Raw genomic sequence first — 56,743 nt, 5'->3', positions numbered from 1 at the left:
TCGCCCTACTCTACCGGTCCGGAACCGGGTGCGGACCGGCCGCGGCGGGTGCTACTCGTCGATGCCCAGGTCGCGTCGCAGCTTCGCGACGTGACCCGTGGCGCGCACGTTGTACTGGGCCAGCGCCACGTCGCCAGCCTCGTCGACGACGACGGTGGACCGGATGAGGCCCTCGTACGTCTTCCCGTAGTTCTTCTTCTCCCCCCAGGCGCCGTAGGCCTCGGCGACGCCGTGGTCCTCGTCGGAGAGGAGGGGGAACGTCAGGGATTCCTTCTCGACGAAGGAGGCGAGCTTGCCGACGGGGTCCGGTGAGATGCCGAGGACGGAGTAGCCGGCTGCGTCGAGGGAGGCGAGATTGTCGCGGAAGTCGCAGGCCTCGGTGGTACAGCCCGGAGTCGCCGCTGCGGGGTAGAAGTAGACGACGACCTTCCGCCCCCGCAGGGAGGACAGCGTGACGCCGTTGCCCTCGGCGTCGCTGAGCGTGAAGTCGGGGGCACTATCACCGGTGACGAGTCGTTGCGACATGCATACTCCTGAGGATCGGTCGGGTGGCCGGGCGGATCCCTGCGGGAGCAGGCCCTGTTCGGCCGGCCGGCGATGATTCACTAGCCAGCCTAGCTATCATAGGTGGAAGATCCGACGCCGACGGCGGCTGCCGGTTGCGCAAGCGAGAGGAAGTGCACAGTTCTATGCCCGATCTGGAGCAATGGCCCACCGGTCGACTGCTGACGACGGCGGCGCGTCTCGTCGAGCACGCATGGAACGAGCGTCTCGTGGACATCGGGGTGACGCACGCGGGTGTGATCGCGCTCGGCGTCCTGGCCGATCAGGGAGCCATGACGCAGGCGAGCCTGGCGCAGATCGTCCGGGTGCAGGCGCAGACCATGGGGAAGACCCTGTCCAGACTCGAGTCGCGGGGGCACGTCACCCGCGTCCGGAACGATCTCGACCGCCGATCGCACCTCGTCTCCATCTCTCCCGCGGGCAGGCAGGTCCTGGACGCCGCGGATGACATCGAACGCACCCTCGTCGCGGGCGGCGGGCTCGTCTCGGACGAATTGAGGGCCCACCTGCAGGTCGTCATCAGGGAGCTGGGTGCCCCGCGGTGGAACTGGGCGGCCGCGGCCGCTCCGGCAGGTGCTCCCGTCGAGACACCGGACGCCACCGATCCGGCTGCTACGGTCCACAGCTGACCTGCGCCTGAGCGGCTGAAAGCTCCGCACCCCCTGCTCACCCACCCCCTGCCTGTCCGGCAGGGGGTTTTTCGTGCGCCAGGAGCCCGCGCAGCGACGCCGACGGTATACCTGACAGAAGCGGGCAAGGGAAGACCTCCGAGGAAAAGGGTCGAGGAGGAGAAGGTGGTTGCGTACTAAGCAGGCTGATGTTTTGTTGGGGACGTACGTGTCCACCGCCCGACGGAGATCAGCATGCAGAGTACCGCCACATCCAGGTCGACCGACGGAGGCCCCGTGCGCCCGCCCGCCGGGACGCGCGACGTCGGCGACCGGCCGGGTGGCTGCAGCGCCACGGAACAACCCCTCAAAGCCGCTCTGCAGGACGACATCGCGCTGCGGCACATGGACATCGCGGAATCCGTGGCCCGCTCCTTCGCGACGACCGGCCCCGAGGCCTCCGACATCCGGCAGGTGGCCTACCTCGGCCTGATCAAGGCCGTCCAGCGCTTCAACCCGGGGCGCGGCGTCCCGTTCGCCTCCTTCGCGGTCCCGACCATCGCGGGCGAGATCAAGCGCTACCTCCGTGACTCCTGCTGGGTCATCAGGCCTCCGCGGGAGGTCCAGGACCTCCGCACGGAGATCGCGCGGACGGCGCCCGCCATGGCGCAGCGCCTGGGCCGGGAGGCGACCGCACGCGAACTCGGGGTCGAACTCGGCTGGCCGGAGCACAAGGTGCTGGAGGCGCAGGCCTCCCATTCCAGCCTCCGCCCCGATTCCCTCGACGCTCCGTTCGAGGGCCGCAGCTGGGCGGACACACTCGCCGCAGACTCCGACGGCATGGGCCGCAGCGACGACATGATCTCCCTGCGTGGAGCGGTCAACGAGCTCGACGGCAGCGAGAAGGAGCTGCTCTACCGGCGCTACTTCATGGAGCAGACGCAGCAGGTCATCGGCGACGAACTGGGGATGTCGCAGATGCAGGTCTCCCGGACACTCGCCCGCATCCTCGTGAAACTGCAGAAGCGCCTGCTGGGTGCACCTGCGCCCGAGAACGCGCGCGGGGTGCGGACGAGCATCGCCTGAGTCCGCAGCGTCGTCGTCCGCCGGACACTCCGCCGGCCATCCACGCCCCGGACCGCCGCCGGAGCCCGCGCCGAACGGGCTAGGAGACGCCGTGCTCCGCTGCCGCCGCCAGGACCTGATCGACGGTCACCGCCATCAGTGCGGGGTCGGGTGTGGGCGAGAACGTCTCGCCGACCCGCAGCGTCTCGTCGGTGAGGACCGTGTGAGGACCGGGGGGTGGCCCCCACTCCGAGGCCGGCGCGGGCCCGAAGAGCACCACCGAGGGCCTCGCGTACGCGGAGGCGAGATGCGCGGCGCCGGTGTCTGCCGAGATGACGAGGGACGCACCCGCGACGAGGCGGGCGAAGCGGTCGAGGGGGAGGTTGCCGGCCGCGACCGTGTCCTCGGGCAGTCCCGCGGCGTCGGCCACGGCGAGTGCCCGGGGCCGCTCCTTCCCGCTGCCGGTGAAGACCACCCGGTGGCCCGATGCCGCCAGCACGCGGGCCACCGCCGCGAACCGTTCGACGGGCCACAGGCGGCTTCCATAGGCGGCGCCCACATGGATGACGACGGCGTCGGGCGCGGGGCTCTCGCCGTCGGGCACGCGCAGGCTGCAGTCCAGGGGGTCGGCGGGTACGCCGTGCCAGCTGACGAGGCGCGCCCAGCGCTCACGCTCCAGCACGCCGTCCTCCCACTCCGGACCCTCCCAGCCGGGTGAGCGGTGACCCATCCGGCGCTGCGCACCGATCTCCTCCAGGCGCCCGCGGCTCTCCTCGCCGTTGCCGTGCAGGTTGACCGCGAGGTCGATCCGCCCGTACTCGATGGGCAGCGGATCGTCCAGTCCGTGGGTGGGCAGGAGGTCGTCGATCGCATCCGTCAGCCCGACGACGGGACGGAGCCACTCCTGGGCCGCGTAGAGGATGCGGTGCTCGGGGAAGGCCCGCCGGAGGCCCTTGAGGGCGGGCACGGCGACGAGGAGGTCACCCAGTTTCAGTGCACGCAGCGCGAGGATCTCGGGCCGGCCGTCCGGCGCCGGCGTCGAGGAGGACGCGGCGCCCGGACGTGCGTGGGGGATCGGCTGCTGCGCGCTCGCGGTGCTGGTGCCCTCGGAAGTCATGCGAATCATCCTGCCAGAGGAAGCGGGGTGGGCCCGGCCGGGCCCGTCGCCGCCGGGGGCCCACCGGCAGCGGCGGAGGGATCCCCCGTGGAGCAGCGGCGAACGGGAGGAGAAGCAGGAGGAGGAGAAGAAGTTCGGCGAGAAGTGTTTAGTCCTGCTGCTTCCCGGGAACTAAGCCTGTATGCATACTTCGGCCGAGCGACCCCGGACCGCCCCCAGCGCCGTCCTGTTCGACCGCGACGGGACGATCGTCGTGGACGTCCCGTACAACGGTGATCCGTCCCTGGTCCAGCCCATGGCCGGCGCCAAGGAGGTCCTCGACGGCCTGCGCTCGCGCGGTATCCCCGTCGGCGTCGTCACGAACCAGTCGGGCATCGCCCGCGGCCTCGTCACGCGCGGGCAGGTCGACGCCGTCAACGCCCGCGTCGAGGAACTGCTCGGACCGTTCGATGTCTGGGAGGTCTGCCCCCACGGCAGTGGGGACGGCTGCGCCTGCCGCAAGCCCGGACCGGGCATGGTGCTGTCGGCCACCGCACGCCTCGGGCTCGAGCCCGGCGAGGTGGCCCTGATCGGTGACATCGGGGCGGACATGGGCGCCGCAGCCGCTGCGGGAGCCCGGGGGGTCCTGGTGCCGACGGACATCACGCTGCAGGACGAGATCCGTGACGCCCCCGCGGTGGCCGGGACGCTCGCCGGGGCCGTGGACCTCCTCTGGGCGGGCACCACATGAGGCGCACGGTGCTGGTGGCACGCCTGGACAGCGCGGGGGACGTGCTGCTCGCCGGCCCCGCCGTCCGAGCCATCGCCGCCGGTGACCACGGGGACTCGCCCAACGACGTCGTCATGCTCTGCGGACCGCAGGGGGCCTCGGCGGCACGCCTGCTGCCGGGTGTGGTCGACGTCGTCGTCTGGCGTGCGCCGTGGATCATCGATCCCGCACCCGAGCCCACGCCGGAGCTCGTGCAGGAGCTGCACGACGCCGTGGTGGCCGCGGACGTCGACGAGGCCGTGATCCTCACCTCCTTCCACCAGTCGCCGCTGCCGCTCGCCCTGCTGCTCCGCCTCGCGGGAGTGCGGCGGATCGCCGGGGCGTCCGTCGACTACGCCGGATCCCTGCTCGATGTCCGGCTGAAGCCGGGCGAGGACTTCCCGGAGGACCAGCCGGAGGCCGAGCGTGCGCTCGGCATCGCCGAGGCGGCGGGGTACGCACTGCCCCCGGGCGACGACGGGCGCCTCCGGGTCACCCACCTCGCCGACGCCGCCGAGCTCGTCGGGCGGGGGCCGTACGTGGTCGTCCATCCCGGCGCGTCCGTGCCCGCCCGGGCCTGGCCGCCGCTGCACCACGCGGCCGCCGTCGAGCTCCTGACGGCCGCCGGGTTCCGGGTGGTCGTCACCGGTGGCCCCGACGAGACGGAGCTGACCTCGACGGTCGCAGGACCGGAGGCCCTGGACCTCGGCGGCCGGACCGACCTGCCGGTCCTGGGTGCGGTCCTCGCCGGAGCGACCGTGGTGATCACGGGGAACACGGGCCCGGCCCACCTGGCCGCAGCGGTGGGCACGCCCGTCGTCTGCCTGTTCTCGCCCGTGGTCCCGGCCATACGGTGGGCGCCCTACCGGGTGCCGGTGGAACTGCTCGGCGACCAGGATGCGGCCTGCGCGCTCAGCCGTGCCCGCATCTGCCCCGTCCAGGGGCACCCCTGCCTGTCCAACGTCTCGCCGGAGGACGTCGTGGATGCTGTCCTGCGCCTCAGTTCCGGAATATCGTCACTCGGCTCGCGCCGCAGCATCGGCCGCACCGACGGCCGCAAAACGAGGGGAAACCGATGAGGATCCTGGTATGGCACGTCCACGGCGGGTGGACCGACGCCTTCGTGCGGGGCGAGCACACCTACGTGCTGCCCACGACGCCCGACGGCGGTCCCTGGGGGCTCGGCCGGGCGGGCCGCGACTGGCCGTCCTCCGTGATCGAGGTGGCTCCCGCCGATCTCGCGGACGCCGGCATCGACATCGTCGTGCTGCAGCGCACCGAGGAGATCGCCGAATGCGAGCGCCTGCTCGGCAGGACACCGGGACGCGACCTTCCCGCCGTCTTCCTCGAGCACAACACCCCCCGCCGTGACATCGTGGGCACCGTCCATCCCCTCGCCGGGCAGGACGACATCCCGATCGTCCACGTGACGCACTTCAACGAGCTGTTCTGGGACAACGGGGGCGCGCCCACCACGGTGATCGAGCACGGCATCGTGGACCCGGGCTATCTCTACACGGGTGAGCTGCAGCAGCTCGCCGCGGTGATCAACGAGCCGGTCCGGCGCGGCCGCATCACGGGTACCGACCTGCTGCCCCGCTTCGCGGGCATCGCACCGCTCGAGGTGTTCGGCATGGGCACCGACGGGCTCGGCGACTCCCTGGACCTCGGGCCCGGCGAACTGCGGATCGGCGGCGACCTGCCGACGGCCGAGCTGCACGCGCGGCTCGGGCGCTCCAGGGCCTACGTGCACCCCCTGCGCTGGACCTCGCTCGGCCTCTCGCTCCTCGAGGCCATGCACGTGGGCCTCCCGGTCCTGGCCCTGGCGACGACGGAGGCGGCACGCGCGGTGCCGCCGGGAGCCGGGGCCGTCTCCACGCGCGTCGACGATCTCGTCCGCGTGGCAGCCGCACTCATCGACGACCCGGACGAGGCCCGCGCGCGCGGCCTCGTGGCACGGGAAGCAGCCCTGGAACGCCACGGGCTCGCCCGGTTCCTGGCCGATTGGGACGACGTCCTGGGACAGGAGCCCACCCGGCACCGCGTCCTGGCGGTTACAGAAAGGAGAGCGCAGTGAGGATATCGATGGTGTCTGAGCATGCAAGTCCACTCGCGGCACTGGGGGGCGTCGACGCCGGGGGACAGAACGTCCACGTCGCCGAGCTGTCCCTGGCACTCGCCCGGCGAGGGCACGACGTCACCGTGTACACGCGACGCGACGACCCCGCCCTCCCGGTTCGCGTGCGGACCGACGCGCGGCTGGAGGTCGTCCACATCGACGCCGGTCCCGCCCGGCATGTCCCCAAGGACATGCTGCTGCCTTTCATGGGTGAGCTGGCCGACGGGATCGTCGAGGACTGGGGACAGGAGCCGGCGGACATCGTCCACGGCCACTTCTGGATGTCCGGGCTCGCGGCGCTCGATGCCGCCCGCCAATCGCGCAGCGGGGGCCGGGACGTCCAGGTGCTCCAGACCTTCCACGCCCTCGGCACCGTCAAGCGGCGCCACCAGGGCGTCGAGGACACCAGCCCGTCCGAGCGGCTCATGCTCGAGGCCATGGTGGGGCGCAGCGCCGACCGCGTGGTGGCCACCTGCTCGGACGAGGTGTTCGAGCTTAAGGCCATGGGCGTGCCCGCGAACCGCGTCTCGATCGCGCCGTGCGGCGTGGATCTCGAACTCTTCGGTCCCCACGGACCCGTGGAGGAGCGGGAGCGGCCGCACCGGATCGTCAGCGTGGGCCGCCTCGTGCCGCGGAAGGGCATGGATCTCGTGATCCGGGCGCTCCGCGAACTCGCCGACACCGGACACGACGACGTCGAACTCCTGATCGTCGGAGGTGGCGGCAACACGTCCGTCCTCGAGGACGATCCGGAGGCGCAGCGTCTCGTCGCGCTCGCCACGGAGCTCGGCGTCGCCGACCGCGTGGTGCTCCGGGGCCAGGTCTCCCGCGCCGAGATGCCCGCCCTCCTCCGCAGCGCAGACGCCGTCGTCTGCGCCCCCTGGTACGAGCCGTTCGGGATCGTCCCGCTCGAGGCCATGGGGTGTGGGGTCCCGGTGGTCGCGGCCGCCGTCGGCGGACTCGTGGACACGGTGGTGGACGGCAAGACCGGCCTCCACGTTCCGCCCCAGGATCCTGCGGCGATCGCTGCCGCCGTCGCCGAGGTGCTGGCTGATCCCGCCTGGGCGAGGGAACTCGGGGACAACGGCTACCGGCGCGTCCGGGCACGCTACTCCTGGAGCCGCATCGCGGCCGACACGGAGAAGGCCTACCAGCTGGCGCTCGGGGCGGCAGTCCCCGCAGCGCCGGCAACAGCGCGGCGGAGCGCCGCGCGTCGACTCGAGAGCACAGGAGGCAGGGCACTGTGACCACGCACCTTTCCGACACCTACACCGATCGTGCGGCACCGGCCGCCCCGGCACGGGAGGGGGTATCACTCGCCCCGGCGCACCGGGACCAGGAGCGGCGTTCGCAGGACGCCGTCCAGCAGGACGCGCGCCGGATCGTCATGGAGCACCTCCGCGCCGTCAGCCCGGCCGTCGAGTCCCTCGCGCAGAACGCCGGGACCCTCGCCGGGTGGGGCATCGAGATGGCGACCCGGCTCATCGCGGGCCAGCGGCTCCTCGCCGCCGGCAATGGCGGCTCCGCCGCCGAGGCCCAGCACCTGACGGCCGAACTGGTGGGCCGCTTCGACGGGGAACGCGAGCCTTTCTCGGCCATCTCCCTGCATGCGGAGAGCTCCGCGGTCACCGCGATCGCCAACGACTACGGCTTCGACCAGCTGTTCGCGCGCCAGGTGCGCGCCCACGGCCGTCGCGGCGACATCCTGGTGCTGCTCAGCACCAGCGGCAAGAGCCCGAACCTCCTCGGTGCCGTCACGGCAGCCCGTGAGGCGGGCATCACCACCTGGGCGCTCACGGGAGCGGGGCCCAACCCGCTGACCGAGTGCGTGGACGACTTCATCGCCGTCGAGGCGCAGTCCGCCAACGCGCAGGAGGGCCATCTGATCGCGCTGCACGCCATCTGCCGCGCCTTCGACGCCGAGGTCCGCCGACGTCGCCAGGAGGAGCAGCGATGAGGATCGTGGTGGTCGGCGACGTGCTGCTCGACACGGACCTGTCCGGCGGCGCGGGCCGCCTGTCCCCCGACGCTCCGGTGCCGGTCGTCGACGTCGACGCGGTCCGGCGCCGCGCCGGTGGTGCCGGGCTCGTGGCACGCATGCTGCAGGCCGACGGCCACGAGGCCGTCCTGGTGACGGTCCTCGGGGATGACGCCGCCGCCGGCCTGCTGCGCGCGGAGCTGGAGGGCATCACCGTGATCGCCGGTCCTTCGGGGGCGCCCACGCCGGTGAAGACCCGCGTGCGGGCCTCGGGCCAGCCGGTGGTGCGCTTCGACGAGGGCTGCGCCACGCCGCCCGTCCCCGGATGCACCGCCGACATGCTCGCGGCTCTGGAGGACGCGGATGCGGTCATCGCGGCGGACTACGGCCGCGGGCTGCTCGCCGACGAGGAGCTCCGCGTCCGCCTGGAGGCCCTGACGGCCTCCACGCCGGTGGTGTGGGATCCGCATCCCGCCGGTGCGCGTCCGGTCCCGGGCGTCGCCGCGGTCACGCCGAACCTCGGGGAGGCGCTGCGCTTCGCCGGCCTGGCAGGTACCGGTACCACGGGTGCGGCATCGGCCGCCGAGGTCCTGCTCGCGGACTGGGGGAGCCGCGCCGTCATCGTCACGATGGGCGAGCACGGTGCCCTCGTCGCGGCGTCGGGGCTCCTGCCCCAGGTGGTTCCTGCGCCGCGCGTCACCGCCACCGATCCCTGCGGTGCCGGTGACCGTTTCGCGTCGGCGCTCGCCGTCGGTCTCGCCGCGGGGATGACGACCGACTCCGCCGCCCAGCAGGCGACAGAGGCTGCCGCGCAATTCCTCGCCGCCGGCGGTGTCGGCGCGATGGGAGGGCGACGGGAGGACGCGCCCCGGCAGCTGCCCGTGGACGGCCTCGACGCCCTGACCGTCGCCCAGCGCACGCGGGACGCGGGGGGCACGGTGGTGGCGACCGGCGGATGCTTCGACCTCCTCCACGCCGGCCATGCCCGGACCCTCGCGGCTGCCCGGCGGCTCGGCGACTGCCTGATCGTGTGCCTGAACTCCGACGAGTCGGTCCGCGGACTGAAGGGCGAGCACCGGCCCATCATCAAGCAGGAGGACCGCGCCGAGCTGCTGTCCGCCCTCGAGTGCGTCGATGCCGTGCTCGTGTTCGGCGAACCGACGCCGGAGAACGCCATCTCCCGCCTGCAGCCCGACATCTGGGTCAAGGGCGGCGACTACGCGGCCGAGGACCTCCCGGAGGCCGCCCTCGTGAGCAGCTGGGGTGGACGGACGGTCACCGTTCCCTACATCCCGGCCCGCTCCACCACGAAACTTGCAGCCGCGCTCGCACGCGTGGGCTGACGAGCTGCACATCCGCACGCGGTCCGATCCGATGGCCCGCGTGCACGCGACGAAAGGAACAGCATGAGCGAGAACATGAGCGAGAACATGAGCGGGACCAGCAGCCGGACCACGAGCGGCACCGGCTTCAACCCCGGCCGGGTCCTGGTGACCGGGGGAGGCTCCGGTCTGGGCGCGGCCATCGTGCAGGGCGTCCTGGCCGCGGGAGGCACCCCGGTGGTCCTGGACCGCGACATCAGCCGCGTCACGGGCGTCAAGGCCTTCGAGGTGGACGTCGCCGACCGCGAGGCGGTCGAGAAGGCCGTGCGCGAGGCGGCGGAGACGATGGACGGGCTCGACGCCGTCGTGACCGCGGCGGGGATCGACCGCTGCGGCGCCCTCGACACGGTGCCCGCAGGGGAGTGGGAGAAGGTGATCGGCGTCAATCTGATGGGGACGGCGTCGACGGCCCGAGCCGCCCTGCCGTACCTCAAGCAGACGCACGGGCGCGTGGTCACCATCGCCTCGACCCTCGGCATCAAGGCCGTGGGGGATGCGACGGCCTACTGCGCCTCGAAGTTCGGGGTCATGGGGTTCTCGCAGGCGCTCGCCGCGGAGACAGCAGGGCAGATCGGCGTCACGACGATCATCCCCGGCGGCATGAAGACCCGCTTCTTCGACGACCGCGACGAGCAGTACAAGCCGCAGGACGACTCACGGCTCAACGACCCCGAGCGCGTGGCCGAGGCCATCCTGTTCGCGCTCTCGCAGCCCAGGAGCTGCGAGATCCGCGAGATGGTCATCGCCCACGCAGAAGAAGGCTCGTGGCCCTGAGTTCGGCCACGTCCGCGTAGACGGCATCGGGCTGGACGGTCGCGACGAACGAGTCATCGTGCTCGCAGCGCTCCGCCGTCCAGCCCACCTGCGTGACGTCCACTCCGCACACGGGGCACTGCGACACCCAGGAGAAGTGGACGCGGTGGAGCGTGCGGCCGATCGCGCCCGCGTTTATCACGTTGCCGATCCAGTAGACGCCGACGGTCGGGGTGCCCACCGCCTGTGCGAGGTGCCGCGGGCCGCTGTCGTTGCCCACCATCACCGCGCTCCGGTCGAGGACACCCGTGAGCTCACCCAGCGTGAGCTGCCCCGCGAGGGACCGGACGTTCGCGGCAGGCGCCGCCGCGCGGGCGAGCCCGACGATCTCCTCCGCCGTGCCGGCGTCGCCCGCATCACCGACCACCACCACCTCGCAGCCGTCCGCGGCTGCGCGCACGGCCACCTCCGCGAACGACGACGAGGGCCACCGCCGCCGCGGATCGGTCGCACCCGGATGCAGGGCGATCACCGCGCCGTCGCCGGTGAGCCGCCGGGCGCGGTCGGCCTCCGCCGCGGTGACCTGCACACGCGGCTCGAGATCCACCGGCACGGCACCGCCCAGTCCCACGACCTCGAGAGCCCGGAAGACCTCGTGCTGGTAGTAGACGTAGGGGATGGTGCGTTCGAGTGCGGCGGCGTCGGGCGTGCGCGTGCCGATGGTGTGGCGGGCACCGAGTCGCAGCACGAACGGGTTGGAGTTGCGTCCGCCGCCGTGCAGCTGCACCGCGAGGTCGAAGGAGCCGGACAGCTCGTCGAAGAACCGGTCGACGGCGGCCGTGTCCACCGCGCCGTCCACCTCGCCCCCGGGGCGGACGCCCGGGGAGAAGGGCAGCTCGACGATCCGCGAGACCGGTCCCGGCCTGCCCTCGAGCAGTGCAGCATGCCCCGGCATGCCCAGCAGGGTGATCTCCGCGTCGGGGTAGCGGGACTTCAGCGCGGCGATGGCCGGCAGCGCGAACATGAGATCGCCCAGCCCGCCGCCGCGCAGGACGGCGATGCGCCGGACGTCCTCGAAGGGCGGGAGCACCGGACCCACGGCCCGTGCCGTGTCCTGCCTGCCGCCGAAGTCCGCCGTCGTCTGTCCCTGCCCCATGCGTGTGTTCCCCGTTCGTGTCGTGTCATGGCGTGTCGTGTCGTGTCGTGTCGTGTCGTGTCGTGCCGTGTCGTGTCGTCGGCACCGTGCGTCGTGCGTCGTGCGTCGTGCGTCGTAATCCTGACCCGGTCCGACGACGGACGTGCTTCCCTCCAGCTGTACACAGCAGCAGGGGTGCTGTCCATGTCTTTCCCCGATCCGATCCAGCGATCGGACCTGCTGCCGCAACCATATGCTAAGCGTGCTGATGGTCACGGGGAGCGGCGTAGAAATCGGCCCCTGTCCTGTGTGAAGCCGCGGGAGCGGGGTATGGAACCACCAGCGGCGGCTGTCGTGCCCGGATCCCGTCCGCGATCAGGGCAGAACAGCCGCAGCAGACCTGCAGCACGCCGAACGCCAAGGAGCGCAATGTCCATCCAGTCCCAGGCACCCTCCCTGCTTGATGCGCAGGACGACGCGTCCATCACGATCATGAGTCCCCTCGACGGGTCGGAGGTCGGGTCCCTACCCTGCACCACGCGCGAGCAGATCGGCCTCGCCGTGTCCCTCGCCCGCGCCGTCCAGCCCGAATGGGCCGCCACGAGCCCGGCCGATCGCGGAGCCGCCCTGCGCCGGGCAGCAGCAGCACTGCGCGCCGGTGCCGAAGAACTCGCGGCGCTCAATACGCGGGAGACGGGCAAACCCCCCGCGGACGCTCTCGGCGGGATCGAGGCCGGCATCTCCACCCTCGAGCAGTACGCGGAACTCGGCCCCGTACACCGAGGACTGAGCCTCCGGGGCGCGGCGACCGCCAGCGACTACACCGTCGCCGAGCCGCGCGGCATCGCCGTGCTCCTCACACCCTGGAACGACCCCGTGGCGGTCGCAGCGGGCCTCATCGGCGCAGCCCTCGTCACCGGCAACACCGTCATCCACAAGCCGAGCGAGCGCTGCCCGCACGTGGGCGAGATGCTCGGGCGGCTCCTGCAGCCGGCCTTCCCCGACGGCGTGTTCACCACCCTGACCGGGGACGGCGAAGTGGGCCGGCTGCTCACCACCGAGACCGATGTCGACGTCGTCGCGCATGTGGGATCGAGCGCGACGGGCGGGCGGATCGCCCGCGCGGCCTCCCTCACCGGTGCACACGTGATCCGCGAGAACGGCGGCAACGATCCCCTCCTGATCGACGCCGACGTCGATCCGGTGTGGGCCGCAGGTCAGGCGGCGCTCGGCGCCTTCGCCAACGCCGGCCAGATCTGCACCTCGGTGGAGCGGATCTACGTCCACCGCGACATCGCCGAGCCCTTCCTCGCCGCGCTCACCGAGGAGGCGCGGGCGTGGACCGGCAGCAGCGGCTTCCCGCCGCTGGTCGACGAACGCATGCGCGACGCCGTGGAGGCGCAGGTCGCTGAGGCCCTCCAGCTCGGGGCGCGCTGCCTGGCCGGGGGCTCGGTGCCGGACGGACCCGGCGCCCACTACCCGGTGACGGTCCTGGCGGACTGCACGGGATCGATGACCGTGATGACGGAGGAGACCTTCGGGCCTGTGGCTCCCGTCACCGTCGTGGACAGCTTTCACGACGGCCTCCACCTCGCCGCGTCCGGACCGTACGGGCTCGCCGCCTCGGTGCTGACCGGGAGCATCGCCCACGCCCAGCAGGCCATCGCGGCGCTCGCCGTCGGAACCGTCAAGGTCAACGCCGTCTTCGGCGGGGCACCCGGTGGGGCAGCCCAGCCGCGCGGCATCAGCGGCGCCGGGTTCGGCTACGGCCCGGAGCTGCTCGACGAGTTCGCCCTCGTCAAGGTGGTCCACATCAGCTCACCACCGCAGGGGGACGCCTGATGGCCGGCACGGACGGGCCCGTCGGGGTCCCGGACGGCGAGCTGTCCGACGTCCGGGGCCTCGCGGCCTGGCTCCCGGCCGCCATCGCCGACCGGGCACCGCGGATCACGGTGGTGGGGGACGCGATGCTCGACGGCTGGTGGAGCGGCACGATCGAGCGGTTCTGCCGGGAGGCGCCCGCCCCGGTCGTCGACATCACGCGCCGCGACTACGCCGCGGGGGGAGCGGCGAACACGGCGATGAACCTCGCCGCCCTCGGCGCGCGGGTGCGGATGTGCGGCCTGATCGGCGACGACGACGCCGGCCGCCGACTCCGCGGGATCCTGGACGGCGCGGGCGTGGACACCACCGACCTCGTGCAGGACGCCCGGGTGGGCACCACGACGAAGTACCGCATCCTCGGCGGGGACCAGGTCATGCTCCGCCTCGACGACACCCACGACGGCCTGCCCGCGTCCGCGATCACGGCCCTCGCGGCCCGGGTCCCGGACGCCGTGGCCGGCGTCGAGGCCGTCATCGTGTGCGACTACGGATCGGGTGCCCTCGGTGACGAGGTCCGGGCAGCGCTCCGGCCCGCGGCGAACCTGCACCCGGACACCCTCGTCGTCGTGGACGCCCATGACACCGCCGCCTGGGCCGAGGTGCAGCCGCACATCGTGACACCGAACGCGGGCGAAGCGGCGCAGGTCCTCGGCATGCGACTCGATCCGCGCTCCGACCGCGCCTCGGTGGTGGCGGCGCGGCGGAACGAGCTGCTGGCCGCGACCAGCGCCGCAGCCGTCGTCGTGACGCTCGACCGCGACGGGACCGTCCTGCTGACCGCGGACGGGGAGGCACACCGCACGTGGGCCGATCCCGTGACCGAGAAGCAGGCCTCGGGCGCCGGGGACACCTTCGTCGCAGGCCTCACCGCGGCCCGCGCAGCGGGACTGCCGCTGACCACGAGCCTGGACCTCGCCCAGGCCGCCGCGGACGTCGTGGTCCACCGGCCCGGCACCTCCGTCTGCACGACGTCGGACCTCACGGGCCACCTGCAGCAGTTCGCGGACACGGCCCTCGCCACCGGCGACCTGCTGCGCCGACTCGAGGAGGACCGGGCGGCCGGCCGCCGGGTCGTGCTGACGAACGGCTGCTTCGACGTGCTGCACCGCGGCCACACGCGCTACCTGAACCAGGCCAAGCAGCTCGGTGACGTCCTCGTGGTGGCCCTCAACGACGACGCCGGCGTGCGGCGGCTGAAGGGCCCGGACCGTCCGATCAATCCCATCGCCGACCGCGCCGCGATCATCGCCTCGCTGAGCTGCGTGGACTACGTCACCGTCTTCGACACCGACACCCTGGTGCCGCTGATCGAGCTCGTGCGACCCGACGTCTACGCGAAGGGCGGCGACTACACGGCCCAGATGCTGGAGGAGACCCCGGCCGTCGAGGCGTGCGGCGGGCGGGTCAGCATCCTCGACTACGTGCCGGAGCGCTCCACCGCGGCCGTCGTCCGGCGCATCCGCTCGGCGCCCCTCGCGGGTGACGCGCCGTGACACCGCGCTGGTCGGGGGAGTGGGCGCTCGAGGTCCCCGGGGAGGAGCCCGCCGTCGACGTGCTGATCCCGTCCTTCGGGCGTCCGGCGGAACTGGCGGTCACCCTCTCGGGGCTTGCCGCCCAGGAGGGCGTGCCCTTCCGCGTGATCGTGAGCGACCAGACGGAGGGTGAGGCCGCGTCCTTCGTGCAGCCGGCGGTCCGGGCCATGCTGCGGGTGCTCGAGGCGCAGGGGCACCCGGTCCGGCTGGAGCGGCACCTGCCGCGCCGGGGCCTGGCCGAGCACAGGAACTACCTCCTCGGTCTCGCGACGGCGCCCTTCGTGCTCTTCCTCGACAACGACGTCTGGCTCGAGCCGGGTTCCCTGGACCGGATGAGCAGGGCGCTCCGCGCCGCCGGGTGCGGCTTCGTGGGATCCGCGGTGCAGGGCCTGTCCTACCTCGGCGACCGGCGGCCGCACGAGCGCACCGAGCTCCGGCTGTGGCCGGACAATGAGGTCCTGCCCGAGCGCATCCGCCGCGGCACGGAGGGCTTCGCCCGATGGCCGCTGCACAACGCGGCCAACCTGGCGCACGCCGCCGTCGAACTCGCGATCCCGCCCGGGGAGTGGCGCCTCTACCGCGTGGCCTGGGTGGGCGGGTGCGTCCTGTTCGATCGCGACGCGCTCGTGGAATGCGGCGGGTTCGACTTCTGGGACCGGCTCCCGCCCGGACATGCGGGCGAGGACGTCGCCGCGCAGTGGCGGGTGATGGAGCGCTACGGCGGCGCAGGCATCATCCCGTCCGGCGCGGTGCACCTGGAGGCGCCCACCACGGTGACCGACCGTGACACAGACGCTGCCCACGTGATCCTGGGCCAGTGACGGTGCCCCCGCCCGGGGACGCACCTGCAGAGCATCGAACCGACACGAAGGAGCACCACATGGCAGATCCGAGCCCGATCGACATCCAGAAGGCACTGGGCGGCATGGACTACCCCGCCTCCAGGGACGACCTCGTGAAGCACGCCGAGGACAAGGGCGCGGACGCGTCGGTCCTCGACACACTGAAGAACCTGCCGGACCGCGAGTTCGACTCGCCGACGGATGTGAACAAGGAAGCGTCAGCCTGAGGACAGCACCGGCGGCGGTGCCCGTCCAGGGTGCCGCCGCCGGCGTCCGGCGTCCGGAGGGGACGGCATGAAGCAGGACAGAGAGACGACGGCCAGGTCGACGGGCAGGTCGACGGTGGAGGAGAAGGCCGGGGGCGCGTCCGGCGGGGAGCGACCCGTGACGGTCATCATCGCGTTCATCGCGAACCTGCTCGTCGCGGTGGCGAAGACCGTCGCCGCGATGATCACCGGTTCCGCGTCGATGACTGCGGAGTCCGCCCATTCGTGGGCCGATACGGGCAACCAGGTGTTCCTTCTGGTCGCCGAGCGGAAGTCGAAACGCCGCAGGGACGCCGCGCATCCCCTCGGCTACGGCCGCGAAGCCTACGTGTGGTCGATGTTCGCCGCCTTCGGGCTCTTCACCGCAGGTGCCGTCGTGTCCATCACGCACGGCATCCAGCAGCTCCTCGAGCCCGAGCCCGCCGCCGACTACGGGATCGCCTACGCCGTCCTCGCCGTCGCGTTCGTGCTGGAGGGGATCTCGTTCGCCCAGGCGTTCCGCCAGGCTCGCACGGCCGGACGGAGAACCGGCACGTCCACGCTGAGGAGCGTCTCGACCACGTCCAACCCCACGCTCCGAGCCGTCTTCGCGGAGGACTCCGCCGCGCTGATCGGGCTCGTCATCGCGTTCGCGGGCATCCTCCTGCACCAACTCACCGGGTCCCCGGTCCCGGACGCCGTCGGATCCATCCTCGTCGGTGTGCTGCTCGGGGTGATCGCCGTCATCCTCATCGACCGGAACCGCCGCTTCCTCGTCGGCCAGGCCGTGTCGCCGGAGCTCCGCGCATCGGTCGCCGGGCGCCTGGATGCGCATCGGAGCATCGAGCGCGTCACCTACCTGCACCTCGAGTACGTGGGGCCCGACAGGCTCTACCTGGTGGCGGCGGTGGACCTGGTCGGCGATCGGGCGGAACACGAGGTGGCGGTCGCGCTTCGCGCCGTCGAGCGCGACATCGAGGACCACGAGCGCATCGAGGAGGCCGTGCTGACCCTCTCGACGCCGGACGAGCCGGCCCTGACGTTCGCAGCGCACGGCCCCTGATCAGCGAACGGACCCTGAGCAGCGCACGGCCCCTGAGCCGCGTCCGCGCCGCTTCGTCCTCCGATTCCGCTTCCCGGTTCCGCTTCCCGGTTCCGCTTCCCGGTTCCGCTTTCCGGTTCCGCTTCCCGGTTTCCCCTGGCCCGACCGGCTAGCCGCCCACCTCCGCGTCCTCCACGGCGGTGGCGGACTCCCCGCCCGGACCCGCGATGTTCACCATCCAGGAGACCCCGAAGCGGTCGACGCACATGCCGAAGCTGTCGCCCCACGGCGAGGCGGCGAGCGGCATCACCTCCGTACCGCTGCCGGCCAGAGCCTCCCAGTAGCCGCGGAGCTCTGCCTCGTCATCCCCGCTCAGGGACAGCGAGTGGCCGGCCGGGGCTCGGTACTCCATGCTGTTCGGTGTATCCGCAGCCATGAGTACCTGACCCGACGGGGTGGTGAGCATCGAGTGCATGATCTTGTCCTGCTCGGCCGGATCCTCACTCACCTGGTACTCGGCGAACGTGCTGCGCTGCAGGTCACCGCCGAACACCGACCGGTAGAAGTCCATCGCCTCGGCGGCGGTGTCCTTGAAGCTGAGATAGGTGTTGATCGTTGCTGCCATGGTGCTCTCCCGTCGTCCGCGCCCTCCGACGCTGCCTGTGGGAGCGATTATGGCCGAGGACGCCGCAGCAGGGAAGGGGCGCGGGCACGCTCAGGAGGGCGACGGCCCGGGGCGTGGGCCGATCGCGCCGGCCACACTTTTCTCGAGCGACGTGATGGTGGCGTCCGGCAGCACGATCAGCCCGTCGAGCTCCCGGCGCGCCCGCCGGTAGGCCGTCTGGCGTTCGGCGGCCGTCGCGGCGTCGTCCACTGCGACGGTGACGAGCTTCCGGGCCGTCTCGAGGCGCGCGCGCTCGCCCGCCGTGAAACCACTCGCCCGCACGCGACGCGCCTCGGTCTCGGCGACCTGGAAGGCGACGTCGTAGGACGTGACGGCCGAGCGGTACGCGGCGAGCTCGTCGGGCAGGACGTCGGACGGGTCCTGGGGCCGCAGAGCGTCCGCCTCACGCTTGGCGCGGAGGAAGGCGACCGTGAGGGGCTCCCTGACGTCCGTCATGGTCGGGTAGTCGATCAGCTTCGCCGCGTCCAGCTCGTAGGAGAGCCAGCGCCGGTCCACGTCGTCGTGCATGCGCCCGATATGCAGGACGTCCCGCGCCCGTCCCGAGGGTGCCTGACCCGACGGCGTACCGGCGGGCTCCGGTGGTGCCGCCGGGGCTGGCAGCACGGCCGGGTTCTTGAGGCGGTACAGCTCCATCCTGCGCTGGTGGCGCCGTTCGCCGGCCTCGGACCAGGACCTGCCCCAGACGGCGAAGACACCCGAGAGGGGGAAGACCAGCCACCAGTAGTTCCCGGCGAAGGACAGGATTTCGTTCACGGCTCCATGGTAGGCCCGGACTCCTCGCCGCCGACGTTTGCGGCGCCGTCGCCATCAGGGGTGATACCGGCTGCAGTGGCGACGGCTCAGCCCGTTGTGTCCTCGCGCTGCTGCCGGGACCTGCGCGTGCGGCGGAAGGCCGACACGAGGATCAGCGTGCTCACGAGGAGGTGGAGGATCGAGAGCGACGGGAGGACCGTCAGGAGCAGGAGCGTGACCAGGACGAGGAGGACGGCCGTCCGCGTGAAGGGGAGGAACTCTCGCGGGATGGGACGAGGCCAGGGGTGGTAGTCGAAGGCGGGCGCGTCATCCGCGGTTTCACGGGCCATGGTCGTCCTTCCGGCGTTCGGACCTGCGCCTGCGGCGCTCCTGCCATGGTGCTGCGGCGGGGCTCGCCCACGCAATGGCGGGCGGGCTGCGCGACGGCTCTTGACCGGTGCAGCGGTATGCGGGCGGCGGACGGAAGGGCCCGGAGATAACGAAACCCCGCCGTCCAGGCGGCGAGACCTGAACGACGGGGTAACGAGGTGCACCCCTCGGGACTTGAACCCGAAACCCATTGATTAAGAGTCAATTGCTCTGCCAATTGAGCTAGAGGTGCGAGGCGCTTCGCCGTCCGATTTCACTCGGTCGGGTCAACCGCAACAGCATGAAACTCTACCAGCACTTCTGCCCAAACATGAAACCGGGGCGCTCAGTCCGCCTGCTCGACGGCCACCCGCAGCAGGCGCGCTCCGCCCGCCTCGTTGGTCGCGACGAGCAGTGACCCGTCCGCTGCCGCCGCCACATCCCGGAGCCGCCCGTGATCACCGTCCAGGTGGCTGACCGGCTCACCCGCCGTCCCTCCCCGCAGGGGTACCTGCCACAGGCGCTGTCCGCGCAGCCCGCCGATGTACGCGACGTCGTCGACGATCGCCATGCCGCTGGGCGACGACGACGCCGTCGACGGCCACACCACCTGGGCGTCGACGAAGCGGGCATCCCCCGGCGCTCCGGTCACCTCGGGCCAGCCGTAGTTGCCGCCTGCCCGGATCACGTTGAGTTCGTCGTCGACTTCGGGGCCGAACTCGGTGGCCCACAGGGCGCCGTCGGTGTCCCACGCAAGACCCTGCACGTTGCGGTGGCCGAGACTGTAGACGGGGGAGCCGGGCGTCGGATTGTCGGGCGGGACCGCGCCGTCCCGCCCGGTGCGGAGGATCTTGCCGGCGAGGCTGCCGGGGTCCTGGGCGTCCTGACGTCGACCGGCGTCGCCGGTGCCGATCCAGAGGGCGCCGTCCGGGCCGACGGCGATCCTCCCGCCGTTGTGGATGTCCCCCTTCGGGATCCCGGTCAGGATCGGTTCGGGCTCACCGAGGGCGCCGCCGTCGTACGGCAGCCTGACCACACGGTTGTCGGCCGCGGCCGTGTAGTAGGCGAAGACGGCGTCCGGCGCACCCACCGGGTCGACCGCGAGCCCGAGCAGCCCGCCCTCGCCGCCGGCCGCCGCGGCTTCCGGGATGCTGCCGATCACCTCGTCCGTGGTACCGCTGATCCGTCGGATCTCCCCGGTCTCGCGGTCGGAGACGAGCAGCGAGCCGTCGTCGAGGGCGACGACGGACCACGGCACGCCGAGCCCCGTGGCAGCGTCCCCCTCGTAGGAGAGCGAGGGAAGAGCGGCGGCGACGGGGGTGGGGGAGGCCGAGGCTCCGGCGAAGAGCGGCCGGGGCCCGCGGGAATCCGCCGAGCAGCCGACCAGGACCAGAAGCGCACAGACCGGAAGAAGGGCCGGCGCGAAGATGCGGGCGTCCCTCCGGCGAGCGGTGGCTGGCATGGTCCGACCCTAGGTCCGGGCCCGTGACGTGTCCACACCACCGGTGTCCCCGTCGACGACCGGGCGCCCGAGCCGGCCGGCGCTAGGCTGGCGCCATGACCCCCTCAGCCGCATCCGCCTCGTCGTCGCCCTCCGCACGCAACCGCGTCGTCAGCACGCTGAGCGTGCCGTCCGCCGAGCTGCGCGATGCCCTCGCGGACATCTCGCCGAACGTCGAGGTGGTGCTCTGGGACTTCACCGGCGCGCCCGTCGGCGCCGATCCTGCAGGGATCCAGGCCGCGGTCCTCCCGTACACGGGCCGCGCACATCTCGACGGCGCGCTCGATGCCGCGCCGAACCTCGTCCTCGTCCAGACGCAGTCCACGGGGTACGACGGCGTGGCCGACCTCGTGGGTGACGGGGTGGCGATCGCCACGGCGTCGGGCGTGCACGCCGCGGCCACCGCCGAACTCGCCGTCGGGCTGGCCCTCGCGTCGCTCCGGGGGATCGACGACGCCGTGCGGCAGCAGGCCGAGGGCCGGTGGTCACCCGCGCGCCACCCGGGCCTCGCCGACCGGCGCGTGCTGCTCGTCGGCGTCGGCGGGATCGGCGAGGAGATCCGGCGCCGGCTCGTGACCTTCGAGGCCACCGTGACGAGGGTCGGCAGCACGGCTCGCGAGGACGGGATCGGGCACGTGCACGGCAGCGACGAACTGGTCGCGCTCGCTCCGGACCACGACGTCGTGGTCGTCATCACGCCCCTCAGCGACGCGACGCGCGGTCTGATCGGGCGCGAGGTCCTCGCAGCACTGCCGGACGGCGCCCTGGTGGTCAACGTGGCGCGCGGCGCCGTCGTGGACACCGACGCCCTCACGGCCGAGGTCCGGACGGGCCGCCTGAGGGCCGCCCTCGACGTCGTCGACCCCGAACCGCTGCCGACGGACCATCCGCTGTGGCGTGCGCCAGGGGTCATCATCACTCCGCACGTCGGTGGCAACACCGAGGCTTTCCCGCCCCGGATCCTCGCCCTGCTCGAGCGCCAGGTGGCGCTCCTCGGCGAGGGCCAGGCTCCGGAGAACCTGGTGGCCGGGGGCCCCTGGGCCTGACGGCCGCCGGAGATGGCCCGCCCCCCCCCCCCGATCCCCGGGAGGTCAGGCCATCGCGATGAAGGGGTCCATGAACGCCGTGAAGTCGAGGCAGTCGTCCTCCTGGTCGAGGAGCAGGGGCGTGCCCGGTCCGACGTCGAGTACGGGTTCCGCAGCGACGTCGAACCGGAAGATCCGGCCCGTGCTGGTGCCCACCTCGAAGCTGTCGTCGTCGTCCCACTGCAGGGCGTGCGCGAGGTTCGTCATGTTCACCTCGACGGGGACGCCCGCACAGGTGATGGCCGCCAGATCCACGGGGGCGATCATGAGTTCCATGGGCTTCCAGCGGTAGCCGACCACGAAGGCGGACGGCGCGGGGGGCTGCGTGGCCGGCGCCCTCGTCGAGCGCCGGCTCCCAGCGGACGTGCGGCGGGCCGCGAACACCAGGTTATAGTCGCCGTAGTTCGGGATCTGGCCGTCGAAGACGCGGCGGAGGGCGTTCTTCAGACCCTGGCCCCCGTCGAACGGGAGGGCTGTCTCGTGGGGCTCTTCGGGAGTCATATCAGGCCGTTGCGGTAGGAGGCTGTCGGACCGGTCCCGACGGCGGGACCCTGAGCGGAACGCCCGGCCCGCAGGTGGGTCGGTTCGCCCGCGAAGACCACACTGTACCGGAGCGTCGAGGGCCTGCACGAGGGGCCGGCCGGGCCCGGGACATGCCTTCCGTGCAGGCCGCCGCGGGCTGTAACAGGAGGGTCACATGGCGAAACGTGCCTGCAACACCGGCCTAGACTTCCACCATGACCGTGGAAACAACGCCGGAAGAAACGCCTCAGACAACGCCAGACATCAAACCCCGGAGCCGCGTCGTCACGGACGGCATCCACGCGGCCCCCTCCCGCGGAATGCTCCGTGCGGTGGGGATGGGCGACGACGACTTCGCCAAGCCCCAGGTCGGCGTCGCGAGTTCGTGGAACGAGATCACACCCTGCAACCTGTCCCTCAACCGCCTGGCGGAGGGCGCGAAGGAGGGTGTCCGGGACGCGGGCGGGTTCCCGATGCAGTTCGGCACCATCTCCGTCTCCGACGGCATCTCGATGGGCCACGAGGGGATGCACTTCTCCCTCGTCTCGCGTGAGGTGATCGCCGACTCGGTCGAGACCGTCATGCAGGCCGAGCGCATCGACGGGTCCGTCCTCCTGGCCGGCTGCGACAAGTCCCTGCCGGGCATGCTCATGGCGGCGGCCCGCCTCGATCTCGCCTCCGTCTTCCTCTACGCGGGCACCATCATGCCGGGCTTCGCGAAGCTCGAGGACGGGACCGAGAAGGAGGTCACCCTGATCGACGCCTTCGAGGCCGTCGGAGCCTGTGCGGCAGGCACCATGAGCCTCAAGGACCTCGACAGCATCGAGCGCGCCGTCTGTCCCGGCGAGGGTGCCTGTGGCGGGATGTACACCGCCAACACCATGGCCTGCATCGGCGAGGCCCTCGGGATGTCCCTGCCCGGATCCGCGGCTCCTCCCTCCGTCGACCGGCGGCGCGACGCGTTCGCCCAGAAGTCCGGCGAGGCCGTCGTGAACCTCCTGCGCCTCGGCATTACGGCGCGCGACATCATGACCAAGAAGGCCTTCGAGAACGCCATCGCGGTCACCATGGCCTTCGGCGGTTCGACGAACGCCGTCCTGCACCTGCTGGCCATCGCCCGCGAAGCAGAGGTGGACCTCACGCTCGACGACTTCAGCCGCATCGGTGACACGATCCCGCACCTGGGCGATCTCAAGCCCTTCGGCCGCTACGTGATGTTCGACGTCGACAAGGTGGGCGGCGTGCCGGTCATCATGAAGGCCCTGCTCGACGCCGGCCTGCTGCACGGCGACTGCCTCACCGTCACCGGCAAGACGCTCGCGGAGAACCTCGCGGACATCAACCCGCCGGACCTCGACGGTAAGATCCTGCGCGCGCTCGACAACCCGATGCACAGGACCGGCGGGATCACCATCCTGCACGGGTCTTTGGCGCCCGAGGGTGCCGTGGTCAAGAGCGCCGGGTTCGACGCCGACGTCTTCGAGGGCACTGCCCGCGTCTTCGAGCGTGAGCAGGGGGCCCTGGACGCCCTGGACGCCGGAGCCATCCACGCGGGTGATGTCGTGGTGATCCGCTACGAGGGACCGAAGGGCGGGCCGGGCATGCGCGAGATGCTCGCGATCACCGGGGCCATCAAGGGGGCCGGACTCGGCAAGGACGTGCTCCTGCTCACGGACGGCCGCTTCTCGGGCGGCACCACGGGCCTGTGCATCGGGCACGTCGCCCCGGAAGCGGTCGACGGCGGTCCCATCGCCTTCGTGCGGGACGGTGACCGCATCCGCGTCGACATCGCGGCGAAGAGCTTCGATCTGCTGGTCGATGAGGCCGAGCTCGAGGAGCGGAAGGTGGGCTGGGCGCCGCTGCCCGCCCGCTACACCAAGGGCGTGCTGGGCAAGTACGCGAAGCTCGTTCACTCGGCGTCAACCGGCGCCTACTGCGGCTGAGCGGACGGCCGGCCGCGCGGTGGACCGCGCGGCCGGCACCCCTGGTTAATGTCCACTAACTGGACATGGTGTCCATCATGTGAGACAGCAGGGGGTGTGGTTGACACCCTTTCGAGGGGGCGTGGAAACTACAGGTATGCAGCTCGAACCCGTAGTCGTCGTCCTTACACAGCGCGTGGCCTGAAGCCCGTCCACCCGACGACTGCAGTCACGCGCAACCCCTCGCAGAGCCCGACCAGGCTGAGGGGTTTTTTTGTTGACACGACCTGTCGACGAAGAAGCCCGCGGATGTCCATCCGCAGTCACAGCTGCAGCAGTGCAGCGAACGTTCCGAAGGAAGTCTGAGATGTCCAAGGGATCGCCCATCAGCCCCGCGCTGTTGGCAGCAAGGCCAGCACCTCCCGCAGCACCTGCACGCGAGACCGTGCCCGTCGTCCAGGCGAGCGCCGTCCGCGGACCCAACGCCGTCGTCGCGCCCACCCGCATGCTCGGGTCGGCCGCGATCGTGCGGTCCCTCGAGGAACTCGGCGTCGACGACGTCTTCGGCCTTCCCGGCGGAGCCATCCTCCCGACCTACGATCCCCTCATGGCGTCCACGAAGCTCCGCCACGTCCTGGTGCGCCACGAGCAGGGCGCCGGTCACGCCGCGCAGGGCTACGCCATGGTCACCGGTCGTCCCGGCGTCTGCATCGTGACGTCCGGCCCGGGCGCCACGAACCTCGTGACCGCCATCGCCGATGCCCACATGGACTCCGTGCCGATGGTGGCCATCACCGGGCAGGTCTCGAGCGCCTTCATCGGCTCGGACGCCTTCCAGGAGGCGGACATCGTCGGCATCACCATGCCGATCACCAAGCACTCTTACCTCGTCACCGATGCGCAGGATATCCCGCGCGTCCTGGCCGAGGCCTTCCACATCGCGACGACGGGCCGCCCCGGGCCCGTGCTGGTGGACATCGCCAAGGACGCCCAGCAGGCCTCGATGACCTTCTCCTGGCCTCCCCGGGTGGACATCCCCGGATACCGGCCCGTGCTGCGCGGACACGCCAAGCAGGTCCGCGAGGCGGCCCGCCTCATCAGCGGATCCCAGCGCCCCGTCTTCTATGTGGGCGGTGGCGTGGTCAAGGGCCACGCCTCGGTGGAGCTGAAGGAACTCGCCGAGCTCGTGGGCGCCCCTGTCGTCACCACCCTCATGGCCCGCGGCGTCTTCCCCGACTCCCACGAGCAGCACGTGGGCATGCCGGGGATGCACGGCTCCGTCTCCGCGGTGACCGCCCTGCAGCAGGCGGACCTGCTCATCACGCTCGGCGCCCGCTTCGACGACCGCGTGACGGGCGTGCTCTCGAGCTTCGCCCCGAACGCGCGGGTCATCCACGCGGACATCGATCCCGCCGAGATCTCGAAGAACCGTGCAGCGGACGTGCCGATCGTCGGGTCCGTGAAGGAGATCATCCCCGAACTCACCGCCGCCGTGCGGGAGAGCTTCGCGACGCAGGAACGCCCGGACATCTCCGCCTGGTGGAAGACGATCAACCACCTGCGCGACACCTACCCCGTGGGCTTCAGCCAGCCGGAGGACGGCCTCTCGGCGCCCCAGCAGGTCATCAAGCGCATCGGCGAGCTGACCGGTCCCGAGGGCGTCTTCGTCTCGGGTGTCGGCCAGCACCAGATGTGGGCGGCGCAGTTCATCCAGTACGAGCGCCCGCACGCCTGGCTGAACTCGGGCGGGCTCGGCACCATGGGCTACTCCGTGCCTGCGGCGATGGGCGCCAAGGTCGGCAACCCGGACCGGGTGGTCTGGGCGATCGACGGCGACGGCTGCTTCCAGATGACCAACCAGGAACTCGCGACCTGCGTCATCAACAACATCCCCATCAAGGTCGCCGTCATCAACAACTCCTCGCTCGGGATGGTGCGGCAGTGGCAGACCCTCTTCTACGAGGGCCGCTACTCCAACACCGATCTCAACACGGGCCACGACACCGTGCGCGTGCCCGACTTCGTGAAGCTCGCCGACGCCTACGGCTGCGTGGGCCTGCGCTGCGAGCGTGACGAGGACATCGACGCCACGATCGAGCAGGCCCTGGCGATCAACGACCGCCCCGTCGTGATCGACTTCGTGGTCAGCCGCGACTCGATGGTCTGGCCCATGGTCCCGTCCGGCGTCAGCAACGACCTCATCCAGATCGCCCGCAACATGACCCCTACCTGGGAGCAGGAGGACTGACCATGGCACGGCACACACTCTCCGTCCTCGTCGAGGACGTTCCCGGCGTCCTGACCCGCGTCGCCAGTCTCTTCGCCCGGCGCGCCTTCAACATCAACTCGCTCGCGGTGGGACCGACCGAGGTCGCGGGGATGTCCCGCATCACGGTCGTCGTCGAAGCCGAGGGAGACCTCCTCGAGCAGGTCACGAAGCAGCTCAACAAGCTGATCAACGTGATAAAGATCGTCGAACTGACCACCGAGCTGTCGGTCCAGCGCGACCACATCCTGATCAAGGTCAGGGCCGACGCCGCCACCCGGCTGCAGGTGACGCAGGCCGCGGATCTCTTCCGTGCATCCGTCGTCGACGTGGCGACGGACTCGCTCATCATCGAGGCGACCGGCACGCCGGAGAAGCTCTCGGCGCTCCTGTCCGTGCTCGAGCCGTTCGGTATCCGCGAGATCGTGCAGTCCGGCACGCTCGCGATCGGCCGTGGCGCCAAGTCGATGAGCGACCGCGCTCTGCGCAGCGCCTGACCGCGCCTCCGGCCGGCCGGAGGCGCCCCCCTTCCCGTACCACTCCACCCCTATCAAGGAGAACCACCCGTGACCGAGCTGTTCTATGACGACGATGCAGACCTTTCGATCATCCAGGGCCGTACCGTGGCCGTCATCGGCTACGGCAGCCAGGGCCACGCCCACGCCCTCAGCCTCCGTGACTCCGGCGTCGACGTGCGCGTCGGACTGAAGGAGGGCTCGGCGTCGCGCGCCAAGGCAGAGGCCGAGGGACTCCGCGTCCTCTCCGTGGCGGACGCCACGGCTGAGGCGGACCTCATCATGGTCCTGACGCCGGACCAGGTGCAGCGCCACGTGTACAAGGACGACATCGCGCCGAACCTGCAGGCCGGTGACGCCCTGTTCTTCGGGCACGGCTTCAACATCCGCTACGGCTACATCCAGCCGCCGGCCGACGTGGACGTCGCCCTCGTCGCACCCAAGGGCCCGGGGCACATCGTGCGCCGCGAGTTCGAGGCCGGCCGCGGCGTGCCGGACCTGATCGCCGTCGAGCAGGACGCCTCGGGCAAGGCCCGCGACCTCGCCCTGTCCTACGCGAAGGCGATCGGCGGCACCCGGGCGGGCGTCATCGAGACCACCTTCACCGAGGAGACCGAGACGGACCTGTTCGGCGAGCAGGCCGTGCTCTGCGGTGGCGCCTCCCAGCTGATCCAGTACGGCTTCGAGACCCTCACCGAGGCCGGCTACAAGCCCGAGGTCGCCTACTTCGAGGTGCTGCACGAGCTCAAGCTGATCGTCGACCTCATGGTCGAGGGCGGGATCGCGAAGCAGCGCTGGAGCGTGTCCGACACCGCGGAGTACGGGGACTACGTCTCCGGCCCGCGCGTCATCACGCCCGAGGTCAAGGAGAACATGAAGGCCGTCCTCGCCGACATCCAGAACGGGGCCTTCGCGCAGCGCTTCATCGACGACCAGGACGCCGGAGCGCCGGAATTCACGGAACTCCGGAAGAAGGGCGAGGACCACCCGATCGAGAGCACGGGCCGCGAGCTCCGCAAGCTCTTCTCGTGGATCAAGACGAACGACGACTACACCGAGGGTTCCGTCGCGCGCTAGCGCACCCCCCTCTCCGGCAGGGCACGTGTTCGACGCTCAGTGACGAGCAGGTGCCCTGCCGGACCCATGTCCGGCCCGCCCGATCCACCTGCCACCCGAAGGAACACCGTGACCAGCAAGCCAGTCGTCCTCCTCGCCGAGGAACTCTCCCCCGCCACCGTCGAGGCGCTCGGTCCCGACTTCGAGATCCGCACCACGGACGGCGCCGACCGCGGCCTGCTCCTGGCAGCACTGGCCGATGTCGACGCCGTGCTGGTGCGCTCGGCGACGCAGCTGGACGCGGAGGCCATCGCCGCGGCACCGAGGCTCAAGGTGATCGCGCGTGCGGGAGTGGGCCTGGACAACGTCGACATCAAGGCCGCGACGCAGGCCGGCGTGATGGTCGTCAATGCCCCGACGTCGAACATCATCTCCGCCGCGGAACTCACGGTCGGGCACATCCTGAGCCTCGCCAGGAACATCCCCCAGGCGAGCGCAGCCCTGAAGGCGGGGGAGTGGAAGCGGTCGAAGTACTCCGGTTCGGAGCTCTACGAGAAGAACATCGGCATCATCGGCCTCGGCCGTATCGGTGCCCTGGTCGCGGCACGACTCCAGGGCTTCGGGACGCAGATCCTCGCCTACGACCCCTATGTGACCTCTGCCCGCGCGGCGCAGCTCAACGTCCGGCTCGTGACCCTCGACGAGCTGCTCCGGGAATCGGACTTCGTCACCATCCACATGCCCAAGACCCCCGAGACGGTGGGGATGCTCGGCGCCGAGGCGTTCGCCCTCATGAAGGACACCGCCTACGTGGTGAACGTGGCGCGCGGCGGGCTCGTCGACGAGGCCGCGCTGCACACGGCCCTCGAGCAGGGCCAGATCGCCGGCGCGGGGGTCGACGTCTTCGTCCAGGAACCCAGCACCGACCTGCCCTTCTTCGCCCACGACAGCGTCGTGGTGACCCCACACCTCGGCGCCTCGACCGACGAGGCCCAGGAGAAGGCCGGCATCTCGGTCGCCAAGTCCGTCCGGCTGGCCCTCGCCGGCGAACTCGTCCCCGATGCCGTCAACGTGGCCGGCGGCGTCATCGACCCCGCGGTCCGCCCGGGCATCCCGCTGATGGAGAAGCTGGGGCGCATCTTCACCGCGCTCACGCACGACTCCCTCACGCAGATCGACATCGAGGTGGCCGGCGAGATCGCGTCGCTGGACGTGAAGGCGCTCGAGCTCGCCGCGCTGAAGGGCGTGTTCACCGACGTCGTGTCGGAACAGGTCTCCTATGTGAACGCCCCTGTCCTCGCGGAGCAGCGCGGCATCACCTCGCGGCTCATCACCACTCCGGAGTCCGAGGAGTACCGGAACGTGCTGCGCCTGCGCGGGGCGCTCTCGGACGGATCGCAGATCTCCGTCGCGGGAACCCTCACCGGACCGAAGCAGGTCGAGAAGCTCGTGGGCGTCAACGGCTACGAACTCGAGATCCCCATCAGCGACCACCTCCTGGTCCTGCTCTACACCGATCGGCCGGGTGTGATCGGCACGCTAGGCCGCCTCCTCGGCGAGCGCGGCATCAACATCGCCGGCATGCAGGTGGCCCGCAACAAGGAGGGCGGCCAGGCCCTGTCCCTCCTCACGGTGGACAGCTCGGTCCCGCAGGACGTCCTCGACGCGATCCGCGCGGAGATCGGCGCGACGGTCGCGCGGGAGGTCGACCTGCAGGACTGACCCGCGATGAGCCGCCAGGACCTGCCCGGACGGGCGCACCCGAGCGAAGGACGCCGATGACCACGCACCACCTGCCCGCCGAGGAATCGACAGCGACCCAGGTCCTCTCCCGGGACACTCCGCCCGTGCTGCGGATCGCTCCGGGGGACCGGCTGGTCGTCGGCTCCCTCGACGCCTGGGGGCACCTCGAACGGCAGGAGTCGCCGGGCGCGGTGACGCCCTACCGCTTCCCGGACCGCCGGGGGCATGCGCTCACCGGTCCCGTCGAGGTTGCCGGTACGGTGCCCGGCGACGTGCTGGCGCTCCGGTTCGAGCGGTTCGAGACGGCCGACTGGGGCTGGACGGCGGCCGGTCGACGGGACGACGCGTTCACCTCCAGCCTCGGCCTCGCGGGCACCGACCCCGCCTGGCTCCTGTGGGACCTGGACCGAGACGCCATGACGGGGACCAACCAGTACGGCCAGTCGGTGCGCCTGGCACCCTTCCTCGGCGTCGTGGGCCTGCCGCCCGCGGAGCACGGTGAGCACTCCACCACGCCGCCGCGTGCCGCCGGGGGCGGGAACATCGACTGCCGCGAGCTCACCGCGGGAGCGACGCTCTTCCTGCCCGTGACGGTTCCCGGGGCGCTCCTGCACCTGGGTGACGGCCACGCTGCGCAGGGCGACGGCGAGGTGGGCGGCACCGCGATCGAGTGCGGCATGACGACGACGCTCACGGTGGACGTCCTCCGTGACGCTCCGGTGGAGGGCGTCCACGCGATCACCCCGACCTCCCGCATCACCTTCGGCTTCGATGCCGATCTCAACCGGGCGACGGCGGAAGCCCTCGGTGCCATGCTGACGTGGCTGCAGCGGTTGTACGGACTGGAACGGAAGACCGCCCTCGCCCTGGCGAGTTCCGTCGTCGACCTCCGCGTCACGCAGATCGCGAACCGGACGTGGGGCGTGCATGCGGTGCTGGGGATCGACGCCGTCCGTACGCCGTGACGCCCGCGCTTGGGTAAATGCGCACCGGGCGGGGTAATTTCGTAGGGTGACTCCCGCAGCCGGCGCAAAGCCCCCGTTCTACATCACCACCGCCATCTCCTATCCGAACGGCGTCCCGCACATCGGGCACGCCTACGAGACGATCGCCGTCGACGCGATGGCGCGCTTCAAGCGGCTCGACGGGTACGACGTCATGTACCTGACGGGTACGGACGAGCACGGCCTGAAGATGCAGCAGGCGGCCGACCGCGAGGGCATCCCCGTGCGCGACCTGGCCACCCGCAACGCGCTGGCATTCCAGGAGATGAACGACGTCGTCGGGACGTCCTACGACCGCTTCATCCGCACCACCGACGAGGACCACTACGCCGCCGCGACGGAGATCTGGAAGCGCATGGAGGCCAATGGGGACATCTACCTCGACACCTACGCGGGCTGGTACTCGGTGCGCGACGAGGCGTTCTGGGGCGAGGACGAGACCGAGGTGCGCGACGACGGCGTCCGGTATGCGACCCAGACCGACACCGAGGTCACCTGGACCGAGGAGGAGAGCTACTTCTTCCGCCTCTCCGCATACCAGCAGAAGCTCCTGGACCACTACGCGTCACAGCCGGAATTCGGCGCTCCCCAATCCCGCTTCAACGAGGTCATCTCGTTCGTGCGCCGGGGGCTCGAGGACCTGTCCATCAGCCGCACCACCTTCGACTGGGGTGTGCCCGTCCCGGGGAACGACCGCCATGTGATGTATGTCTGGGTCGATGCCCTCACCAACTACCTGACCGGTGTGGGCTTCCCCGACACCCGGTCGGAGGCGTTCACGAGATTCTGGCCCGCCGACGTGCACGTGATCGGGAAGGATATCTCGCGTTTCCACGCGATCTACTGGCCGGCCTTCCTCATGTCAGCAGGGCTCGACCTGCCCAGGCGCGTGATGATCCACGGCTTCCTCCACAACCGTGGCGTGAAGATGTCGAAGTCGCTCGGCAACACCGTGGCACCCGCGGACTGGGTGGAGCAGTACGGCCTGGACCAGGTGCGCTTCTTCCTGCTGCGCGAGGTGCCGTTCGGGGCGGACGGCTCGTACAGCCACGAGGCCGTGGTCGGCCGCATGAACTCCGACCTGGCGAACAACTTCGGCAACCTGGCCCAGCGCTCGCTCGCCATGGTGGCCAAGAACTGCGGTGGAGCCGTGCCGGAACCGGGGGAGTACGCCGCGGCCGACACGGCGATCCTCGACCAGGCGCACGCCCTGCTCGACGCGAGCCGCGCCGCCTACGACCGACAGGAGTTCTCCCGGGCCCTCGAGGGGATCTGGGCCGTCCTCGGCGACACGAACGCCTACTTCGCGGACCAGCAGCCCTGGGTGCTCCGGAAGACCGACCCGGAGCGCATGAACACGGTGCTGCACGTGACCCTGGAGGTGCTGCGGGTCGTCGCGATCCTCGCGCAGCCCGTCATGCCCACGAGCGCGGGGCAGATCCTCACGGCGCTCGGGCAGGGGACCGGGGCGGACGACGACCGCCGCCTCTTCGCGGCCCTCCACCGGCGGATCGAGCCCGGCACCGCCCTGCCGGCACCCTCGCCCGTCTTCCCCAAGTACGAGGAGCCCGCGGGGGAGTAGGACCGCCCCGCACGGTCGGCTCAGCGGAGGAAGCGGTCCGGCGCCGTCGCGGTCATGATGCGTGCCACGGTCTCCTGCTGACGCCTGGACGAGTCCAGCAGCCGTTCCAGGACCGGACGATCGACGACGGCTCCGCCCGGACGGTCCTGGAAGACGGGGGAGACCGCCAGCAGCGTGGACCACAGCGCCTCCTTGCCCTTGAGCAGCGACTGCAGTGCTTCGAGTTCGAGCTGCGCGCCGGCGGTGTCCTTCCGACGGGCGGGATTGAGCGGATCGACGCGGGCGACCGCCGAGAGGATCCGGGCGAGCGTCATCTTGACCACGCCCGGACGGTGACCGAGTGCCTTGATCAGCCGCTTCAGGAACACGCGTTCCTCGCTGATCTCCCGCCGCAGCCGCGCGAAATCCTCCGCATGGGGCGAGCCTGCCCAGGCCGTCTCCGCCGCGCCGAAGAGTCTGACCCCGTTGGTGGCGCCGACCAGGTGGAGATCGAGGTAGGGCAGGAGGGTGTCCAGATCCAGCTGGCGGACCGGTGAGCGGTTCGCGGCGGCGGTCATGAGCGTTCCTTCCGGGCTGTATTCCGGCTCATCAGCCTACGGCAGCGTGGCCCAGGAGGGGTAGCGTGACGACGACCGACGTGCCGACGCCGAGCTGGGACTCGATCGTGATACTCCCGTGGTGGTCCTCGAGCGTCCGCTTGGCGAGGCTGAGTCCCACTCCCGCCCCGGGAAGGGCCAGCGTGGCGTTCGACGCCCGGTGGAACGAGTCGAAGAGGCGCGGGAGGTCATCGGCGGGGATCCCGATCCCGGTGTCCTGCACCGTGACGACGGCGCGCCCGTGATCACGCTCGTCCAGCAGACGCACGGTGACGCTGCCCCCCGTCTGCGTGAACTTCAGGGCATTGGACAGCACGATCGTGAGTGCCTCGGACAGCTGGTCGCGGTGCCCGGACACCGTCACCGAGGTCTCGGGGAGGACGCAGTCCACCGTGATGCCGCCGTTCGCCGCCTCCAGCACCAGCCGGCTCGTCAGCTCCGAGACCAGGTGCACGATGTCGACCGGACCGTGCTCCGACGCGTCCGCCTCGCGCGCGTTGAGCGCCGAGATGTTCTCGATGAGGAGGCTCAGTCGGGTGGTGTTGCGTTCGACGGCCTGCAGCATCGTCTGCGCCTCGGACGGCAACTCCCCTCCTACGCCGTCGATGATCATCTCGAGGTAGCCGGCGATCGAGGCGAGCGGCGTACGGAGCTCGTGGTTGACGGTACCCACGAAATCGCTCTTCGCCTGGTTGAGGGCTCGGAGCTTCCGGACGGCCTCCTGCTGGCGGCTGATGAGCTGCGCCTGGATGAGCCCGTGGGCCAGATTGCCGAGGACGTGCTGGGTGAGGGCGGCCTCGACGCCGGTCCATGCGAGCGGGGTCTCGGCGCGGACCACCCAGAGCAGGCCGAACGGGGTGTCACCCTCGCCGAGCGCTGCGACGACACCGTGGAGCGTCCGATCAGCCGTCCGGGCGGCGGGAGGGCCTGGTGCGGTGTGCTCGCCGGAACCCTGCAGGAGCCAGCCGGGAGCCGGGATGTCCCCGGGGCGGGGTGTCGCCGCAGGACCGGCGCTGAACGATGCGGCCGCCGTGTCCTCCCACAGACCCAGGGCGAGGGCGAGCGCGGCCTCCTGGTCGGACCGCAGCGGGCCGGCGACGTCGGCCGCCCTGCCCTCCGTGGCGTCGACGTCGTGCATGGCGGGCGCGTCATCCGCGGTGTCGATGCCGTCCGTGCCCTGACCCCGGTTCCACGTGCTGCTCCGTGCGGCCACGCGGTCGTCGTCGAACATCTGGAGCGTCACGCGATCCGCGCCCAGTGACCGGCCGAGCGCCGGCAGGAACTGGTCGACCATGGCGACGGGGTCATTGGTCGACCGGATGCGCGCCGAGATCCTGCGCATGTCCTCCCGAAGGCGCGCGGAGGAGGCGCGCTGCGCCTGGTGGCGGCGGCGCCGCGCGATGGCCGACCGCGACCGGTGCAGGACCTCCTCGGCCGCCACAGGCCGGAAGACGACGTCGGAGACATAGGGCGCCAGGCCGTCCGGGAGCTGGGCCACGCCGCCGTCGGGCAGGAGCAGGATCACCGGGAGCCCCGCGAGCTGGGGATGCCGGGCGACGACGTCGGGCAGGGCGCCGGCGTAGTCGAGCGCGATGTCGAGATCGACCAGCAGGATGTCCGGGCGGTGCGCGAGGATGTCATCGAGGAGGGATGCGGCCGTGGTCACCGTCCTGGCGCGGAGGCCGCCCGCGTCGAGCAGTCCCTGCAGCCGGTCGCAGTCCTCCGGGGACGACGACGCGACGACCGCCAGGGCGGCGTCGCGATTCCCCTGTGCTTCGTCCTGCGCCACGATGTCCTCTCCGGCGTCCGCTGCAATCCCCCCAATATAGGCGGCGCGCGCGGGTGCCGGGAGATCGACCGGCCGGCCCCCCGAAGGGGACCGCGGAGCGCGGGGGGTGGATCGTGCCGCCGCCGCAGCAGGACGCCCCTCCGGCTCGCGCGTGCGGCGGCGGCAGGGGGCGGCATCAGGGACGGACGATGCCGGTCTCGTAGGCCATGACGACGGCCTGCACACGGTCGCGTGCCTCGAGCTTCGCGAGGATGTGCCCCACATGGGTCTTGACGGTGGCCTCGGAGAGGAACAGCCGGGCCGCGATCTCCGGATTCGAGAGTCCCTGCGCGATCAGCTCGAAGACCTCGCGCTCGCGGGCCGTGAGGCGGGCGACGGCGGCGGCATGGGCGGACTGCTCGGGGGAGGGTCGGCGCAGCAGCGGTGCCACGTGGTCGAGGAGGCGCCGGGTGGTCGACGGCGCGATCACGGCGTCGCCGCGGTGCACGGTCCGGATGGCTTCGAGGAGCTCCTCGGGTGGCGCGTCCTTCAGCAGGAACCCGCTGGCTCCGGCATGGATCGCGGACAGCGCGTACTCGTCGAGATCGAACGTCGTCAGCACGACGATGCGTGGCCCGGCGTCCCGCCCGTGTCCGTCCGGGGTCCCGCCGGCATGCGCCGCGAGGATGCGGCGCGTCGCCTCGATCCCGTCCATGCCGGGCATCCGGACATCCATCATGACGACGTCGGCCCTCGTGGCCGCGAGCGCGCGCACGGCCTCCTCGCCGTTGGCGGCCTGGCTGACCACGGTCAGGTCGGGCTGCGAGTTGATGAGCATCGCGAAGCCGCTGCGGACCAGGTGCTGGTCGTCGACGATCACGATGCGGATCGGCGCGGGAACGTCCGCGTCCGCCGGTGCGTGCCTGCTGTCCATGCCGGTACTCCTCGGGTCCATGGGTGAAGGAAGACCTATGACTGTGTGTAGGGAATGAAGGCCTCGACGCGGTAGCCGCCCCCGGTGCGCGGAGCGGCCACGACCGTGCCGTCGTAGAGGCGCACCCGCTCCGTCATCCCCGTGATGCCCTGACCCGCTCCTGCCGTGCCGGGGTCCGCTGCGGCACCGCGACCGTCGTCGTCGACCGTGACGGTCAGGCCCTTCGGCCCGTACTCGAGCGCGACCTCCGTGCTGGTGTCCGCCCCGGCATGCTTCAGCACGTTCGTCAGGGCCTCCTGCACCACGCGGTAGGCCGTCAGTTCGGCACCGAGGGGGAGTTCCCGGCGCGGCGTGCCGATCCGGCGGCAGGAGACGCGGACGCCCGCCCGGCGGACCGACTGGATGAGCGCATCGATGTCGTTCAGGGTGGGCAGGGGCCGGGTCGAGGCGCTCTCGTCACCACGCAGCACCCCGAGCAGGCGCCTCATCTCCCGAAGGGATCCACGGCCCGTGTCGGCGATGGTGCCCAGCGTCTGCACCGCGAGTTCCGGTGCGTGCGCGCTCGCGTACCGGGCGCCGTCGGCCTGCGTGATGATCACGGACAGCGAATGCGCCACGATGTCGTGCATCTCGCGGGCGATGTGCGTCCGTTCGTCCGCCGCGGCGAGATCGCGCTCCTGCTGGCGCTCGACCTCCAGCCTCCGCGTCCTGTCCTCGAGCGCCCGGAAGGTGAGGCGGCGTGACCGCGCGAGGTCGCCGGTCGTCCATGCCAGGAGCACGAGCGACTCGACGAAGAACAGCAGGATGAGGAACAGGGGGACGGTGGTCAGCACCGAACTCCCGCCGCTCACGCCGAGGAGATCCCCGAACCGGACGAGTCCGACGGCGCACCCGGCGACCGCGACTCCCAGCCCGGCGAGGCTCGACCACCGCGGGCCGTGGGCCGCGAGCGTGTACAGCGTGATCAGGATGACGAACTGCGCCGGTACGGGCTCGATCCCCGCCACGAGCTGGAGCACGGAGACGCCGGCTATGACCGACGCCGAGGGAACCACGAACGCGCGGCGCCAGGCCAGCGGGACCACCAGGGCTGCGGACACGACGACGATCCCGCCGTAACCCTCGACACCCCCGGCCGCGAAGGGGAGCACCAGGCCCACGAAGATCGCCAGGGCCAGGCCCGCATCGATCGTCCCCGGGTGCGATCGCACCCAGCGCGCGAGCCTCAGGTGGATGTCCATGGTGACCAACTCTAGGTGAGCGCCCCGCGCCGCACATCCGACCACGGGTGGAGCCGTCTCATCCTGCGGACGGATTGTGACCCTTCCCGGTGCCTTCCTACGCTGGAGCCATGACTGATGCACCGCGCCGTATCGACCTCGCCGTGATCCCCGGCGACGGGATCGGCCCCGAAGTGACCGCCGAGGCCGTCAAGGTGCTGCGCGCCGTGACGGGCGACGACGTCGACCTCGCACTCACCGAGTACTCGCTCGGCGCGGAGCACTGGCTCGCGACGGGGGAGACCCTTCCCGACGGCACGCTCGAGCGGCTCCGGACGCACGACGCCATCCTCTTCGGCGCCGTGGGGGCGGCTCCCGGCGACACCCGCATCCCCTCTGGACTCATCGAGCGCGAGTTCCTGCTGAAGCTCCGCTTCTCGCTCGACCACTTCGTCAACCTAAGGCACTCCCGCCTGTACCCGGGCGTCCCGAGTCCGCTGGCCGATCCCGGGACCATCGATTTCGTCGTCGTCCGTGAGGGGACCGAGGGTCCCTACACCGGTAACGGGGGAACACTGCGGGGCGGGACCCCGCAGGAGGTCGCCACCGAGGTGTCGCTCAACACCGCCCACGGGGTCGAGCGTGTGGTGCGGGACGCCTTCGCCCGCGCATCCGTCCGCCGCGGGAAACTCACCCTCGTCCACAAGCACAACGTGCTCGTGTATGCGGGCCACCTGTGGAAGCGCACCGTCGAGGCCGTGGCCGCGGAGTTCCCCGAGGTGGCCCACGACTACCTCCACGTGGACGCGGCGATGATCTTCCTCGTCACCGATCCCGCACGCTTCGACGTGATCGTCACGGACAACCTATTCGGCGACATCGTCACCGACCTCGCCGCGGCGGTGTCCGGCGGTATCGGGCTGGCGGCCTCCGCGAACCTGAACATGGACCGGACCGCGCCCTCGATGTTCGAACCGGTCCACGGCTCGGCGCCCGACATCGCAGGGCGCCAGATCGCCGATCCCACGGCGGCGATCCTCTCGGCCGCCCTGCTGCTCCGGCATCTCGGCCTGAATGCACACGCGGCGAGGGTCGAGGCGGCCGTCGAGGCCGACATCGCCGCCCGCACCGGCGCCCGCAGCACCGCCACCGTCGGCGATGCCATTGCCGCCGCCGTGTCCTAAGGTGGTTAGACATCATTAACCCAGTGCCGGAGCACTGACCACCGACGGGCGACGGCGGCCCTGCCGCGAGCAGCCCGCGTGAGCGCGGAGGAACCATGACAGCCACCGATACCCAGTTCGCCCAGCACCTGTCCACGCAGCGTGTCCCCGCCGAGGAGCGGGCGGCGATCCTGGCCGATCCCGGCTTCGGGAACTTCTTCACCGACCACACGGCGATCGTCGACTTCCGCACCGACGAGGCCGGTGTGGGCGGTTGGCGTGACGCACGGCTCGAGCCGTACGGGCCGATCGCCCTGGATCCTGCGGCGGCCGTGCTGCACTACGGCCAGGAGATCTTCGAGGGCATGAAGGCCTACCGCCACGCGGACGGCTCCATCTGGACCTTTCGTGCGGACGCCAACGCCGCTCGCCTCAACCGGTCCGCCATCCGACTGGCCCTGCCGCAGCTGCCGGAGGAGCTCTTTCTGGAGTCGCTGCGACAGCTCGTCGCCGCCGACCAGGACTGGATTCCCTCCGGCGACGGGGAGAGCCTCTACCTGCGTCCCTTCATGATCGCCACCGAGGCGTTCCTCGGCGTGCGGCCCGCCCGCGAGGTCTCCTACCGCGTCATCGCGTCCCCCGCCGGCAACTACTTCGGCGGCGAGGTGAAGCCCGTGGACATCTGGGTCTCCCGCAACTACGCGCGGGCGGGCCGCGGCGGCACCGGTGCGGCGAAGGCCGGTGGCAACTACGCCTCCTCGCTCGCGGCGCAGCTCGAGGCCGAGGCCCACGGCTGCAAGCAGGTCCTCTTCCTCGACCAGTTCAACGACAACGCCGTCGAGGAACTGGGCGGGATGAATGTCTTCTTCGTCTACCGGGACGGCTCCATGGTGACCCCGGCACTCTCCGGCACCATCCTCGAGGGTGTCACCCGGTCCTCGGTGATCCAGCTCGGCCGTGACCGCGGGGCCGAGGTCACCGAGCGAACCATCACGCTGGACGAGTGGCGCACGGGTGTGGAGAGCGGCGAGATCACGGAGGTCTTCGCGTGCGGCACGGCCGCCGTCATCACACCGATCGGGCGCCTGCGCGACGGCGACGAGTTCATCGGGGCCGAGAACGCACAGCCGGGCGAGGTGACCATGGCCATCCGGAGCCAGCTCCTCGGCATCCAGACCGGCGCCGTCGAGGACACCCACGGCTGGCTGACCCGCCTGGTCTGATGCCCGTTCCGCCCGTCCGCCCTCCGATCAGGGAGGGGCGGACGGGCACCCGTCCCGTCAGCGCGCGGGCGTGCTCCCGGCGCCCTCGACCCCTTCGCCGATGCGCAGGTAATGGGTCGTGGCGAGCAGTGTTCCGGTCTCGTCCGCGGGGAGGGGCCGGCTGAAGTAGTAGCCCTGGCCGCTGGCACAGCCCATGGCCCGCAGCTGATCCGCCTGTTCCCTCGTCTCGATGCCCTCGAACACGGCCTCGAGCCCGGCCGCACGGATGAGCTGCAGGATCGCGGCGACGAACTCCAGCTGGCCCGCCCTGGTGTTCAGCCCGACGAGCAGGGAACGATCCACCTTGACCATGCTGACCGGTAGCTCCCGCAGATAGCTGATGGACGAGTAGCCCGTACCGAAATCGTCGATCTCGATGCCGACGCCGAGCTGCTGGAGGCTCAGCAGCGAGTACATCTCCACCTCTCCGCGCGTGACGATCGCCGTCTCGGTGATCTCGACGACCAGGTTGCGCGCCGGCAGGTGCAGCTCGCGGAGCAGGGTGCGGATGTGGTCCACGAGGTCCAGCTGCTTGAGTTCGACGGCGGACAGGTTGACCCGCAGCTGGAAATCGGGGTCGAGGTCGAAGTCCTCACGCCATCGTGCGAGCTGCCGCAGGGACGCCGACATGACCCAGCGGTCGAGATCATGGATGACGCCGATCTCCTCGGCGAGGGGGATGAAGGTGTCGGGCGGGATCAGCCCCCGCAGCGGATGCTGCCAGCGCACGAGGACCTCGACGCCGAGGATGCGGTTCGTCGCGAGTTCGACGACGGGCTGGTAGTGGAGCACGAGCTCGTCGGCGCTGATCGCCCCGCGCAGCTCCGTCGCCATCTGGCTGCGGAGCTGCCGGGAGTAGAGCATGACGGGCTCGAACACCTTGATGATGCTCCTGCCCTCCCGCTTCGCGGCGTACATGGCGGTATCGGCGTCCAGGAGGAGTTCCTCGGCGGTCTGCCCAGCCGTCCCGAGCCGCACCCCGATGCTGGCGCGGGAGTGCACGTAGAGGGAGTCGAGCCGGATCTGCTCGCCGAGTACTTCGAGCGCCCTGCGGGCCACCTGCATGGCGATGTCCATGGTGGCCGCGGGCAGCAGGACGGCGAACTCGTCGCCGCCGAGCCTGGCGACCAGGTCGCTCTCGCGCACCACGCCGTTGAGCCGCGTGGCGACCTCCTGGAGTACGCGGTCACCCGCGTCATGGCCGAAGCGGTCGTTGACGTTCTTGAAGCTGTCGAGGTCCAGCAGGAGGAGGGCCGGAGGGGGCGCGCCGTTCGCCGCCTGGCCGAGCGCTTCCTCGATGGCGTCCATGAGGGCCACCCGGTTGGCCAGACCCGTGAGGGCGTCCGACATGGCCATCTTCATCATGTCGAGATGTGCCTGGCGCAGCATCGCGGTGCGGCTCTCCACGCGCTTCTCGAACTGCTCGTACACCTGCTCGAGCTCCTCGGCGAGGAGGTTCACCCCGGTGATGACGGCGTCGACCTCGTCACGAGCGCTCGAGGGTTCGATACGGCTGCTGAGCTCACCCCGCGAGAGCCGGACGATGCTCTCGACCAGCATGGCGAGCCGGGGGTCCTTGTGGTCGGCATTCATCGGGACCAGCGTACATTCCGGGGGGCCTGGAACGGCTCAGCAGGACGACGACGCCCTGACGCGGAACCCGCCGTCGTCCCGGCGGTCCATGAGGCCGGGATGCGGAGCGATGAAGCCTGGTGCATGGCGCCCTACCCCCGAAGTTGTCGCCGTCGAACGGATCGCGGATCCGTGTGGAATCACTCTGTGGAGCCGCACCGCCCGGAGCGGCGATCGGCGACCGACATCGGCGCCCAGCAGAGGACGGGCCGACGGGGAAACCCTAGCACCGGGGGAAGGACATCACCGGCAGACCCGGGCCTCGGACCGACCGATTGCGTCCCTGCCGGGAGCGGCGTTCCCACCCCGCCGTGCGGCAGCGATGCCTGCACACGCAGGAGCCCCGGTCGGGGTGGGAGTAATGGGGGAAAACGCCCAGCCCGACCGGGGCCTGAGAAAAACTGTACGGCACGGTCCGCATGACCAGCCACCGACGGCGCCGGCAATCCGTCCTTGACGTCCGCCGGCCACGGCGGAAGCGCCCGGTCAGCCCAAGGCAGCGTCCATGCCCTGGAGTAGACCGCGGGCCTTCGCCGCGCGATCCTCGGCGCCGGACTGCAGGAACAACCCCTCACTGATCGTCAGGTGCTCGCGCGCCGGCTCGACCTCGCGGTTGGACAGCAGAGCCTCGCCGAGCAGGAAATGCGCCTGGGCCGCGGTGTGTGACGCGAGGAGATGCTGATGCTCGATGATGGATGCCAGCTGATCGACCGCAAGGTCGTACTGACCGGTGAGCACGAGCCACTGCGCGCGGGTGAGCTTCAGTTCCAGCCGGTCCCGCTCTGAGCCACCGACGATCGAACTGGCGAGCTCGGCCCGCTCGATGCACTCCAGCGTCTCGGGACCGGTCACAGCGGCGGTGAGTCTCAAGGCAGCCGAGGCACGATTGAATCGGGCCCACAGGGCCAGGTCGTTGCTGGGGGAGAGGTGCTCTGCAGCGAGGCGGTGGTAGGCCACCGCCTCGTCGATGTGCTTGAGGAGGAACGCCACATTGCCGATGGCCCAGTAGCCGAGACCCGTGGTCTGGGTGGGGGGCTCGGTCGCGAGGAGGTCTGCAAGCACCTGACTCTCCTGCCACGCGCCGTCGAGCTGGTCGCTGTCCGCGAGGGACGCGATGAGGGCATTCTGGGCCTCCATCCTGATCGACTTCTGCCCCGGCTCGTCACCGGCCAGCTGCACCGCCGTGCGAGCGGCCGCGACAGCAGGACCCAGGGCGCCGGTGCCCTGGAGGGCGAAGGACTTGAGTGTGGCGACCCTCGCGCTCAGGGCGATCGACGCATGAGTCAGGGGGTGCTCCTCGAGCGTCGCGGCAGTTTCCAGCGAGTCCTGCATCCGGCCCTGCTTCCGCAGCGCCTCGGACACGAGGAACGTGGCGTTCCACCAGGCGGCCTCGTCATTGCAGGCCACTGCCAGATCCGCACCCCGCTCGGCCAATTCCTGGGCGCGTACGAAGTCGCGCTGGTTCCAGGCGTCGCGTGCCTGGAGCTCGATCATGAGCTGTTCGCCTCGGTCGTCCTGCAACGCCACGATCGACTCCCGCCATCGATTCCAACTCTTTGTTTCCACCATATTGGTCCCTCATTCGATCGAAACCGGCGAAACCAAGGAAATGGGCAGTTTTGTCGCAGAAACTGTTACTAAAGTGACTGGAGTGGCTTACGATGTTTTCAGAGCAGGCTGTGGTATGCACAGGCACCTGCTTCAACCACTGTGATCACCCCGAAGGATGTCTACTATGAAGCGCCTCGTCTCCGCCCTCATGCTCTCCGTGTTCCTCGTCTCCGGCACCGCGGCGGTCGCCACGGCGGCCCCCGCCAAGTCGGGCGCCGTTGCCCCTGTCTCGTCGACCGACCGCGTCAACAACTGGCCCTACTGAGCACACTTCCTCTTTCCCTGATCCTCACCGGACAGCGGAGCGAGTCTGCAGAGTAGACCTGATACCGCGGGCACCCTCTTGTGGGGAGGGAGTGCCCGCGGTATCCCCTTTTAAGGCTTCGTCGACAACGCGCACAGGACGTCTATGGACCGCGCACAAATCGAGGATGAACCGTCGATGGATCGTGGAGCGAGTTCAGCGGTACCCGCCGCACTGCCCGGTGGCGATGGCTCAGGCTAGGCTGACGGCATGCGAATTGCACGCTTTGTCGTCGACGACGATCCCATGTTCGGTGTGGTGGACGGTTCCGCCGGTAACGAGGAGGTCGCCGTCATCCAGGGTGATCCCTTCTACAGCGGCGTCCAGCTCACGGGTGCCCGCCATGCGCTCGAGGACGTCCGGCTGCTGGCACCGGTGATCCCGCGCAGCAAGGTCGTGGGCATCGGACGGAACTACGCCGACCACATCCAGGAGATGGGGAGCGAGACACCGGCCGCGCCGCTGATGTTCCTCAAGCCGAACACCTCCGTGATCGGCCCCGGCGATCCGATCATGCTGCCGTCGTTCTCGGACCAGATCTCCTACGAGGCCGAGCTCGCGGTCGTCATCGGCCGCATCTGCAAGGACGTCCCGCTCGAACGCGTCGACGACGTCGTCTTCGGCTACACCTGCGCCAACGACCTGACAGCGCGCGACGTGCAGAAGACCGACGACCAGTGGGCGCGGGCCAAGGGCTTCGACACCTCGTGCCCCATCGGTCCCTGGATCGAGACCGAGCTCGATCCCGAGAACCTCACGGTGCGCGGCACCCTCGACGGCGACCTCCGCCAGGACGGTTCCACGAGCGACATGATCTGGGGGGCACGCGAGCTCGTGGCCTACGTCTCCCAGGCCTTCACCCTCCTTCCCGGTGACATCATCCTCACCGGAACCCCCGCCGGCGTCGGCATGATCACCGACGGCCAGAGATTCGACGTCGACATCGAGGGCATCGGCCGGCTGTCCAACCCGGCACGCCGCTGACGCGCCGCGGCGTCGTGCCCGGGTGGCCCGACGACGCATCCGCGGTGAGAGGTCGCACCTAGACTGGGACCATCATGACTACTGCCGCAGACCTTCCCACCGTCACCGATGCCACGCCCGTCAGGGTCCGATTCTGCCCGTCGCCCACGGGGACGCCCCACGTGGGCCTCATCCGGACGGCCCTCTTCAACTGGGCCTACGCGCGGCACACGGGCGGCAAGCTCGTCTTCCGCATCGAGGACACCGACGCCGCGCGTGACAGCGAGGAGAGCTACCAGCAGCTGCTGGAGGCCATGACCTGGCTCGGCATCGACTGGGACGAGGGCGTCGAGGTCGGCGGTCCGCACGGTCCCTACCGCCAGTCGCAGCGCGGCGACCTCTACCGCGATGTCATCGAGCGGCTCACCGCGGCAGGGCACCTCTACGAATCCTTCTCCACCCCGGAGGAGGTCGAGGAGCGCCATCGCGCCGCCGGCCGCGACGTGAAGCTCGGGTACGACAACCACGACCGCGACCTCACCGAGGAGCAGAAGGACGGCTTCCGTGCGGCGGGCCGTCCCGCGGTCCTCCGGCTACGCATGCCGGACGAGGACATCACCTTCACCGACCTCGTGCGCGGGGAGATCACCTTCCGCTCCGGCAGTGTCCCGGACTTCGCCGTCGTCCGCGCCAACGGCGCACCCCTCTACACGCTGGTGAATCCCGTGGATGACGCCCTCATGGGCATCACCCACGTTCTGCGCGGCGAGGACCTGCTGTCCTCGACCCCACGCCAGGTCGCCCTGTACCGTGCCCTGATCGACGTCGGCGTGGCGCAGTACATGCCGCTGTTCGGACATCTTCCCTACGTGATGGGCCAGGGCAACAAGAAGCTCTCCAAGCGCGACCCCGAGTCCAACCTGTTCCTGCACCGTGAGCGCGGCTTCATCCGCGAAGGGCTCCTCAACTACCTCTCGCTGCTCGGCTGGAGCCTGTCCGCGGACGAGGACATCTTCTCCGTCGAGCAGCTCGTCGAGAAGTTCGATGTACGCGACGTGCTCGCCAACCCGGCGCGCTTCGACCTGAAGAAGGCCGAGGCCATCAACGGGACCCACGTCCGCCTGCTCGATCCCGCCGAGTTCCGCAGCCGTCTCCTGCCGTACCTGGCAGCGGCCGGCGTCATCGGTAGCGAACCGACGGATCAGGAGCTGAGGATCATCGCGGCCGCCGGACCCCTCATCCAGGAACGCATCACGCTGCTCGGCGAGGCGCCCGAGATGCTCGCCTTCCTCTTCAAGGCCGACGACGCGATCGACATCGCCGACGATGCACGGAAGGGGCTGCCGGAGAACCTGGGCGAGGTGCTCGGCGCGACGCTCGATGCGCTCGAAGGGTGCGCGGAGTGGCAGGCGGAGCCCCTGCAGGCCGCATTGCGGGCCGCCCTCGTCGACACCCTGGGGCTGAAGCCGCGGGTCGCCTTCGGCCCGGTGCGCACCGCGATCTCGGGGCGCAGGATCTCGCCGCCGCTGTTCGAGTCGATGGTGATCCTCGGTCGCGAGTCCTCGATCGCCCGCGTGCGCGCTCTGCAGGCGACGGTCCCGCAGGCGTGACGACGTCCGATCGCCTGGGCGGGCAGGATCCCGGGCCTGCGCCCGTGCACGGCGTCCTCTTCGACATCGACGACACCCTGGTCGATCTCGAGCGGGCCATGGGGCACACCCTGCAGGCCATTCCCGATCCCGCGCTCGACCACCTCGGCGACGATGACTGGGTCCGCTACAAGGCCCTGTACACCACGGATCCGCAGCGCCATTACGACCGCTTCCTCGCCGGTGAGCTGACCTTCGAGGAGCAGCGCGTGCACCGCGTGCGCCATGCCCGGTCCGGTTTCACGCCGGAGCCCTTCCTCGGGCAGATGGCCGACGCGTGGGTACGTGCCTACGAGCAGACCCTCCCGCTGCACTTCAGGCAGTACGACGACGTGGCGCCCCTCCTCGACGCCCTGGACGCCCGGACCGTCCCCTACGGCGCCGTGAGCAACAACGTGCATGACTACCAGCGGGCGAAGCTGGACCGCGCCGGGCTCGAGCGGATCCGGATCCTCGTCGGCATCGACACGGTTGGCGTCGCGAAGCCGGATCCGGCGATCTACCTCGAAGGTGCGCGACTGCTGGGCACGGATCCCGCACGGACGCTCTACGTCGGTGATAATCGGCTCATCGACGCCGTCGGCGCGCAGCAGGCCGGGCTGCGCGGGGTCTGGCTGGACCGCTCCGGCACCGGTACGGACGTCCCCGATGCGCCCGAGGGACCCGACCTGCACGTGCCACGGATCAGGGGGCTGGCGTCCGTTTTGCAGTTCCTGCCCTCCGTCCGGTAAAGTTGTTTCTCGGCGCGGAGCGGTTACGCGAACGAAACCCGGCAAGATCAGGGCTTCGAAATGTGCCATTGGGGTATGGTGTAATTGGCAACACACTGGTTTCTGGTACCAACATTCTAGGTTCGAGTCCTGGTACCCCAGCGCACTCCGGCCCTCGCGGGCGGGATGGCACAAGCAGTCAGAAGTTCGAGTAAGATGGAAAAGTACTGGCCCCATCGTATAGCGGCCTAGTACGCTGCCCTCTCACGGCGGTAACGCGGGTTCGAATCCCGCTGGGGTCACAGCAGTCCTCACGGACACCGAAGAACGTCCCGGACATCATCACGATGTCCGGGACGTTCTGCGTTAAGCAGGTCGGCGGGCCGGGGGGAAACAGCGTGCGGTGGCGCGGTGACGGGATGGAGATTCCCGGCCGGTCCGGGGTCGGCTGGCATGATGGGTCCATGAGCGCACCCTCCCTCGCCGGCGACGCACGCGGGCTCCCTCCCCTCCTCCGGGAGGTCCGTGGTGCACTGGAGGAGCTCACCTTCCCCCTGGACCTGCCGACCTCGGTCGAGGCTCGGTCCTCCGCCGCGGCCGCCCGTGCCCAGCTGAACGACTACATCCTGCCGAGGCTCGCCAGCCTCGACGCACCCCTGGTCGCCGTGGTCGGGGGATCGACGGGCGCGGGGAAGTCCACGCTGGTCAACGCGCTCGTGGGTCGACCGGTCTCCGTCGCGGGCGCCGTCCGGCCGACCACGCGGCAGCCACTGCTCCTCCACCATCCCGACGACGGAGCGTGGTTCGACGACGCACGGATCCTGCCCACCCTGAGCCGGGTACGGTTGGCCGCCGATGACGGAGTGGAGGAAGGCGGCACGGCCATCGATCCGGGCCGCCCACAGCTCCACCGGGCCACGGGCGCGGACACCCTGCTCCTGCGGCCCATGACTGGCCTCCCCGCAGGACTCGCGCTGCTCGACGCGCCCGACGTCGATTCCATCGCCGATGAGAATCGCCGGCTCGCGGGGCAGTTGCTCGCCGCGGCGGATCTGTGGATCTTCGTCACGACGGCCAACCGCTACGCGGATGCGGTGCCGTGGAAGCTCCTGGCGGAGGCGGGACGGCGGGACGTGCTCGTCGCCGTCGTGCTCGACCGCGTGCCGACCGGCGTGGAGGAGGAGATCCGCGGCGACCTCCTCACCCTGCTCGCAGCCGAGAACCTCGGTCATGCCCCGATTTTCGTGGTGCCCGAGGTGCGGCTGGACGCGACACGGATGCTCCCGCCGGAGACGGTCGAGCCGATTTCCCGCTGGCTGCAGGCCCTGGCGGCCGACGCGGAGGGCCGCCGCGATATCGCCCGAAGGACCGTCGGGGGAGCCATGCGCGCCCTCGCCGGACGCATCGATGCCATCGCGGACGCGGTCCTGCAGGAACAGGCGGTGGGGGACTCCCTCCGGGCGTCCCTGGATTCCGCGTACCGCGACGCGCTCGCCGATGTCCTCGCCGCGACCAAGGACGGCAGGCTGCTCCGCGGGGAGGTCCTGGCCCGCTGGCAGGACTTCGTGGGGACCGGCGAGTTCATGCGTGGCCTGGAGACGAGGATCGGTCGCGCACGCGACCGCGTGACGGCCTTCTTCACCGGCAGGCCCGCGCCCGCCTCGACGGTCGCAGAGGCGATCGGCAGCGGTCTGCAGACCGTCATCACGGAGCAGGCGGCCCGGGCGGACGAGGCGACGCGACGGCGGTGGCGCTCGGACCAGGCCGGTGCCACACTGCTGCGGGATGTCCCTCCGTGGCGTGCGGACGACGTCGGCGTGCAGGTGGCGCGCGAGATCCGCGCCTGGCAGCAGGACCTCCTCCGCCTGGTCCAGGCGGAAGGCGCGGACAAGCGCTTCACCGCGAGGATGCTCTCCTTCGGCGTCAACGGGATCGCCGTGGCCCTCATGGTGGTGGTCTTCGCCTCGACCGGTGGATTGACCGGCGGTGAGCTCGGGATCGCCGGTGCCTCGGCCATCGCGGGCCAGAAGCTGCTCGAAGCCGTCTTCGGCGACGACGCCGTCCGGCGGCTCACGGCGACGGCACGCACGAACCTCTCCGCCCGTGTCGAAGGATTGTTCCGCGAGGAGCGCGCTCCCTTCGAGGCGTCGCTGGCGCCCCTCACGCACCAGACCCCGGCGGAGTCGCTCCGGGTGCTCACGCGCAGGCTGCGCACGGCGCTGCCCGCAGGGCAGCACATGTCGGCGGAGGGTGAGGCGTGAGCCGACGCCGGGAAGCCGTGGTGGAGGCGCCGCTCGCAACGAGGCTCACCGTCGTCCTCGACCACCTTCAGGATGCGTACGAGCTCGGGCTGGACCGGTTGCCGGGGGATCACCTCGACCGGCTCGCCGTGGCCCTGGACCGGGCCGGCGCGCGCCGCTCGCTGTCCGCCGACCACACCGTCGTCGGCGTGTTCGGTCCGACCGGCAGCGGGAAGTCCTCCCTGGTGAACGCGCTGAGCGGCACGGCTGCGGCTCGCGTGGCCGCCCGTCGTCCGACGACGTCGGAACCCCTGGCCCTCGTCTGGGGGAGGCAGGGGAGCGACGAGCTGCTCGACTGGCTCGATGTGCGCCAGCGGGTGGAACTACCCGATGGCACGCCTCTCGTCCCGGGGGTCGCGATCAACGACGGGCACGACGACGGGCTCGACGACGACGACGGCGGGGGCGAGGCCGGCCCTGCTGTCCGGAATCACGGCGAGGCCGCTCAGTCCTCTTCCGATGCAGGCACTGGTACGGGGAGTGTCGCGGGGAGTGGCGCGGGTAGTGGCGCGGGTAGTGGCGCGGGCGCGATAGGGGATTCCGGCGGCGCCGGTGGTGCCCGCCGCACAGGCTTCCTGCGCAGGCTGCGGCGCCGTCCGGCTGCGCCGTCGACCGTCCACACCGCGCCACCCGCGCCACCCGCGGCACCTGCTGAGCCGTTGCACGAGGGTCCGGGGCTGATCCTGCTCGACCTGCCGGACTTCGACTCCACCGCCCTCGCGCACCGAGGAGTCGTGGACCGCCTGACCGGGCAGGTGGACGTCCTGCTGTGGGTCGTGGATCCGCAGAAGTACGCGGACGCCGCCCTGCATCACGACTTCCTCCGCGGCCTCGCCACCCATGAAGCGGTGACCCTGGTGGCGCTCAACCAGGCGGACCGCCTCGAGCCGCAGGATGTCCCGGCCGTCACCGCGTCCCTCTCGGCCATCCTCGCCGGTGAGGGCCTGCGGAACGTCGTGGTGGTGCCGGTCTCGGCCAGGACAGGGCTCGGCATCGATGTCCTGGCGGATCAGATCCGCGCGCTCGCGCAGACCCGCGCCGCTGCGACGCGCAGGATGGCCGCTGATGCCGCCCGTTCCGCCGCCGAACTCCTGCCCTTCGCCCCGGATCACCCGGTCCGGCCGCCGTCGGACGCCGCCCGGGAGGCGCTGGCGGACGAACTCGGAACGGCGGCCGGCGTCCGCGTGGTGGTGGACGCCGTGCGCAGCTCCTATCGCCGTGACGCCCACGCCACTGCCGGCTGGCCCGTGACCCGCTGGGTCGCCGGGCTCCGCCCCGATCCGCTGCGCCGCCTGAACCTCCGGTCCCGCGACCTCGCGCCCGAGCTGCGGACGTCATCACTGCCGCTCGCGCAGCCGGCGCAGCGCGCGCGTGTCGATCACGCACTGCGGGTCTTCGGGGATGCAGCGGCGGGGGACGCCGTCGAGCCGTGGCGGACATCCATCCGTGACGTGGCCCGCGGCACCGCGGACCACGTCACCGACGACCTCGATTCCGCTGTCACCGGCACGGATCTGGAGACCGGCGGGCGAGCCTGGTGGAGCGGCTTCGGGGTCCTCCAGTGGGTGGCCTTCGCGGCCCTCGTCGCCGGCCTGGCCTGGCTCGGCGTGCTCGCGGTCCTGGGGTTCCTCCAGCTGCCCGCCATCGACGTCCCGCGCGTCGAGGGCTTCCCCGTCCCCACGCTGCTCATCCTCGGGGGGCTCGCCGCGGGGCTCCTGCTCGGGGTCCTGGCCGCACTCCTCGCGCGCTGGGGCGCGGCCCGGCGCGCTTCCCGCGTGCGCCGGCGACTCCTCGCAGCCTGTTCACGCGTGGCCGACGACGCCGTGCTGCTCCCTGTCGCCCGTGAGGTAGGACGGTGCAATGCCTTCGGATCCGCCGTGCAAGCCGCCTCGTCCGGCCGGTGAGGATGCCCGGCGCGGACGACCGGTGAGGACGACCACCGAGGACGGGTGCTGAGGACGGGCGCTGTGGACCGGCGCTGAGGACGGGCGCGCCCCGGTATCAGGAGGCCGCGGTACGGGCGATCGGGCTGTGGCCGGAGCAGACCCACTCGACCGACCCGGTGCGGATCCGTTCGGCGAGGAGCTGCACGGTGCGTGCAGCGACCGCCCGGTCGTTGATCAGCGGAGCGTAGAAGTCGCGGAGCGTGCCGTCCGCTCCGACCAGCGCGGCATCACCGGTGAACAGGACGCCACGCCACTGGTAGGCGTAGTGGCCGGGTGTGTGACCCGGCGCCGGCAGGTACTCCAGGCCCGAGAAGATCTCGCCGGAGCCGTCGAGCTCCCGGGCACCCTCGGGGAGGGTCACGCGCGCAACCCGCTGCAGGAGCTTCCGGAACAGGGTCTTCGGCGTCAGCCGTCCGCGGAGCACGTCGGCGTCCGCCGCGCCGATCCACACGGTCGCTCCCAGGGCCGCCTGGAGCCTGGCGGCCACCTGTGCGTGGTCGACGTCGTAGTGGGTCAGGACGATATCGGTGATGCGGCCCGTCGTCTCCTCGTTGGCGCGCAGCTCCGCGAGGACGCCGTCGAACCCCGACGTCATCCCCGGGTCGATGACGGCAGCGCGTCCCGCCCCGGCCACGACGAAACCGTGCGACCCCTTCTGGTGTTCGAGGCGGTAGCAATCCTGGGCGATGAGGCGCATGTCTGTCCTTCTGCTGGTTCTCCGGGGTCGGCGCGAGCGGAGGGATCCGCTCGCCGGCTCATGCATCCGGGCGCCGCTCGGCCCTCCGGCGACAGGTCCCATTGTGCCGCTCCTCGTCGATCCGGTGCGTCCGGTCGTCCCGTCACGCGTCGAGCAGCCGGAGGACCCTGTGCACGGTGTTGATGTTGCGGGTGGTCGAGACGGCGGCGTAGCGGGACCGCGCCAGGATCTTGGCGAGGGGCATATCGGTGGAGCTGCCCTTCGGTGAGCGCCAGGCGACCGCGGGAGCGCCCTCGAGGAGGACGGGTCGGTCGGCGAGGTCGCGTGCCTCCGCGAGGAGTGCGTCGCGCTCGGCAGGCTCGGTGAAGAAGGTCACGTACGTGTGCTGATCCGGGGGCGCGGCAGGAGCCGTCCGATCGCCTCCGGGGTCGGCGGCCCCCACCGGCACGGATGCTGCCAGGTTCACCAGGTCGCCGTGCTCGACGACGACGACCCACGCCTCGTACGCGAAGCGGCGGCGCAGGGCGTCCTGGACGGCCGTCCTCAACGCCTGCGGGTCGAGATCCGAGGTACAGGTGGCATTGCCGCTCGCGAGGACCGTCGCCACGTCCCGGAGGGGCAGCCCGGCGAGGAGTTCCCGCAAATCCGCCATCCGCAGGGTGATCCCGCCGACGTTGACGCCCCGCAGGAAGACGGCGTAACGGCGGGACGGCGCCGTGTCACCCCGTAGGTCCGTCCCGGAGGCCGGCGCCGGGCCGTCGCTCCCGAGGCCGGGGGCCGGCGCAGGAGGGGCCGTGTCTCGCCGCGGGGAGTCCGCTGGTGCTCCGGAGGCCATGTCAGTCGGCGGCCTTGCCGACGGCCAGGGTGAGTTGGCGGGCGGCGCCGGAGACGACTTCCGCATGGATCCGGCCGGGCTGCCGCGTCAGCCGTTCCATGGGTCCCGAGATCGAGACGGCAGCGATGACCCGCCCGGACGGTCCCCTGACCGGTGCGGACACCGAGGCGACACCGGCCTCCCGCTCGCCGAGGCTCTGGGCCCAGCCCCGGCGTCGTACGCCGGCCAGGACCGTCGGCGTGAAGCGGGCGTTCTGCAGGCCCTTCAGGAGGCGGTCGTGGTCCTCCCAGGCCAGCAGGCACTGAGCCGCCGACCCGGCGCGCATGGACAGCTGTGTCCCGACGGGGATGGTGTCCCGCAGGCCCACCGGCCGCTCGGCGGAGGCGACGCAGACGCGCCAGTCGCCCTGCCGCCGGAAGAGCTGCGCGCTCTCCCCGGTCGCGTCGCGGAGGCCCAGCAGGACCGGCCCCGCGGCGGCGATCAGGCGGTCCTCGCCGGCTGCCGACGCCAGCTCGACGAGCCTGCTGCCGAGGACGAAGCGGCCCTGCATGTCGCGGCCCACGAGCCGGTGGTGGGTGAGGGCCAGCGCGAGGCGGTGGACCGTCGGCCGCGCGAGGCCCGTCGAGGAGACCAGCTGGGCGAGCGTCGTGGGTCCGGCTTCGAGCGCATCGAGTACGAGCGCGGCCTTGTCGATGACACCGACGCCGCTAGAATTGTCCATAGGATGATATTGCCGTCTCATTATCTGAGACGCAAGCCGTCCGGCTGGCTCCGGCCCGCTGCCGCTGGTTGAGTGGGAGGCACCGGGGAGCCCTTGCGACTAACACGTTCGGGGAACAGCCCGGGGAGACATCGAGGAATAGAGTGAGGACGACCGTCATGGGTAAGACACTGGCAGAGAAGGTCTGGGACGCACACGTGGTCCGCAAGGGCGACGTCGTCGGCGCCGAGGCCCAGCCCGACCTCCTCTACATCGACCTGCACCTCGTGCACGAGGTGACCTCCCCGCAGGCCTTCGAGGGCCTCCGCCTCGCCGGGCGACCGCTGCGCCGTCCCGACCTGACGATCGCCACCGAGGACCACAACACGCCAACGCTCGACATCGACAAGCCGATCGCCGACCTCACGAGCCGTACCCAGATCGACACCCTGCGGGCCAACTGCCGGGAGTTCGGCGTCCGGCTGCACTCGCTGGGCGACGCCGAGCAGGGCATCGTCCACGTGGTGGGTCCGCAGCTCGGTCTGACCCAACCGGGCCTCACCGTCGTCTGCGGTGATTCGCACACCTCGACGCACGGGGCCTTCGGTGCCCTCGCCATGGGCATCGGCACCTCGGAGGTGGAGCACGTCATGGCCACACAGACGCTCTCCCTGAAGCCGTTCCGGACGATGGGCATCACGGTCGAGGGGACGCTCAAGCCGGGTGTCACCTCGAAGGACATCATCCTCGCGGTCATCGCGAAGATCGGCACGGGCGGCGGCCAGGGCTACGTGCTCGAGTACCGCGGGTCGGCCATCCGGTCGCTGTCCATGGAAGCCCGCATGACCATCTGCAACATGTCCATCGAGGCGGGAGCCCGCGCCGGCATGGTGGCGCCGGACGAGATCACCTTCGACTACCTGAAGGGGCGGCCGCACGCACCGCAGGGCGCGGACTGGGACGCCGCCGTCGCCGACTGGCGCGAACTGCGCACGGACGACGACGCCGTCTTCGACGCCGAGGTGTTCCTCGACGCGAACGAACTCGAGCCCTTCGTCACCTGGGGTACCAACCCGGGTCAGGGCGTCTCGCTCTCGCAGTCCGTCCCGGCACCGGAGGACTTCGCCGACGAGAACGACAGGGCCGCCTGCAGCAGGGCGCTGGAGTACATGGCCCTCGAGCCCGGAACGGCCATGAAGGACATCCGCGTGGACACCGTGTTCCTCGGCTCCTGCACCAACAGCCGGATCGAGGATCTCCGCATTGCCGCGGACATCATCCGCGGACGTGAGAAGGATCCCGCGATCCGGATGATGGTGGTGCCGGGCTCGGCCCGTGTCCGCCTGCAGGCGGAGGCCGAGGGGCTGGACCGCGTCTTCAAGGACTTCGGCGCCGAATGGCGCTTCGCCGGGTGCTCCATGTGCCTGGGGATGAACCCGGACCAGCTCGCCCCGGGGGAGCGCTGCGCCTCGACCTCGAACCGCAACTTCGAAGGACGCCAGGGCAAGGGTGGGCGCACGCACCTCGTCTCGCCCGTCGTCGCCGCTGCGACGGCCGTCCGCGGCACCCTGAGTTCGCCGTCGGACCTCGGCCCGCTACCCGGTGGCACCGGTGTCCACCACATGATCCCGTCCTCCGTCCCTGCCGCCTAGGAGCCGTTCCATGGAGAAGATCACCACGCACACCGGGATCGGCGTGCCGCTGCGCCAGAGCAACATCGACACCGACCAGATCATCCCCGCGGTCTACCTCAAGCGGATCACCCGCACGGGCTTCGAGGATGCGCTCTTCGCCGAGTGGCGCAAGGACAGGGAGTTCATCCTGAACCGCGAGCCCTACACCCGCGGCTCGGTGCTCGTCGCCGGCCCGGACTTCGGCACCGGGTCCTCCCGCGAGCACGCCGTCTGGGCGCTGAAGGACTACGGGTTCCGTGCCGTGCTCTCCTCCCGGTTCGCGGACATCTTCCGGGGCAACTCGGGGAAGCAGGGGCTCGTCGCGGCGCAGGTCGCCCAGGACGACATCGAACTGATCTGGAAGGTGCTCGAGAACGAGCCGGGCACCACGGTGACCGTGGACCTCGAGGCCCGCACCGTCCAGTGCGGCGCGGTCAGCGCACCCTTCCAGCTGGACGACTACACGCGCTGGCGGCTCCTCGAGGGCCTCGACGACATCGGGCTCACGCTGCGGCAGGAGGAGCACATCACGTCCTTCGAGGCCCGGCGCCCGTCCCACAAGCCTGTGACGCTGCCCGCGCGCTCCTGAGCGGCGCACCCCGGAGGCAGCGGCTGCGGCGTCGGCTGCGGCGTCGGCTGCTGCGCCGGCTCGGGGTGTCGGCTGGGTATCAGCCGGGGTGTCGGGCACATCACGGGCCGACGGACGACGGACAGGAATGCCGACGCACCCTCACCGGTTGCTCTCACCGAACAGGGAGTGCACCCAGTACCCTTGTATTTCTGTCTGCTCCGTGGTGCTCCTATGCTTGTAACGAGCATTTTCGAGTCCGCGGGGGTTCAACGTATGAGGAAACTAGGTATCCATGGGTAGCGTTCTGACCATTCGCGGCGGCATTCCGTTGAGGGGCAAGGTATCGGTTCGCGGTGCGAAGAACCTCGTCCCGAAGGCCATGGTCGCGTCACTCCTCGGCAACACGCCGTCGGTCCTCCGGAACGTGCCGGAGATCAAGGACGTCGACGTCGTCACCAGCCTCCTGCAGCTGCACGGCGTGAAGGTGACGAAGGATCCCGTGACCGGGGACCTCACCATGGACCCCAGCGACGCGAAGATGGCCCGCTCCAAGGACATCGACGCCCACGCCGGCGACTCGCGCATCCCCATCCTCTTCTGCGGTCCACTGATGCACAGCATCGGTGAGGCATTCATCCCCGATCTCGGCGGCTGCAAGATCGGTGACCGCCCCATCGACTACCACCTCGAGGTGCTCCGCAACTTCGGCGCCGTCGTCGACAAGCGACCCGGTGGCATCTCCATCTCCGCTCCCAAGGGCCTCCACGGCGCGAAGCTGACGCTCCCGTACCCCAGCGTCGGCGCGACCGAGCAGGTGCTCCTCACCGCCATCCGCGCCGACGGCATCACCGAGCTCTCCGGTGCCGCCGTCGAGCCCGAGATCATGGATCTCATCGCCGTCCTGCAGAAGATGGGCGCGATCATCACGGTGCAGACGGACCGCGTGATCCGCATCGAGGGGGTGAAGGAGCTCACCGGCTACAACCACAAGGCCATCTCGGACCGCAACGAGACCGCATCCTGGGCGTCCGCAGCCCTCGTGACCCAGGGTGACATCTACGTCGAGGGCGCCCGCCAGCTGGACCTCACGGCCTTCCTCAACACCTACCGGAAGATCGGCGGCGCGTTCGACGTCGACGACGACGGCATCCGCTTTTACCACCCGGGCGGTCCGCTCTCGCCGCTGGTCCTCGAGACCGATGTGCACCCCGGCTTCATGACCGACTGGCAGCAGCCGCTCGTCGTCGCGCTGACCCAGGCGGCGGGCGTGTCGATCGTGCACGAGACGGTGTACGAGAACCGCTTCGGCTTCACGGAGGCCCTCATCCGCATGGGCGCGAACATCCAGGTGCACCGTGAATGCCTCGGCAGCGTGCCGTGCCGGTTCGGGCAGCGCAATTTCCTCCACTCCGCCGTCATCTCCGGACCCACCCAGCTCCGCGGGGCCGACATCGACGTCCCCGACCTGCGCGGCGGCTTCAGCCACCTCATCGCCGCGCTCGCGGCCGACGGCGTCTCCCGGGTCACCGGGATCGAGCTGATCAACCGCGGGTACGAGCGCTTCCAGGACAAGCTCGAGGGCCTCGGCGCCGACTTCGACGTCACGGAGGATGCCCCGGCTGACGCCGTGGCAGTCTCCTAGGCGGTTCCGGCACATGGGGGAACCACGGGGTTCGCGCGCCATGTTCACCTTCCTCGCCTCCTGGGTGAGGCCCGTCATGAACGCCATGATGGCCAAGGAGTGGCGGGGCCAGGAGCGGCTTCCGCAGGGAACCGGCATGATCGTCTGCCCGAACCACGTGACCGAGATCGATCCGATCGTGGTGGGCCACTTCCTGTACAACCAGGGCGTCATGCCGCACTTCATGGCGAAGGCGTCGCTCTTCTCGGTGCCCGTCATCGGATCCATCCTGCGCGTCATCCGCCAGGTGCCGGTGGAGCGCAGCTCCGCCGGAGCCAACCGCTCACTGGAGGCCGCGCGCGAGGTGCTCGCGGACAACGGCGGCATCATCATCTACCCCGAGGGCACGCTCACGCGGGATCCCGACATGTGGCCGATGAAGGGGCGGACGGGTGCGGCGCGGCTCGCCCTGCAGACGGGGGCGCCCGTGGTACCGATCGCGCAGTGGGGGGCCCACGAGGTCTTCCCCCGCTACGCCAAGCGCTTCCACCTGATCCCGCGCAAGCGTGCCCGCGTGCTCGTCGGCGACCCC

The 56,743-nt window shown here is 70.8% G+C and carries 52 protein-coding genes and 3 tRNA genes (1 of these 55 running past the window's edge); 37 read left to right on the top strand and 18 right to left on the bottom strand.

Annotation, left to right across the window (positions count from 1 at the left end; translation table 11 throughout):
* Nucleotides 1-51: 51 nt before the first annotated feature.
* The gene (gene bcp, locus FNH21_RS01375) at nt 52-525 is read right to left on the bottom strand and encodes a thioredoxin-dependent thiol peroxidase (protein ID WP_152811747.1); all 474 of its coding nucleotides are present in this window, start codon (nt 523-525) and stop codon (nt 52-54) included.
* A gap of 164 nt (nt 526-689) precedes the next feature.
* Between bcp and FNH21_RS01370 the strand changes: the two genes are divergently transcribed.
* Nucleotides 690-1,193, top strand: a complete 504-nt coding sequence (locus FNH21_RS01370; RefSeq protein WP_152811745.1) for a MarR family winged helix-turn-helix transcriptional regulator — start codon at nt 690-692, stop codon at nt 1,191-1,193.
* 234 nt (nt 1,194-1,427) lie between these two features.
* Nucleotides 1,428-2,258, top strand: coding sequence for a sigma-70 family RNA polymerase sigma factor (locus tag FNH21_RS01365; RefSeq protein WP_152811743.1), 831 nt, complete (start codon nt 1,428-1,430; stop codon nt 2,256-2,258).
* Nucleotides 2,259-2,337: 79 nt separating this feature from the next.
* Here the strand turns inward: FNH21_RS01365 and FNH21_RS01360 are convergent, their stop codons facing one another.
* Nucleotides 2,338-3,354, bottom strand: a complete 1,017-nt coding sequence (locus tag FNH21_RS01360; RefSeq protein WP_152811741.1) for a glycosyltransferase family 9 protein — start codon at nt 3,352-3,354, stop codon at nt 2,338-2,340.
* Here FNH21_RS01360 and FNH21_RS01355 point away from each other — a divergent pair.
* The 8 genes from FNH21_RS01355 (at nt 3,353) to FNH21_RS01320 (ending at nt 10,355) form a co-directional block, all read left to right on the top strand.
* Nucleotides 3,353-3,529, top strand: a complete 177-nt coding sequence (locus FNH21_RS01355; protein ID WP_191931500.1) for a hypothetical protein — start codon at nt 3,353-3,355, stop codon at nt 3,527-3,529. The two genes, FNH21_RS01360 and FNH21_RS01355, sit on opposite strands and share 2 nt — an antisense overlap.
* A 6-nt stretch (nt 3,530-3,535) precedes the next feature.
* Nucleotides 3,536-4,084, top strand: coding sequence for a D-glycero-alpha-D-manno-heptose-1,7-bisphosphate 7-phosphatase (locus tag FNH21_RS01350; RefSeq protein ID WP_152811739.1), 549 nt, complete (start codon nt 3,536-3,538; stop codon nt 4,082-4,084).
* Nucleotides 4,081-5,181 carry a glycosyltransferase family 9 protein gene (locus FNH21_RS01345; RefSeq protein WP_152811737.1) on the top strand — a complete coding sequence of 367 codons (1,101 nt, stop codon included), beginning with the start codon at nt 4,081-4,083 and terminating at the stop codon, nt 5,179-5,181. The genes FNH21_RS01350 and FNH21_RS01345 overlap by 4 nt, the downstream gene beginning before the upstream one ends.
* Nucleotides 5,178-6,179, top strand: a complete 1,002-nt coding sequence (locus FNH21_RS01340; RefSeq protein ID WP_152811735.1) for a glycosyltransferase — start codon at nt 5,178-5,180, stop codon at nt 6,177-6,179. Before FNH21_RS01345 ends, FNH21_RS01340 begins: the two co-directional genes overlap by 4 nt.
* A complete protein-coding gene (locus tag FNH21_RS01335; protein ID WP_191931499.1) occupies nt 6,176-7,468 on the top strand; it encodes a glycosyltransferase in 1,293 nt (430 codons plus the stop codon). Before FNH21_RS01340 ends, FNH21_RS01335 begins: the two co-directional genes overlap by 4 nt.
* Nucleotides 7,469-7,608: 140 nt before the next feature.
* Complete coding sequence (locus tag FNH21_RS01330) at nt 7,609-8,178, top strand: D-sedoheptulose-7-phosphate isomerase (protein WP_055770859.1); 570 nt, start codon at nt 7,609-7,611, stop codon at nt 8,176-8,178.
* Nucleotides 8,175-9,542 (top strand): PfkB family carbohydrate kinase, encoded by a 1,368-nt coding sequence (locus FNH21_RS01325; protein WP_152811731.1) that lies wholly within the window; start codon nt 8,175-8,177, stop codon nt 9,540-9,542. Before FNH21_RS01330 ends, FNH21_RS01325 begins: the two co-directional genes overlap by 4 nt.
* Before the next feature lie 87 nt (nt 9,543-9,629).
* Nucleotides 9,630-10,355 carry an SDR family oxidoreductase gene (locus FNH21_RS01320; protein WP_152813789.1) on the top strand — a complete coding sequence of 242 codons (726 nt, stop codon included), beginning with the start codon at nt 9,630-9,632 and terminating at the stop codon, nt 10,353-10,355.
* On the opposite strand, the gene FNH21_RS01315 is transcribed toward FNH21_RS01320, so the two are convergent.
* Nucleotides 10,321-11,490: a glycosyltransferase family 9 protein gene (locus tag FNH21_RS01315; protein WP_152811729.1), complete on the bottom strand. Its 1,170-nt coding sequence runs from the start codon at nt 11,488-11,490 to the stop codon at nt 10,321-10,323. The genes FNH21_RS01320 and FNH21_RS01315 overlap by 35 nt on opposite strands.
* A 408-nt stretch (nt 11,491-11,898) precedes the next feature.
* On the opposite strand from FNH21_RS01315, the gene FNH21_RS01310 reads away from it, so the two are divergent.
* From FNH21_RS01310 to FNH21_RS01290, 5 genes are all read left to right on the top strand, one after another.
* The gene (locus tag FNH21_RS01310) at nt 11,899-13,311 is read left to right on the top strand and encodes an aldehyde dehydrogenase family protein (RefSeq protein WP_152811727.1); all 1,413 of its coding nucleotides are present in this window, start codon (nt 11,899-11,901) and stop codon (nt 13,309-13,311) included.
* The gene (gene rfaE2 / locus FNH21_RS01305) at nt 13,311-14,846 is read left to right on the top strand and encodes a D-glycero-beta-D-manno-heptose 1-phosphate adenylyltransferase (protein ID WP_152811725.1); all 1,536 of its coding nucleotides are present in this window, start codon (nt 13,311-13,313) and stop codon (nt 14,844-14,846) included. Before FNH21_RS01310 ends, rfaE2 begins: the two co-directional genes overlap by 1 nt.
* A complete protein-coding gene (locus FNH21_RS01300; protein ID WP_191931498.1) occupies nt 14,843-15,706 on the top strand; it encodes a glycosyltransferase in 864 nt (287 codons plus the stop codon). Before rfaE2 ends, FNH21_RS01300 begins: the two co-directional genes overlap by 4 nt.
* Before the next feature lie 59 nt (nt 15,707-15,765).
* Nucleotides 15,766-15,954 carry a DUF2795 domain-containing protein gene (locus tag FNH21_RS01295; RefSeq protein WP_152811723.1) on the top strand — a complete coding sequence of 63 codons (189 nt, stop codon included), beginning with the start codon at nt 15,766-15,768 and terminating at the stop codon, nt 15,952-15,954.
* Between the two features lie 67 nt (nt 15,955-16,021).
* Nucleotides 16,022-17,035 (top strand): cation diffusion facilitator family transporter, encoded by a 1,014-nt coding sequence (locus FNH21_RS01290; RefSeq protein ID WP_152811721.1) that lies wholly within the window; start codon nt 16,022-16,024, stop codon nt 17,033-17,035.
* 148 nt (nt 17,036-17,183) lie between these two features.
* Here FNH21_RS01290 and FNH21_RS01285 read toward each other — a convergent pair whose 3' ends face one another.
* The 5 genes from FNH21_RS01285 to FNH21_RS01265 form a co-directional block, all read right to left on the bottom strand.
* Nucleotides 17,184-17,639 carry a VOC family protein gene (locus FNH21_RS01285; protein WP_152811719.1) on the bottom strand — a complete coding sequence of 152 codons (456 nt, stop codon included), beginning with the start codon at nt 17,637-17,639 and terminating at the stop codon, nt 17,184-17,186.
* 90 nt (nt 17,640-17,729) lie between these two features.
* Entirely contained in the window at nt 17,730-18,452 is a 723-nt protein-coding gene (locus FNH21_RS01280; RefSeq protein WP_191931497.1) for a hypothetical protein, read from the bottom strand.
* Nucleotides 18,453-18,538: 86 nt separating this feature from the next.
* A complete protein-coding gene (locus FNH21_RS01275) occupies nt 18,539-18,781 on the bottom strand; it encodes a hypothetical protein (protein WP_152811717.1) in 243 nt (80 codons plus the stop codon).
* Between the two features lie 199 nt (nt 18,782-18,980).
* Nucleotides 18,981-19,053 (bottom strand) — tRNA-Lys (locus tag FNH21_RS01270).
* 93 nt (nt 19,054-19,146) lie between these two features.
* Nucleotides 19,147-20,262: a PQQ-dependent sugar dehydrogenase gene (locus FNH21_RS01265; protein ID WP_152811715.1), complete on the bottom strand. Its 1,116-nt coding sequence runs from the start codon at nt 20,260-20,262 to the stop codon at nt 19,147-19,149.
* 95 nt (nt 20,263-20,357) lie between these two features.
* On the opposite strand from FNH21_RS01265, the gene FNH21_RS01260 reads away from it, so the two are divergent.
* Entirely contained in the window at nt 20,358-21,347 is a 990-nt protein-coding gene (locus FNH21_RS01260; RefSeq protein WP_152811713.1) for a 2-hydroxyacid dehydrogenase, read from the top strand.
* 45 nt (nt 21,348-21,392) lie between these two features.
* Here the strand turns inward: FNH21_RS01260 and FNH21_RS01255 are convergent, their stop codons facing one another.
* On the bottom strand, nt 21,393-21,887 hold the full coding sequence (locus tag FNH21_RS01255; protein WP_152811712.1) for a hypothetical protein: 495 nt from the start codon (nt 21,885-21,887) through the stop codon (nt 21,393-21,395).
* A gap of 236 nt (nt 21,888-22,123) precedes the next feature.
* Between FNH21_RS01255 and ilvD the strand changes: the two genes are divergently transcribed.
* From ilvD to metG, 7 genes are all read left to right on the top strand, one after another.
* Entirely contained in the window at nt 22,124-23,851 is a 1,728-nt protein-coding gene (gene ilvD, locus FNH21_RS01250) for a dihydroxy-acid dehydratase (protein WP_152811710.1), read from the top strand.
* A 346-nt stretch (nt 23,852-24,197) separates the two neighbouring features.
* Nucleotides 24,198-26,078 carry an acetolactate synthase large subunit gene (locus tag FNH21_RS01245; protein ID WP_152811708.1) on the top strand — a complete coding sequence of 627 codons (1,881 nt, stop codon included), beginning with the start codon at nt 24,198-24,200 and terminating at the stop codon, nt 26,076-26,078.
* A 2-nt stretch (nt 26,079-26,080) separates the two neighbouring features.
* Complete coding sequence (gene ilvN, locus FNH21_RS01240) at nt 26,081-26,593, top strand: acetolactate synthase small subunit (protein ID WP_055770516.1); 513 nt, start codon at nt 26,081-26,083, stop codon at nt 26,591-26,593.
* Between the two features lie 69 nt (nt 26,594-26,662).
* Nucleotides 26,663-27,688: a ketol-acid reductoisomerase gene (gene ilvC / locus FNH21_RS01235; RefSeq protein WP_055770519.1), complete on the top strand. Its 1,026-nt coding sequence runs from the start codon at nt 26,663-26,665 to the stop codon at nt 27,686-27,688.
* 108 nt (nt 27,689-27,796) lie between these two features.
* Entirely contained in the window at nt 27,797-29,389 is a 1,593-nt protein-coding gene (gene serA, locus FNH21_RS01230) for a phosphoglycerate dehydrogenase (protein WP_338403110.1), read from the top strand.
* Between the two features lie 56 nt (nt 29,390-29,445).
* Nucleotides 29,446-30,375: an acetamidase/formamidase family protein gene (locus tag FNH21_RS01225; RefSeq protein ID WP_152811704.1), complete on the top strand. Its 930-nt coding sequence runs from the start codon at nt 29,446-29,448 to the stop codon at nt 30,373-30,375.
* A 46-nt stretch (nt 30,376-30,421) separates the two neighbouring features.
* Complete coding sequence (metG, locus tag FNH21_RS01220; RefSeq protein WP_191931496.1) at nt 30,422-31,996, top strand: methionine--tRNA ligase; 1,575 nt, start codon at nt 30,422-30,424, stop codon at nt 31,994-31,996.
* Nucleotides 31,997-32,016: 20 nt separating this feature from the next.
* Here the strand turns inward: metG and FNH21_RS01215 are convergent, their stop codons facing one another.
* The 4 genes from FNH21_RS01215 to FNH21_RS01200 all read right to left on the bottom strand — a co-directional run bounded on the left by FNH21_RS01215 (nt 32,017) and on the right by FNH21_RS01200 (nt 36,535).
* The gene (locus tag FNH21_RS01215; RefSeq protein ID WP_152811702.1) at nt 32,017-32,553 is read right to left on the bottom strand and encodes a hypothetical protein; all 537 of its coding nucleotides are present in this window, start codon (nt 32,551-32,553) and stop codon (nt 32,017-32,019) included.
* Between the two features lie 31 nt (nt 32,554-32,584).
* On the bottom strand, nt 32,585-34,381 hold the full coding sequence (locus tag FNH21_RS17355) for an ATP-binding protein (RefSeq protein ID WP_191931495.1): 1,797 nt from the start codon (nt 34,379-34,381) through the stop codon (nt 32,585-32,587).
* A gap of 175 nt (nt 34,382-34,556) precedes the next feature.
* A complete protein-coding gene (locus tag FNH21_RS01205) occupies nt 34,557-35,294 on the bottom strand; it encodes a response regulator (protein ID WP_152811698.1) in 738 nt (245 codons plus the stop codon).
* 35 nt (nt 35,295-35,329) lie between these two features.
* Complete coding sequence (locus FNH21_RS01200) at nt 35,330-36,535, bottom strand: sensor histidine kinase (RefSeq protein WP_152811696.1); 1,206 nt, start codon at nt 36,533-36,535, stop codon at nt 35,330-35,332.
* A 110-nt stretch (nt 36,536-36,645) separates the two neighbouring features.
* On the opposite strand from FNH21_RS01200, the gene FNH21_RS01195 reads away from it, so the two are divergent.
* Both FNH21_RS01195 and FNH21_RS01190 read left to right on the top strand, forming a co-directional pair.
* On the top strand, nt 36,646-37,698 hold the full coding sequence (locus tag FNH21_RS01195; protein WP_152811694.1) for a 3-isopropylmalate dehydrogenase: 1,053 nt from the start codon (nt 36,646-36,648) through the stop codon (nt 37,696-37,698).
* Between the two features lie 95 nt (nt 37,699-37,793).
* Nucleotides 37,794-38,900, top strand: a complete 1,107-nt coding sequence (locus tag FNH21_RS01190; RefSeq protein ID WP_152811692.1) for a branched-chain amino acid aminotransferase — start codon at nt 37,794-37,796, stop codon at nt 38,898-38,900.
* Nucleotides 38,901-38,957: 57 nt separating this feature from the next.
* Here the strand turns inward: FNH21_RS01190 and FNH21_RS01185 are convergent, their stop codons facing one another.
* The gene (locus tag FNH21_RS01185) at nt 38,958-40,532 is read right to left on the bottom strand and encodes a putative bifunctional diguanylate cyclase/phosphodiesterase (RefSeq protein ID WP_152811690.1); all 1,575 of its coding nucleotides are present in this window, start codon (nt 40,530-40,532) and stop codon (nt 38,958-38,960) included.
* A 525-nt stretch (nt 40,533-41,057) separates the two neighbouring features.
* Nucleotides 41,058-42,098: a hypothetical protein gene (locus FNH21_RS01180; RefSeq protein WP_191931494.1), complete on the bottom strand. Its 1,041-nt coding sequence runs from the start codon at nt 42,096-42,098 to the stop codon at nt 41,058-41,060.
* 208 nt (nt 42,099-42,306) lie between these two features.
* Between FNH21_RS01180 and FNH21_RS01175 the strand changes: the two genes are divergently transcribed.
* From FNH21_RS01175 to FNH21_RS16860, 8 genes are all read left to right on the top strand, one after another.
* A complete protein-coding gene (locus FNH21_RS01175; protein ID WP_191931493.1) occupies nt 42,307-42,447 on the top strand; it encodes a hypothetical protein in 141 nt (46 codons plus the stop codon).
* Nucleotides 42,448-42,696: 249 nt separating this feature from the next.
* Nucleotides 42,697-43,470 (top strand): fumarylacetoacetate hydrolase family protein, encoded by a 774-nt coding sequence (locus FNH21_RS01170; protein ID WP_055770550.1) that lies wholly within the window; start codon nt 42,697-42,699, stop codon nt 43,468-43,470.
* Between the two features lie 74 nt (nt 43,471-43,544).
* Nucleotides 43,545-45,059, top strand: a complete 1,515-nt coding sequence (gltX, locus tag FNH21_RS01165) for a glutamate--tRNA ligase (RefSeq protein ID WP_152811686.1) — start codon at nt 43,545-43,547, stop codon at nt 45,057-45,059.
* The gene (locus FNH21_RS01160) at nt 45,056-45,829 is read left to right on the top strand and encodes an HAD family hydrolase (protein ID WP_338403109.1); all 774 of its coding nucleotides are present in this window, start codon (nt 45,056-45,058) and stop codon (nt 45,827-45,829) included. The genes gltX and FNH21_RS01160 overlap by 4 nt, the downstream gene beginning before the upstream one ends.
* A 69-nt stretch (nt 45,830-45,898) precedes the next feature.
* Nucleotides 45,899-45,970, top strand: a tRNA-Gln gene (locus tag FNH21_RS01155).
* Between the two features lie 67 nt (nt 45,971-46,037).
* A tRNA-Glu gene (locus tag FNH21_RS01150) sits at nt 46,038-46,110 on the top strand.
* 162 nt (nt 46,111-46,272) lie between these two features.
* Nucleotides 46,273-48,069, top strand: coding sequence for a dynamin family protein (locus FNH21_RS01145; protein WP_152811684.1), 1,797 nt, complete (start codon nt 46,273-46,275; stop codon nt 48,067-48,069).
* Nucleotides 48,066-50,012, top strand: coding sequence for a GTPase (locus FNH21_RS16860; RefSeq protein ID WP_422108731.1), 1,947 nt, complete (start codon nt 48,066-48,068; stop codon nt 50,010-50,012). Before FNH21_RS01145 ends, FNH21_RS16860 begins: the two co-directional genes overlap by 4 nt.
* 97 nt (nt 50,013-50,109) lie before the next feature.
* Here FNH21_RS16860 and FNH21_RS01135 read toward each other — a convergent pair whose 3' ends face one another.
* The 3 genes from FNH21_RS01135 to FNH21_RS01125 form a co-directional block, all read right to left on the bottom strand.
* On the bottom strand, nt 50,110-50,751 hold the full coding sequence (locus tag FNH21_RS01135) for an MBL fold metallo-hydrolase (protein WP_191931492.1): 642 nt from the start codon (nt 50,749-50,751) through the stop codon (nt 50,110-50,112).
* Nucleotides 50,752-50,893: 142 nt separating this feature from the next.
* Nucleotides 50,894-51,586, bottom strand: coding sequence for a DUF1697 domain-containing protein (locus tag FNH21_RS01130; protein WP_191931491.1), 693 nt, complete (start codon nt 51,584-51,586; stop codon nt 50,894-50,896).
* 1 nt (nt 51,587) lies between these two features.
* Nucleotides 51,588-52,307 (bottom strand): IclR family transcriptional regulator, encoded by a 720-nt coding sequence (locus FNH21_RS01125; protein WP_152811678.1) that lies wholly within the window; start codon nt 52,305-52,307, stop codon nt 51,588-51,590.
* Between the two features lie 158 nt (nt 52,308-52,465).
* Between FNH21_RS01125 and leuC the strand changes: the two genes are divergently transcribed.
* The 4 genes from leuC to FNH21_RS01105 form a co-directional block, all read left to right on the top strand.
* Entirely contained in the window at nt 52,466-53,938 is a 1,473-nt protein-coding gene (gene leuC / locus FNH21_RS01120; RefSeq protein ID WP_152811676.1) for a 3-isopropylmalate dehydratase large subunit, read from the top strand.
* A gap of 10 nt (nt 53,939-53,948) precedes the next feature.
* Complete coding sequence (gene leuD / locus FNH21_RS01115; protein WP_152811673.1) at nt 53,949-54,548, top strand: 3-isopropylmalate dehydratase small subunit; 600 nt, start codon at nt 53,949-53,951, stop codon at nt 54,546-54,548.
* Nucleotides 54,549-54,822: 274 nt separating this feature from the next.
* A complete protein-coding gene (gene murA, locus FNH21_RS01110) occupies nt 54,823-56,172 on the top strand; it encodes a UDP-N-acetylglucosamine 1-carboxyvinyltransferase (protein ID WP_152811671.1) in 1,350 nt (449 codons plus the stop codon).
* Between the two features lie 13 nt (nt 56,173-56,185).
* Nucleotides 56,186-56,743 carry the 5' portion of a lysophospholipid acyltransferase family protein gene (locus tag FNH21_RS01105; protein WP_152811669.1) on the top strand. 237 nt of this gene lie beyond the right edge of the window, so 558 of the gene's 795 nt are visible here — the first part of the coding sequence; the start codon lies at nt 56,186-56,188; its stop codon lies off the right edge, out of view.

Source organism: Arthrobacter bussei, from assembly GCF_009377195.2.
GTDB classification, from domain to species: domain Bacteria; phylum Actinomycetota; class Actinomycetes; order Actinomycetales; family Micrococcaceae; genus Arthrobacter_D; species Arthrobacter_D bussei.
This window is presented reverse-complemented; position numbering and strand designations above follow the sequence as displayed.

Excerpts from the sequence above, each read along its gene's own strand:
- FNH21_RS01345 (WP_152811737.1), top strand. The coding sequence starts at position 4,081 with ATGAGGCGCACGGTGCTGGTGGCACGCCTGGACAGCGCGGGGGACGTG.
- FNH21_RS01260 (WP_152811713.1), top strand. The coding sequence starts at position 20,358 with ATGACCCCCTCAGCCGCATCCGCCTCGTCGTCGCCCTCCGCACGCAAC.
- FNH21_RS01365 (WP_152811743.1), top strand. The coding sequence starts at position 1,428 with ATGCAGAGTACCGCCACATCCAGGTCGACCGACGGAGGCCCCGTGCGC.
- FNH21_RS01255 (WP_152811712.1), bottom strand. The coding sequence starts at position 21,887 with ATGACTCCCGAAGAGCCCCACGAGACAGCCCTCCCGTTCGACGGGGGC.
- FNH21_RS01225 (WP_152811704.1), top strand. The coding sequence starts at position 29,446 with ATGACCACGCACCACCTGCCCGCCGAGGAATCGACAGCGACCCAGGTC.
- FNH21_RS01195 (WP_152811694.1), top strand. The coding sequence starts at position 36,646 with ATGACTGATGCACCGCGCCGTATCGACCTCGCCGTGATCCCCGGCGAC.
- rfaE2 (WP_152811725.1), top strand. The coding sequence starts at position 13,311 with ATGGCCGGCACGGACGGGCCCGTCGGGGTCCCGGACGGCGAGCTGTCC.
- FNH21_RS01205 (WP_152811698.1), bottom strand. The coding sequence starts at position 35,294 with ATGGACAGCAGGCACGCACCGGCGGACGCGGACGTTCCCGCGCCGATC.
- FNH21_RS01215 (WP_152811702.1), bottom strand. The coding sequence starts at position 32,553 with ATGACCGCCGCCGCGAACCGCTCACCGGTCCGCCAGCTGGATCTGGAC.
- FNH21_RS01360 (WP_152811741.1), bottom strand. The coding sequence starts at position 3,354 with ATGACTTCCGAGGGCACCAGCACCGCGAGCGCGCAGCAGCCGATCCCC.
- FNH21_RS01200 (WP_152811696.1), bottom strand. The coding sequence starts at position 36,535 with ATGGACATCCACCTGAGGCTCGCGCGCTGGGTGCGATCGCACCCGGGG.
- FNH21_RS01190 (WP_152811692.1), top strand. The coding sequence starts at position 37,794 with ATGACAGCCACCGATACCCAGTTCGCCCAGCACCTGTCCACGCAGCGT.
- ilvN (WP_055770516.1), top strand. The coding sequence starts at position 26,081 with ATGGCACGGCACACACTCTCCGTCCTCGTCGAGGACGTTCCCGGCGTC.
- FNH21_RS01285 (WP_152811719.1), bottom strand. The coding sequence starts at position 17,639 with ATGGCAGCAACGATCAACACCTATCTCAGCTTCAAGGACACCGCCGCC.
- FNH21_RS01275 (WP_152811717.1), bottom strand. The coding sequence starts at position 18,781 with ATGGCCCGTGAAACCGCGGATGACGCGCCCGCCTTCGACTACCACCCC.
- FNH21_RS01185 (WP_152811690.1), bottom strand. The coding sequence starts at position 40,532 with ATGAATGCCGACCACAAGGACCCCCGGCTCGCCATGCTGGTCGAGAGC.
- FNH21_RS01265 (WP_152811715.1), bottom strand. The coding sequence starts at position 20,262 with ATGCCAGCCACCGCTCGCCGGAGGGACGCCCGCATCTTCGCGCCGGCC.
- FNH21_RS01310 (WP_152811727.1), top strand. The coding sequence starts at position 11,899 with ATGTCCATCCAGTCCCAGGCACCCTCCCTGCTTGATGCGCAGGACGAC.
- leuD (WP_152811673.1), top strand. The coding sequence starts at position 53,949 with ATGGAGAAGATCACCACGCACACCGGGATCGGCGTGCCGCTGCGCCAG.
- leuC (WP_152811676.1), top strand. The coding sequence starts at position 52,466 with ATGGGTAAGACACTGGCAGAGAAGGTCTGGGACGCACACGTGGTCCGC.
- FNH21_RS01315 (WP_152811729.1), bottom strand. The coding sequence starts at position 11,490 with ATGGGGCAGGGACAGACGACGGCGGACTTCGGCGGCAGGCAGGACACG.
- FNH21_RS01245 (WP_152811708.1), top strand. The coding sequence starts at position 24,198 with ATGTCCAAGGGATCGCCCATCAGCCCCGCGCTGTTGGCAGCAAGGCCA.
- FNH21_RS01130 (WP_191931491.1), bottom strand. The coding sequence starts at position 51,586 with ATGGCCTCCGGAGCACCAGCGGACTCCCCGCGGCGAGACACGGCCCCT.
- FNH21_RS01330 (WP_055770859.1), top strand. The coding sequence starts at position 7,609 with ATGGAGCACCTCCGCGCCGTCAGCCCGGCCGTCGAGTCCCTCGCGCAG.
- FNH21_RS01125 (WP_152811678.1), bottom strand. The coding sequence starts at position 52,307 with ATGGACAATTCTAGCGGCGTCGGTGTCATCGACAAGGCCGCGCTCGTA.
- FNH21_RS01325 (WP_152811731.1), top strand. The coding sequence starts at position 8,175 with ATGAGGATCGTGGTGGTCGGCGACGTGCTGCTCGACACGGACCTGTCC.
- FNH21_RS01340 (WP_152811735.1), top strand. The coding sequence starts at position 5,178 with ATGAGGATCCTGGTATGGCACGTCCACGGCGGGTGGACCGACGCCTTC.
- FNH21_RS01320 (WP_152813789.1), top strand. The coding sequence starts at position 9,630 with ATGAGCGGGACCAGCAGCCGGACCACGAGCGGCACCGGCTTCAACCCC.
- gltX (WP_152811686.1), top strand. The coding sequence starts at position 43,545 with ATGACTACTGCCGCAGACCTTCCCACCGTCACCGATGCCACGCCCGTC.
- ilvD (WP_152811710.1), top strand. The coding sequence starts at position 22,124 with ATGACCGTGGAAACAACGCCGGAAGAAACGCCTCAGACAACGCCAGAC.
- FNH21_RS01175 (WP_191931493.1), top strand. The coding sequence starts at position 42,307 with ATGAAGCGCCTCGTCTCCGCCCTCATGCTCTCCGTGTTCCTCGTCTCC.
- FNH21_RS01350 (WP_152811739.1), top strand. The coding sequence starts at position 3,536 with ATGCATACTTCGGCCGAGCGACCCCGGACCGCCCCCAGCGCCGTCCTG.
- FNH21_RS01145 (WP_152811684.1), top strand. The coding sequence starts at position 46,273 with ATGAGCGCACCCTCCCTCGCCGGCGACGCACGCGGGCTCCCTCCCCTC.
- FNH21_RS01295 (WP_152811723.1), top strand. The coding sequence starts at position 15,766 with ATGGCAGATCCGAGCCCGATCGACATCCAGAAGGCACTGGGCGGCATG.
- FNH21_RS01135 (WP_191931492.1), bottom strand. The coding sequence starts at position 50,751 with ATGCGCCTCATCGCCCAGGATTGCTACCGCCTCGAACACCAGAAGGGG.
- murA (WP_152811671.1), top strand. The coding sequence starts at position 54,823 with ATGGGTAGCGTTCTGACCATTCGCGGCGGCATTCCGTTGAGGGGCAAG.
- FNH21_RS01370 (WP_152811745.1), top strand. The coding sequence starts at position 690 with ATGCCCGATCTGGAGCAATGGCCCACCGGTCGACTGCTGACGACGGCG.
- FNH21_RS01355 (WP_191931500.1), top strand. The coding sequence starts at position 3,353 with ATGCGAATCATCCTGCCAGAGGAAGCGGGGTGGGCCCGGCCGGGCCCG.
- FNH21_RS01170 (WP_055770550.1), top strand. The coding sequence starts at position 42,697 with ATGCGAATTGCACGCTTTGTCGTCGACGACGATCCCATGTTCGGTGTG.
- FNH21_RS01290 (WP_152811721.1), top strand. The coding sequence starts at position 16,022 with ATGAAGCAGGACAGAGAGACGACGGCCAGGTCGACGGGCAGGTCGACG.
- bcp (WP_152811747.1), bottom strand. The coding sequence starts at position 525 with ATGTCGCAACGACTCGTCACCGGTGATAGTGCCCCCGACTTCACGCTC.